Source organism: Pseudaquabacterium rugosum (assembly GCF_038066575.1).
GTDB classification, from domain to species: Bacteria; Pseudomonadota; Gammaproteobacteria; order Burkholderiales; family Burkholderiaceae_C; genus Pseudaquabacterium; species Pseudaquabacterium rugosum.
In genome coordinates, this window is record NZ_JBBUTF010000001.1 from 1 (window position 1) to 55,439 (window position 55,439).

At 68.6% G+C, this 55,439-nt stretch carries 58 protein-coding genes, 1 tRNA gene and 1 pseudogene (1 of these 60 running past the window's edge); 54 read left to right on the forward strand and 6 right to left on the reverse strand.

Going from position 1 to position 55,439, the window contains the following annotated elements:
- The 38 genes from AACH11_RS00005 to AACH11_RS00190 all read left to right on the forward strand — a co-directional run.
- The coding region (locus AACH11_RS00005) for an EF-Tu C-terminal domain-related protein (protein ID WP_341372140.1) at window positions 1-732 on the forward strand (732 nt) is incomplete at its 5' end.
- Window positions 733-821: 89 nt separating this feature from the next.
- The gene (gene rpsJ / locus AACH11_RS00010) at window positions 822-1,133 is read left to right on the forward strand and encodes a 30S ribosomal protein S10 (protein WP_260788833.1); all 312 of its coding nucleotides are present in this window, start codon (window positions 822-824) and stop codon (window positions 1,131-1,133) included.
- Between the two features lie 236 nt (window positions 1,134-1,369).
- Window positions 1,370-2,047, forward strand: coding sequence for a 50S ribosomal protein L3 (gene rplC / locus AACH11_RS00015; protein WP_341372141.1), 678 nt, complete (start codon window positions 1,370-1,372; stop codon window positions 2,045-2,047).
- A gap of 2 nt (window positions 2,048-2,049) precedes the next feature.
- On the forward strand, window positions 2,050-2,685 hold the full coding sequence (gene rplD, locus AACH11_RS00020; protein ID WP_341372142.1) for a 50S ribosomal protein L4: 636 nt from the start codon (window positions 2,050-2,052) through the stop codon (window positions 2,683-2,685).
- Window positions 2,682-2,996 (forward strand): 50S ribosomal protein L23, encoded by a 315-nt coding sequence (gene rplW / locus AACH11_RS00025; protein WP_341372143.1) that lies wholly within the window; start codon window positions 2,682-2,684, stop codon window positions 2,994-2,996. The genes rplD and rplW overlap by 4 nt, the downstream gene beginning before the upstream one ends.
- Window positions 2,997-2,999: 3 nt before the next feature.
- The gene (rplB, locus tag AACH11_RS00030) at window positions 3,000-3,824 is read left to right on the forward strand and encodes a 50S ribosomal protein L2 (RefSeq protein WP_341372144.1); all 825 of its coding nucleotides are present in this window, start codon (window positions 3,000-3,002) and stop codon (window positions 3,822-3,824) included.
- A 10-nt stretch (window positions 3,825-3,834) separates the two neighbouring features.
- Window positions 3,835-4,110 (forward strand): 30S ribosomal protein S19, encoded by a 276-nt coding sequence (rpsS, locus tag AACH11_RS00035; protein ID WP_341372145.1) that lies wholly within the window; start codon window positions 3,835-3,837, stop codon window positions 4,108-4,110.
- A gap of 12 nt (window positions 4,111-4,122) precedes the next feature.
- Entirely contained in the window at window positions 4,123-4,452 is a 330-nt protein-coding gene (rplV, locus tag AACH11_RS00040; protein WP_341372146.1) for a 50S ribosomal protein L22, read from the forward strand.
- An 18-nt stretch (window positions 4,453-4,470) separates the two neighbouring features.
- Entirely contained in the window at window positions 4,471-5,289 is an 819-nt protein-coding gene (rpsC, locus tag AACH11_RS00045; protein ID WP_341372147.1) for a 30S ribosomal protein S3, read from the forward strand.
- 13 nt (window positions 5,290-5,302) lie between these two features.
- Window positions 5,303-5,719, forward strand: coding sequence for a 50S ribosomal protein L16 (gene rplP, locus AACH11_RS00050; RefSeq protein ID WP_341372148.1), 417 nt, complete (start codon window positions 5,303-5,305; stop codon window positions 5,717-5,719).
- A 14-nt stretch (window positions 5,720-5,733) separates the two neighbouring features.
- Window positions 5,734-5,934: a 50S ribosomal protein L29 gene (gene rpmC / locus AACH11_RS00055; protein WP_341372149.1), complete on the forward strand. Its 201-nt coding sequence runs from the start codon at window positions 5,734-5,736 to the stop codon at window positions 5,932-5,934.
- Entirely contained in the window at window positions 5,934-6,212 is a 279-nt protein-coding gene (rpsQ, locus tag AACH11_RS00060) for a 30S ribosomal protein S17 (protein ID WP_341372150.1), read from the forward strand. The genes rpmC and rpsQ overlap by 1 nt, the downstream gene beginning before the upstream one ends.
- 131 nt (window positions 6,213-6,343) lie before the next feature.
- On the forward strand, window positions 6,344-6,859 hold the full coding sequence (locus tag AACH11_RS00065) for a peroxiredoxin (RefSeq protein ID WP_341372151.1): 516 nt from the start codon (window positions 6,344-6,346) through the stop codon (window positions 6,857-6,859).
- A 286-nt stretch (window positions 6,860-7,145) separates the two neighbouring features.
- Window positions 7,146-7,514: a 50S ribosomal protein L14 gene (rplN, locus tag AACH11_RS00070; protein ID WP_119156770.1), complete on the forward strand. Its 369-nt coding sequence runs from the start codon at window positions 7,146-7,148 to the stop codon at window positions 7,512-7,514.
- 46 nt (window positions 7,515-7,560) lie between these two features.
- Complete coding sequence (gene rplX / locus AACH11_RS00075) at window positions 7,561-7,878, forward strand: 50S ribosomal protein L24 (protein WP_341372152.1); 318 nt, start codon at window positions 7,561-7,563, stop codon at window positions 7,876-7,878.
- Between the two features lie 35 nt (window positions 7,879-7,913).
- The gene (rplE, locus tag AACH11_RS00080) at window positions 7,914-8,453 is read left to right on the forward strand and encodes a 50S ribosomal protein L5 (protein WP_341372153.1); all 540 of its coding nucleotides are present in this window, start codon (window positions 7,914-7,916) and stop codon (window positions 8,451-8,453) included.
- Between the two features lie 8 nt (window positions 8,454-8,461).
- Window positions 8,462-8,767, forward strand: coding sequence for a 30S ribosomal protein S14 (rpsN, locus tag AACH11_RS00085; protein WP_341372154.1), 306 nt, complete (start codon window positions 8,462-8,464; stop codon window positions 8,765-8,767).
- A gap of 29 nt (window positions 8,768-8,796) precedes the next feature.
- A complete protein-coding gene (gene rpsH / locus AACH11_RS00090) occupies window positions 8,797-9,192 on the forward strand; it encodes a 30S ribosomal protein S8 (RefSeq protein ID WP_341372155.1) in 396 nt (131 codons plus the stop codon).
- A gap of 18 nt (window positions 9,193-9,210) precedes the next feature.
- The gene (gene rplF, locus AACH11_RS00095) at window positions 9,211-9,744 is read left to right on the forward strand and encodes a 50S ribosomal protein L6 (protein ID WP_341372156.1); all 534 of its coding nucleotides are present in this window, start codon (window positions 9,211-9,213) and stop codon (window positions 9,742-9,744) included.
- A 12-nt stretch (window positions 9,745-9,756) separates the two neighbouring features.
- Complete coding sequence (gene rplR, locus AACH11_RS00100; protein WP_341372157.1) at window positions 9,757-10,119, forward strand: 50S ribosomal protein L18; 363 nt, start codon at window positions 9,757-9,759, stop codon at window positions 10,117-10,119.
- Between the two features lie 22 nt (window positions 10,120-10,141).
- Window positions 10,142-10,660, forward strand: a complete 519-nt coding sequence (gene rpsE, locus AACH11_RS00105) for a 30S ribosomal protein S5 (protein WP_341372158.1) — start codon at window positions 10,142-10,144, stop codon at window positions 10,658-10,660.
- A 22-nt stretch (window positions 10,661-10,682) separates the two neighbouring features.
- On the forward strand, window positions 10,683-10,865 hold the full coding sequence (gene rpmD / locus AACH11_RS00110) for a 50S ribosomal protein L30 (protein ID WP_341372159.1): 183 nt from the start codon (window positions 10,683-10,685) through the stop codon (window positions 10,863-10,865).
- 28 nt (window positions 10,866-10,893) lie between these two features.
- On the forward strand, window positions 10,894-11,325 hold the full coding sequence (gene rplO, locus AACH11_RS00115; RefSeq protein WP_341372160.1) for a 50S ribosomal protein L15: 432 nt from the start codon (window positions 10,894-10,896) through the stop codon (window positions 11,323-11,325).
- A 28-nt stretch (window positions 11,326-11,353) separates the two neighbouring features.
- The gene (gene secY, locus AACH11_RS00120) at window positions 11,354-12,676 is read left to right on the forward strand and encodes a preprotein translocase subunit SecY (RefSeq protein ID WP_341372161.1); all 1,323 of its coding nucleotides are present in this window, start codon (window positions 11,354-11,356) and stop codon (window positions 12,674-12,676) included.
- Between the two features lie 81 nt (window positions 12,677-12,757).
- Complete coding sequence (gene rpmJ / locus AACH11_RS00125) at window positions 12,758-12,871, forward strand: 50S ribosomal protein L36 (protein ID WP_341372162.1); 114 nt, start codon at window positions 12,758-12,760, stop codon at window positions 12,869-12,871.
- A gap of 42 nt (window positions 12,872-12,913) precedes the next feature.
- A complete protein-coding gene (rpsM, locus tag AACH11_RS00130) occupies window positions 12,914-13,279 on the forward strand; it encodes a 30S ribosomal protein S13 (RefSeq protein WP_341372163.1) in 366 nt (121 codons plus the stop codon).
- 31 nt (window positions 13,280-13,310) lie between these two features.
- Window positions 13,311-13,715: a 30S ribosomal protein S11 gene (rpsK, locus tag AACH11_RS00135; RefSeq protein WP_341372164.1), complete on the forward strand. Its 405-nt coding sequence runs from the start codon at window positions 13,311-13,313 to the stop codon at window positions 13,713-13,715.
- Window positions 13,716-13,933: 218 nt separating this feature from the next.
- The gene (gene rpsD / locus AACH11_RS00140; RefSeq protein WP_341372165.1) at window positions 13,934-14,557 is read left to right on the forward strand and encodes a 30S ribosomal protein S4; all 624 of its coding nucleotides are present in this window, start codon (window positions 13,934-13,936) and stop codon (window positions 14,555-14,557) included.
- 152 nt (window positions 14,558-14,709) lie between these two features.
- Window positions 14,710-15,711, forward strand: coding sequence for a DNA-directed RNA polymerase subunit alpha (locus AACH11_RS00145; RefSeq protein WP_341372166.1), 1,002 nt, complete (start codon window positions 14,710-14,712; stop codon window positions 15,709-15,711).
- Window positions 15,712-15,805: 94 nt separating this feature from the next.
- On the forward strand, window positions 15,806-16,210 hold the full coding sequence (gene rplQ, locus AACH11_RS00150) for a 50S ribosomal protein L17 (protein ID WP_341372167.1): 405 nt from the start codon (window positions 15,806-15,808) through the stop codon (window positions 16,208-16,210).
- Between the two features lie 258 nt (window positions 16,211-16,468).
- Window positions 16,469-16,545, forward strand: a tRNA-Met gene (locus AACH11_RS00155).
- Between the two features lie 241 nt (window positions 16,546-16,786).
- Complete coding sequence (locus AACH11_RS00160; RefSeq protein ID WP_341372168.1) at window positions 16,787-18,190, forward strand: GNAT family N-acetyltransferase; 1,404 nt, start codon at window positions 16,787-16,789, stop codon at window positions 18,188-18,190.
- 170 nt (window positions 18,191-18,360) lie between these two features.
- Window positions 18,361-19,107 (forward strand): S1 family peptidase, encoded by a 747-nt coding sequence (locus tag AACH11_RS00165; RefSeq protein WP_341372169.1) that lies wholly within the window; start codon window positions 18,361-18,363, stop codon window positions 19,105-19,107.
- A gap of 178 nt (window positions 19,108-19,285) precedes the next feature.
- Window positions 19,286-20,668 carry a TIGR03013 family XrtA/PEP-CTERM system glycosyltransferase gene (locus AACH11_RS00170; RefSeq protein WP_341372170.1) on the forward strand — a complete coding sequence of 461 codons (1,383 nt, stop codon included), beginning with the start codon at window positions 19,286-19,288 and terminating at the stop codon, window positions 20,666-20,668.
- Between the two features lie 74 nt (window positions 20,669-20,742).
- The gene (gene prsK, locus AACH11_RS00175) at window positions 20,743-22,857 is read left to right on the forward strand and encodes an XrtA/PEP-CTERM system histidine kinase PrsK (RefSeq protein WP_341372171.1); all 2,115 of its coding nucleotides are present in this window, start codon (window positions 20,743-20,745) and stop codon (window positions 22,855-22,857) included.
- Window positions 22,854-24,248 (forward strand): PEP-CTERM-box response regulator transcription factor, encoded by a 1,395-nt coding sequence (gene prsR / locus AACH11_RS00180; protein ID WP_341372172.1) that lies wholly within the window; start codon window positions 22,854-22,856, stop codon window positions 24,246-24,248. The genes prsK and prsR overlap by 4 nt, the downstream gene beginning before the upstream one ends.
- Window positions 24,249-24,321: 73 nt before the next feature.
- The gene (gene prsT, locus AACH11_RS00185; protein ID WP_341372173.1) at window positions 24,322-27,132 is read left to right on the forward strand and encodes an XrtA/PEP-CTERM system TPR-repeat protein PrsT; all 2,811 of its coding nucleotides are present in this window, start codon (window positions 24,322-24,324) and stop codon (window positions 27,130-27,132) included.
- Between the two features lie 144 nt (window positions 27,133-27,276).
- Window positions 27,277-28,539 carry a glycosyltransferase gene (locus AACH11_RS00190; RefSeq protein WP_341372174.1) on the forward strand — a complete coding sequence of 421 codons (1,263 nt, stop codon included), beginning with the start codon at window positions 27,277-27,279 and terminating at the stop codon, window positions 28,537-28,539.
- A 58-nt stretch (window positions 28,540-28,597) separates the two neighbouring features.
- Here the strand turns inward: AACH11_RS00190 and AACH11_RS00195 are convergent, their stop codons facing one another.
- From AACH11_RS00195 to AACH11_RS00210, 4 genes are read right to left on the reverse strand one after another with little or no spacing between them, the layout of a single operon-like run.
- Window positions 28,598-29,989: a hypothetical protein gene (locus AACH11_RS00195; protein WP_341372175.1), complete on the reverse strand. Its 1,392-nt coding sequence runs from the start codon at window positions 29,987-29,989 to the stop codon at window positions 28,598-28,600.
- A gap of 37 nt (window positions 29,990-30,026) precedes the next feature.
- On the reverse strand, window positions 30,027-30,833 hold the full coding sequence (locus tag AACH11_RS00200) for an outer membrane lipoprotein-sorting protein (protein ID WP_341372176.1): 807 nt from the start codon (window positions 30,831-30,833) through the stop codon (window positions 30,027-30,029).
- A complete protein-coding gene (locus tag AACH11_RS00205) occupies window positions 30,830-32,272 on the reverse strand; it encodes an ABC transporter permease (protein ID WP_341372177.1) in 1,443 nt (480 codons plus the stop codon). Before AACH11_RS00205 ends, AACH11_RS00200 begins: the two co-directional genes overlap by 4 nt.
- Window positions 32,272-33,024: an ABC transporter ATP-binding protein gene (locus AACH11_RS00210; protein WP_341372251.1), complete on the reverse strand. Its 753-nt coding sequence runs from the start codon at window positions 33,022-33,024 to the stop codon at window positions 32,272-32,274. The genes AACH11_RS00205 and AACH11_RS00210 overlap by 1 nt, the downstream gene beginning before the upstream one ends.
- 705 nt (window positions 33,025-33,729) lie before the next feature.
- Between AACH11_RS00210 and AACH11_RS24785 the strand changes: the two are divergent.
- Together AACH11_RS24785 and pepA are read left to right on the forward strand one after the other, a co-directional pair.
- Window positions 33,730-33,822, forward strand: a pseudogene (locus AACH11_RS24785) (DapH/DapD/GlmU-related protein); the annotation flags it as partial.
- Between the two features lie 295 nt (window positions 33,823-34,117).
- The gene (gene pepA, locus AACH11_RS00220) at window positions 34,118-34,936 is read left to right on the forward strand and encodes a flocculation-associated PEP-CTERM protein PepA (RefSeq protein ID WP_341372179.1); all 819 of its coding nucleotides are present in this window, start codon (window positions 34,118-34,120) and stop codon (window positions 34,934-34,936) included.
- Between the two features lie 192 nt (window positions 34,937-35,128).
- Here pepA and AACH11_RS00225 read toward each other — a convergent pair whose 3' ends face one another.
- Window positions 35,129-36,280, reverse strand: coding sequence for a nitroreductase family protein (locus AACH11_RS00225; protein ID WP_341372180.1), 1,152 nt, complete (start codon window positions 36,278-36,280; stop codon window positions 35,129-35,131).
- Window positions 36,277-37,185, reverse strand: coding sequence for a ThiF family adenylyltransferase (locus tag AACH11_RS00230; protein ID WP_341372181.1), 909 nt, complete (start codon window positions 37,183-37,185; stop codon window positions 36,277-36,279). Before AACH11_RS00230 ends, AACH11_RS00225 begins: the two co-directional genes overlap by 4 nt.
- A gap of 480 nt (window positions 37,186-37,665) precedes the next feature.
- Between AACH11_RS00230 and AACH11_RS00235 the strand changes: the two genes are divergently transcribed.
- The 14 genes from AACH11_RS00235 to AACH11_RS00300 all read left to right on the forward strand — a co-directional run.
- On the forward strand, window positions 37,666-38,241 hold the full coding sequence (locus AACH11_RS00235) for an XrtA/PEP-CTERM system exopolysaccharide export protein (RefSeq protein ID WP_341372182.1): 576 nt from the start codon (window positions 37,666-37,668) through the stop codon (window positions 38,239-38,241).
- A gap of 178 nt (window positions 38,242-38,419) precedes the next feature.
- Window positions 38,420-40,015, forward strand: a complete 1,596-nt coding sequence (locus AACH11_RS00240; protein WP_341372183.1) for an XrtA system polysaccharide chain length determinant — start codon at window positions 38,420-38,422, stop codon at window positions 40,013-40,015.
- Between the two features lie 4 nt (window positions 40,016-40,019).
- Complete coding sequence (locus AACH11_RS00245) at window positions 40,020-41,051, forward strand: XrtA-associated tyrosine autokinase (protein ID WP_341372184.1); 1,032 nt, start codon at window positions 40,020-40,022, stop codon at window positions 41,049-41,051.
- A gap of 1 nt (window position 41,052) precedes the next feature.
- A complete protein-coding gene (locus tag AACH11_RS00250) occupies window positions 41,053-42,579 on the forward strand; it encodes a TIGR03016 family PEP-CTERM system-associated outer membrane protein (RefSeq protein WP_341372185.1) in 1,527 nt (508 codons plus the stop codon).
- A 2-nt stretch (window positions 42,580-42,581) separates the two neighbouring features.
- A complete protein-coding gene (locus AACH11_RS00255) occupies window positions 42,582-43,757 on the forward strand; it encodes an XrtA/PEP-CTERM system-associated ATPase (RefSeq protein WP_341372186.1) in 1,176 nt (391 codons plus the stop codon).
- Window positions 43,758-43,792: 35 nt separating this feature from the next.
- Window positions 43,793-44,644, forward strand: coding sequence for an XrtA system polysaccharide deacetylase (locus tag AACH11_RS00260; RefSeq protein ID WP_341372252.1), 852 nt, complete (start codon window positions 43,793-43,795; stop codon window positions 44,642-44,644).
- Window positions 44,645-44,658: 14 nt separating this feature from the next.
- Window positions 44,659-45,696, forward strand: coding sequence for a FemAB family XrtA/PEP-CTERM system-associated protein (locus tag AACH11_RS00265; protein ID WP_341372187.1), 1,038 nt, complete (start codon window positions 44,659-44,661; stop codon window positions 45,694-45,696).
- Between the two features lie 27 nt (window positions 45,697-45,723).
- Window positions 45,724-47,001, forward strand: a complete 1,278-nt coding sequence (locus tag AACH11_RS00270) for a TIGR03087 family PEP-CTERM/XrtA system glycosyltransferase (RefSeq protein WP_341372188.1) — start codon at window positions 45,724-45,726, stop codon at window positions 46,999-47,001.
- Window positions 46,998-48,575 (forward strand): exosortase A, encoded by a 1,578-nt coding sequence (xrtA, locus tag AACH11_RS00275; protein ID WP_341372189.1) that lies wholly within the window; start codon window positions 46,998-47,000, stop codon window positions 48,573-48,575. The genes AACH11_RS00270 and xrtA overlap by 4 nt, the downstream gene beginning before the upstream one ends.
- Before the next feature lie 48 nt (window positions 48,576-48,623).
- Window positions 48,624-49,904 (forward strand): nucleotide sugar dehydrogenase, encoded by a 1,281-nt coding sequence (locus AACH11_RS00280; protein WP_341372190.1) that lies wholly within the window; start codon window positions 48,624-48,626, stop codon window positions 49,902-49,904.
- 37 nt (window positions 49,905-49,941) lie between these two features.
- Window positions 49,942-51,135, forward strand: a complete 1,194-nt coding sequence (locus AACH11_RS00285) for a TIGR03088 family PEP-CTERM/XrtA system glycosyltransferase (protein WP_341372191.1) — start codon at window positions 49,942-49,944, stop codon at window positions 51,133-51,135.
- Between the two features lie 45 nt (window positions 51,136-51,180).
- Window positions 51,181-53,109 (forward strand): XrtA/PEP-CTERM system amidotransferase, encoded by a 1,929-nt coding sequence (locus AACH11_RS00290; RefSeq protein ID WP_341372192.1) that lies wholly within the window; start codon window positions 51,181-51,183, stop codon window positions 53,107-53,109.
- A complete protein-coding gene (locus AACH11_RS00295) occupies window positions 53,106-54,299 on the forward strand; it encodes a glycosyltransferase family 4 protein (protein WP_341372193.1) in 1,194 nt (397 codons plus the stop codon). Before AACH11_RS00290 ends, AACH11_RS00295 begins: the two co-directional genes overlap by 4 nt.
- Window positions 54,300-54,313: 14 nt before the next feature.
- A protein-coding gene (locus tag AACH11_RS00300; protein WP_341372194.1) for a glycosyltransferase crosses the window boundary here: on the forward strand, window positions 54,314-55,439 show its 5' portion. 149 nt of this gene lie beyond the right edge of the window; 1,126 of the gene's 1,275 nt are visible here — the first part of the coding sequence; its start codon is at window positions 54,314-54,316; its stop codon lies off the right edge, out of view.

Genomic DNA, 55,439 nt, shown 5'->3' on the forward strand with positions numbered 1-55,439 from the left:
GTGCGTGAGCTGCTGTCGAAGTACGACTTCCCGGGCGACGACACCCCGATCGTCAAGGGTTCGGCCAAGCTGGCCATCGAAGGCGACACCGGTGATCTGGGCGAACAGGCGATCTTCCGCCTGGCCGAGGCGCTGGACAGCTACATCCCGACGCCCGAGCGCGCCGTGGACGGCACCTTCCTGATGCCCGTCGAAGACGTGTTCTCGATCTCGGGTCGCGGCACCGTGGTGACGGGTCGCGTCGAGCGCGGCATCGTCAAGGTCGGCGAGGAAATCGAGATCGTCGGCATCAAGGCGACGCAGAAGACCACCTGCACCGGCGTGGAAATGTTCCGCAAGCTGCTGGACCAGGGCCAGGCTGGCGACAACGTCGGCATCCTGCTGCGCGGCACCAAGCGTGAAGACGTCGAGCGCGGCCAGGTGCTGTGCAAGCCGGGTTCGGTCAAGCCCCACACCCACTTCACGGCCGAGATCTACGTGCTGTCGAAGGACGAAGGCGGCCGTCACACCCCGTTCTTCAACAACTACCGTCCCCAGTTCTACTTCCGCACGACGGACGTGACCGGTGCCGTGGAGCTGCCGAAGGACAAGGAAATGGTCATGCCGGGCGACAACGTCAGCATCACCGTGAAGCTGATCGCCCCGATCGCCATGGAAGAAGGCCTGCGCTTCGCCATCCGTGAAGGCGGCCGTACCGTCGGCGCCGGCGTCGTCGCCAAGATCATCGAGTAAAGACTTGTGAGTGGTTGGAGCGCGGGCCTGCCGAGCAGGCCCGCGGCTCTGCCATTGCCCTCCGAAACACTCATCCGAGAGGACCTCACATGTCCAAGCAAAAGATCCGCATCCGCCTGAAGGCTTTCGATTACAAGCTGATCGACCAGTCCGCCCTGGAAATCGTCGAGACCGCCAAGCGCACCGGCGCCATCGTCAAGGGCCCGGTGCCCCTGCCGACCCGCATGCAGCGTTTCGACATCCTGCGTTCGCCGCACGTCAACAAGACCTCGCGCGACCAGTTCGAGATCCGCACCCACCAGCGTCTGATGGACATCGTCGATCCGACCGACAAGACGGTCGACGCGCTGATGAAGCTGGACCTGCCGGCTGGCGTCGACGTCGAGATCAAGCTGCAGTGATCCCGGGGTGCTTGTGGCCGCGGCCATCAGCACGCTAGAATCACGGGCTTTTGCGCCAGCCCCCGGGTTTTCCGGGGTCTGGCGCTTGCGCGCTTTGAGCGCGGCCGCCATGTCGGGATGTTCGCATCCCTGGCGTGGCGGGCGTGTGACAGGCGTACCCGCCCCCGGCCAATCGATGTCGGGAGTTTGAACCCAAGGCTTCGACCACAGGCGTGGTCAGGAGCTGGAGAAGAGCCATGACGACAGCTGCCAACAGCTATCGCCTCGGTCTGCTGGGCCGCAAGGTCGGCATGACGCGCATCTTCACGGACGATGGCGACACCATCCCCGTGACCGTGCTCGACGTGTCGAACAACCGCGTTGCCCAGGTCAAGACTGAGCAGACCGACGGCTACAACGCCCTGCAAGTGGCGTTCGGCGCACGCAAGGCATCGCGTGTGACCAAGCCGGAAGCCGGCCACCTCGCCAAGGCGGGTGTGGAAGCCGGTGAGATCCTGCAGGAATTCCGTGTGCCGGCCGACGTGGTCGGTCAGTACGCCGCGGGCGCCTCGATCCCCGTGACCCTGTTCGCCGCCGGCCAGAAGGTCGACGTGCAGGGCACCTCGATCGGCAAGGGCTTCGCCGGCACGATCAAGCGCCACAACTTCGGTTCGCAGCGCGCTTCGCACGGCAACAGCCGCTCGCACAACGTCCCGGGCTCGATCTCGATGGCCCAGGATCCGGGCCGCGTGTTCCCGGGCAAGCGCATGTCGGGTCATCTGGGTGACGTCACCGTGACGACCCAGAACCTGGACATCGTGCGCATCGACGAAGCTCGCCAGCTGCTGCTGGTGCGCGGTGCCGTTCCCGGCGCCAAGAGCGGCTTCGTGACCGTGCGCCCGGCCATCAAGGCCAAGGCCAAGAAGGAGGCTTGAACATGCAACTCGAGCTTCTGAACGAGCAGGGCCAGGCGACGGCCAAGGTCGACGCGCCGGACACCGTGTTCGCGCGTGACTACAACGAAGCGCTGGTGCACCAGGTGGTCGTGGCCTATCAGGCCAACGCCCGCCAAGGCACCCGTGCCCAGAAGGATCGTGGCGAAGTCAGCCACACCACGCACAAGCCGTTCCGCCAGAAGGGCACCGGCAACGCCCGTGCGGGTATGAGCTCGTCGCCGCTGTGGCGGGGTGGTGGTCGGATTTTCCCGAACCGCCCGGACGAGAACTTCACCCAGAAGGTCAACAAGAAGATGTACCGCGCCGGCATGGCCGCCATCTTCTCGCAGCTGGCCCGTGACGGTCGCCTGGCGGTGGTCGATTCGATCGCTCTCGAAGCGCCGAAGACCAAGCTGCTGGCGTCGAAGTTCAAGGCCATGGGCCTGGGTACCGGTCACGCCAACTCGGTCCTGGTGATCGCCGAGGCTGTCGACGAGAACCTGGCCCTGGCTTCGCGCAACCTGCCGAACGTGCTGGTCGTGGAGCCGCGCTACGCCGATCCGCTGTCGCTGGTGCACTTCAAGAAGGTGCTGGTGACCAAGGGCGCGATCGAGCAGCTCAAGGAGATGTTCGCATGACCGCGCCCAAGTTCGATGAAGGCCGTCTGGCCCAGGTGCTGATCGCTCCCATCGTCTCCGAAAAGGCGACGAACGTGGGCGAGAAGCACAACCAGGTGCTGTTCAAGGTCCAGCGCGACGCCAACAAGGACGAGATCAAGGCAGCGGTCGAACTGCTGTTCAAGGTCGAAGTCCTGGCTGTGAACGTTGCCAACCAGAAGGGCAAGGTCAAGCGCTTCGGCGGCCGTCTGGGCCGTCGCGACCACGCCAAGAAGGCGTACGTGTCGCTGAAGCCGGGCCAGGAGCTCAACTTCTCCGGGGAGGCCGCGTAAGCCATGGCCATCGTCAAAGTCAAGCCGACCTCGCCTGGCCGCCGTGCCGTGGTCAAGGTGGTGCACAAGCATCTGCACAAGGGTGAGGGCTACGCGCCCCTGCTCGAGCCGCAGAAGCAGAAGTCCGGCCGCAACAACAACGGCCACATCACGATGCGTCACAAGGGTGGTGGTCACAAGCACCACTACCGCGTCGTCGACTTCGTGCGCAACAAGGACGGCATCCCGGCCAAGGTCGAGCGCATCGAGTACGACCCGAACCGCACCGCCCACATCGCCCTGATCTGCTACGCCGACGGCGAGCGTCGCTACGTCATCGCCCCGCGCGGTGTCGAAGTCGGTGCCACGCTGCTGAGCGGCGCCGAAGCGCCGATCAAGGCTGGCAACACCCTGCCGATCCGCAACATCCCGGTGGGTTCGACGATCCACTGCGTCGAGATGATGCCGGGCAAGGGCGCGCAGATCGCGCGCTCGGCCGGCGCTTCGGTGACGCTGATGGCGCGTGAAGGCACCTACGCCCAGGTCCGCCTGCGCTCGGGTGAAGTGCGCAAGATCCACATCGATTGCCGCGCCACCATCGGCGAGGTGTCGAACGAAGAGCACAGCCTGCGCCAGTACGGCAAGGCCGGCGCCATCCGCTGGAAGGGTATCCGTCCGACCGTTCGTGGTACCGCCATGAACCCGGTCGACCACCCGCACGGTGGTGGCGAAGGCAAGACCGGCGAAGGTCAGGCCCAGGTGTCGCCGTGGAACACGCTGACCAAGGGCTTCCGCACCCGCAACAACAAGCGCACGCAGAACATGATCGTGTCGCGTCGCAAGAAGTAAGGGTCACACCATGGCACGTTCCCTCAAGAAGGGTCCTTTCGTGGACCACCACCTTCTGGCCAAGGCCGAAAAGGCCGTTGCCACGAAGGACAAGAAGCCGATCAAGACCTGGTCGCGCCGCTCGACGATCCTGCCTGACTTCATCGGTCTGACCATTGCCGTGCACAACGGCAAACAGCACGTGCCGGTGTACGTGAGCGACCAGATGGTCGGTCACAAGCTCGGCGAGTTCGCCCTGACCCGTACGTTCAAGGGTCATCCGGCGGACAAGAAGGCCAAGCGCTAAGGAGTCACGACGATGGAAACCAAAGCAATCGTCCGTGGTGTCCGCCTGTCCGTGGACAAGGGCCGCCTCGTGGCGGACCTGATCCGTGGCAAGAAGGTCGATCAGGCCCTGAACATCCTCGCCTTCACGCAGAAGAAGGCCGCCGGCATCGTCAAGAAGGCCCTGGAGTCCGCGATCGCGAACGCCGAGCACAACGACGGCGCCGACATCGACGAACTGAAGGTCAAGGCCATCTACGTCGAGCAGGGTGCCACGCTGAAGCGTTTCGCCGCCCGTGCCAAGGGCCGCGGCAATCGCATCAGCAAGCCCACCTGTCACATCTATGTGACGGTCGGCAACTGACAGGCAGCAAGGAAGACCATGGGACAGAAAATCCATCCGACCGGCTTCCGCCTGGCGGTCACCCGTGCCTGGGCCTCGCGCTGGTATGCGTCCAACCGCAATTTCGCGGGCATGCTGGCCGAAGATCTGGAGGTGCGTGAGTACCTCAAGAAGAAGCTGAAGAACGCCGCGGTCGCCCGCGTGCTGATCGAGCGTCCTGCCAAGAACGCCCGCATCACGATCTTCTCGGCGCGTCCGGGTGTCGTGATCGGCAAGAAGGGCGAGGACATCGAGAACCTGAAGGCCGAGCTCGCCAAGCGCCTGCGCGTGCCGGTGGCAGTGAACATCGAGGAAATCCGCAAGCCGGAAATCGATGCCCAGCTGATCGCCGACTCGATCACGCAGCAGCTCGAGAAGCGCATCATGTTCCGCCGCGCGATGAAGCGCGCGATGCAGAACGCGATGCGTCTGGGCGCCCAAGGCATCAAGATCATGAGCGCCGGTCGTCTGAACGGCATCGAGATCGCCCGTACCGAGTGGTATCGCGAAGGTCGTGTGCCGCTGCACACCCTGCGCGCCGACATCGACTACGGCTTCTCCGAGGCCAAGACCACCTACGGCGTCATCGGCGTCAAGGTGTGGGTCTACCGTGGCGACAACCTGGGCCGTGGCGATGCGCCGGCTGCCCAGCAGCCGCAGGGTCAGGAAGAAGAACGTCGTCCGCGTCGCGGTCCGCGTCCGGGCGCTCCGGGTGCTGACCGCCGTGGCCCGCGCTCCGACGCCCGTGGCGGCGAGGGCGCTGGTTCGCCGGCAGCCAAGCGCGTCCGCAAGGTCGTGCCGGGCGCTGGCGCGGCCTGAGGAGCACTGAAACATGCTGCAACCAGCACGTCGCAAGTTCCGCAAGGAACACAAGGGCCGTAACACCGGTATCGCCACGCGTGGCGCCGCCGTGTCGTTCGGCGAATATGGCCTGAAGGCCACCGAGCGCGGTCGGATCACCGCGCGTCAGATTGAAGCGGCCCGTCGGGCGATCTCGCGCCACATCAAGCGCGGTGGTCGCATCTTCATCCGCATCTTCCCTGACAAGCCGATCTCGCAGAAGCCGGCCGAAGTCCGTATGGGCAACGGCAAGGGCAACCCGGAGTACTACGTGGCTGAGATCCAGCCCGGCAAGGTGCTCTACGAGATCAACGGTGTGCCGGAAGAACTCGCTCGCGAGGCCTTCACGCTGGCCGCCGCCAAGCTGCCCCTGCGCTGCACGTTCGTGTCGCGCCAGGTCGGCGCCTGATCCCGGAGGACACCATGAGCAAAGCAACCGAGCTGCGCGCCAAGGACATCGCCGGTCTGGAGAAGGAAGTCACCGATCTGCTGAAGGCCCATTTCGGCCTGCGCATGCAGAAGGCGACCCAGCAACTGGGCAACACGTCCCAGCTGCGCCAGACGCGTCGTGACATCGCCCGCGCCAAGACCATCCTGGCCGAGAAGAAGAAGGGAGCCGCGTGATGAGCGAAGCCCAAGCCACGGCCCAGAAGGTCGTCCGTAGTCTGGTCGGCAAGGTCGTCAGCGACAAGCGCGCCAAGACCGTGACCGTCCTGGTCGAGCGCCGTGTCAAGCACGAGCTCTACGGCAAGATCGTTGCGCGTTCGCGCAAGTACCAGGCGCACGACGAGAACGGCGAGTTTCACCTCGGTGACATCGTCGAGATCGTCGAGAGCCGCCCGATCAGCAAGACCAAGTCGTGGGTCGTCTCGCGACTGGTCGAGAAGGCCGTACTGGTCTGATCTGATCCGACCGTGACCGCCGTGGGGCCTTGTGTCCCATGCGGTCCGTACGGCCGGTCCGCTGGAATACTGGCGGGCCGGCCGTTGTCGTTTCTGAATCGGCCTATTTTCACGCATCAGGAGCTCATCGCATGATCCAGGTTGGAGACCGCCTGCCGGCCCTCACCCTCACCGAATTCGTCAGCGTCGCCACCGAAGGGTGCGCCATCGGCCCTCAGCCGGTGGACGTCTCCGCCGCTTCGGCCAGCAAGACCATCGCGCTGTTCGCCGTTCCCGGCGCGTTCACGCCGACCTGCTCGGCGAAGCATCTGCCAGGTTATGTCGAGCAGGCGCAGGCGCTGCGTGATGCCGGTGTCGACGAGATCTGGTGTCTGTCGGTCAACGACGCGTTCGTCATGGGTGCCTGGGGCCAGGATCAGGGTGTCGATGGTCGCGTGCGCATGCTCGCGGACGGTAGCGCCGCCTTCGCCCAGGCCACGGGTCTGACGCTGGATCTGACGGCCCGTGGGCTGGGGCTGCGCAGCAACCGCTACTCGATGCTCGTCGTCGATGGGCAGGTGCGTACGCTCAATGTCGAGGGCCCCGGCCAGTTCGAGGTCAGCGACGCGCTCACTCTGCTGGGCCAGGCCCAGGCGTTGCGCGGCTGAGCGCGCGGCGCACGGATGGCCAGAGGTCTGTCGGTTGACAGGCCTCTGCTTCCGTTCCATAATCTCAAGCTTCGCCGAAGAAGGCGGTGCGGCGTTCGTCGCGCCTGCATCTTCGGATCCGCCCAACCAGTGCTGCTGCGCTCGCGTCGGTGTGGTGTTGATCGATCGAGGTCACTCGGTCGATCTGCACGGCACGCAACGAGTGGAGTGGTGATGACGGGCCCAAGACTGCTTCGTTCGTGATGTCGGAAACGGCATTGCAAGGCGAGGCAAGTTGGGGACACACATGATCCAAATGCAATCGCGACTCGACGTCGCTGACAACACGGGCGCCAAGTCCGTCATGTGCATCAAGGTGCTTGGTGGTTCCAAGCGTCGCTATGCCGGCATCGGCGACATCATCAAGGTGTCGATCAAGGAAGCCGCACCGCGTGGCCGCGTCAAGAAGGGCGAGGTCTACAGCGCGGTCGTCGTGCGTACCGCCAAGGGCGTGCGCCGTCAGGACGGCTCCCTGGTCAAGTTCGACGGCAATGCCGCCGTGCTGCTGAACAACAAGCTCGAGCCCATCGGCACGCGCATCTTCGGCCCGGTCACGCGTGAACTGCGTTCCGAGCGCTTCATGAAGATCGTGTCGCTGGCGCCTGAGGTGCTCTGACGCGGCCGCGTCCAGATTCAAGCATCAGGCGAAAGGACACCCAGTCATGAACAAGATTCGCAAGGGCGACCAGGTCATCGTGCTGACCGGTCGCGACAAGGGCAAGCGCGGCACCATCACGCTGCGTGTCGACGAGGACCATGTCCTGGTCGATGGCGTGAACGTCGTCAAGAAGCACGTCAAGCCGAACCCGATGAAGGGCACGACCGGTGGCGTGATCGACAAGGTCATGCCGATCCACCAATCCAATGTCGCGATCTACAACGCGGCGACCGGCAAGGCCGATCGCGTCGGCGTGAAGATCCTGGCCGATGGCAAGAAGGTTCGCGTCTTCAAGTCCAGCGGCGAAGAGATCAAGGCCTGAGGGCCCGACAACGGCAAGGAAGACCGAGGTTCCCTATGGCTCGTCTGCAACAGTTTTACCGCGAGAAGGTCGTTCCCGACCTGACCGCGAAGTTCGGCTACCAGTCGGTGATGGAAGTCCCGCGCCTGACCAAGATCACGCTCAACATGGGTGTGAGCGAGGCGGTGGCTGACAAGAAGGTCATGGATCACGCCGTTGGCGACCTGACCAAGATCGCCGGCCAGAAGCCGGTGGTGACCAAGAGCCGCAAGGCCATCGCGGGTTTCAAGATCCGCGAGAACCTGCCCATCGGCTGCATGGTCACGCTGCGCGGTGTGCGCATGTACGAATTCCTGGACCGCTTCGTCACCATCGCGCTGCCGCGCGTCCGTGACTTCCGCGGCATCTCGGGTCGTTCGTTCGATGGTCGCGGCAACTACAACGTCGGCGTCAAAGAGCAGATCATCTTTCCGGAAATCGAGTACGACAAGATCGATGCGCTCCGTGGTCTGAACATCAGCATCACGACGACCGCCAAGACCGACGAGGAGTGCAAGGCGCTGCTCGCCGCGTTCCGCTTCCCGTTCAAGAACTGAGGTGCCCCATGGCCAAGATGTCGCTGAAGCAGCGTGAAGCCAAGCGCGAAGCCCTGGTGGCCAAGTACGCGAATAAGTACGCGGAACTGAAGGCTGTCATTGACGACAGCTCGAAGTCGGACGACGAGCGTTACCTGGCGCGCCTGGAGCTGCAGAAGCTTCCGCGCAACGCATACCCGACCCGTCTGCGCAACCGTTGCAGCCTGACGGGCCGTCCGAACGGCGTGTTCCGCACCTTCGGTCTGGGTCGCAGCAAGATCCGGGAACTCGCCTTCAAGGGCGACATCCCCGGCGTCACCAAGGCCAGCTGGTAAGCCGGCCGGGTACGAGCAGGAGATACACAATGAGCATGAGTGATCCTATCGCCGACATGCTGACGCGCATCCGCAATGCGCAGATGGTGCAGAAGGCGGTCGTCGCGATGCCCTCGTCGAAGCTGAAGGTGGCCATTGCCCAAGTCCTGAAGGACGAAGGCTACATCGACGGTTTCCAGGTCAAGTCCGAAGGCGCGAAGAGCGAGCTTCAGGTTGCCCTGAAGTATTACGCCGGCAAGCCGGTGATCGAGCGCATCGAGCGCGTGAGCCGTCCTGGCCTGCGCATCTACAAGGGCCGTGACGACATTCCGCAGGTCATGAATGGCCTGGGTGTGGCCATCGTCACGACGCCGAAGGGCGTGATGACCGACCGCAAGGCGCGTCAGAGCGGCGTCGGCGGCGAAGTGCTCTGCTACGTGGCCTGATCGCGAAGGAGAGCAACTATGTCCCGCGTTGGAAAGATGCCGGTCGCCGTCCCCGCTGGTGTGGACGTGACGATCGCTGCTGACCAGATCACGGTCAAGGGCGCCAACGGCACGCTGGTGCGTGCTGCCAGTGCCCTGGTCAAGGTCGAGAAGGATGGGGCCCAGATCAAGCTGGCCCCCGTCGACGAAAGCCGCGAAGCGAATGCCATGAGCGGCACCATGCGTGCGCTGCTGAACAACATGGTCGCTGGCGTCAGCAAGGGCTTCGAGAAGAAGCTCAGCCTGGTCGGTGTGGGCTTCCGTGCCCAGGCCCAAGGCACCAAGCTGAACCTGCAGATCGGCTTCTCGCACCCTGTCGTCAAGGAAATGCCCGCAGGCGTCAAGGTCGAGACCCCGTCCCAGACCGAGATCCTGATCAAGGGCGCTGACCGCCAGGCCGTCGGCCAGGTGGCTGCCGAAGTGCGCGCGATTCGTCCTCCTGAGCCCTACAAGGGCAAGGGGATCCGCTACGCCGACGAGCGCGTGGTGCTGAAGGAAACGAAGAAGAAGTAACAGGAGCACGACATGCTGAACAAGAAAGAGCAGCGCCTGCGTCGCTCCCGTCAGACCCGTGCCCGCATCGCCCAGCTGGGCGCCGTGCGGCTCACGGTCTTCCGTTCGAATCTTCACATCTACGCGAGCGTGATTTCCGGCGACGGCGAAAAGGTTCTGGCTTCGGCCTCGACCGCCGAGAAGGAAGTGCGCGACCAGATCGGCAAGGACAAGGGTGGCAATGTGGCCGCCGCGGTTCTCGTCGGCAAGCGCATCGCCGAGAAGGCGAAGGCCGCTGGCGTCGAGAAGGTCGCTTTCGACCGCTCGGGTTTCGCGTACCACGGCCGCGTGAAGGCGCTGGCCGAGGCTGCACGCGAAGCCGGCCTGCAGTTCTGATCCGCGGAAAGGAAACAAGCAAATGGCAAAGTTCACTCCCCGCGCTCAGGTCGAAGGCAACGACGACGGCCTGAAGGAAAAGATGATCGCGGTCAACCGCGTCACCAAGGTCGTCAAGGGTGGCCGCACGCTGAGCTTCGCTGCGCTGACCGTGGTCGGCGATGGCGATGGCCGCATCGGCATGGGCAAGGGCAAGGCCAAGGAAGTGCCGGTTTCGGTGCAGAAGGCCATGGAATCCGCCCGTCGGAACATGTTCAAGGTCGCGCTGCGCAACGGCACCGTGAACCACAACGTGACCGGCCATCATGGCGCCGCAAAGGTGCTGCTGGCTCCGGCTCCGGCCGGTACTGGCATCATCGCCGGCGGCCCGATGCGCGCCGTGTTCGAAGTGATGGGTGTCACCGACATCGTCGCCAAGAGCCTCGGTTCGAGCAACCCGTACAACATGGTTCGCGCCACGCTGGACGCGCTCAAGCGCTCGACCACGCCGGCCGAGATCGCCGCCAAGCGTGGCAAGTCGGTTGAAGAAATCTTCAACTGATACGGCCGTACTGGAGAACACCATGTCGGACAAGAAGACCCTGACCGTCAAGCTGGTGCGCAGCCCGATCGGCTGCAAGGCCTCGCACCGCGCCACCGTGCGTGGCCTTGGCCTGCGTCGCCTGAACAGCCAGTCCACCCTGGAAGATACTCCGGCGGTGCGCGGCATGATCAACAAGGTCGCCTATCTGGTGCTGGTCGTCTGACCGCACCCAGCACCCTGGATTGACACCCATGCAACTCAACACCATCAAGCCCGCCGAGGGTGCCAAGAAGGCGCGTCGTCGCGTCGGTCGCGGTATCGGCTCGGGCCTGGGCAAGACCGCGGGTCGCGGTCACAAGGGCCAGAAGTCGCGTGCCGGCGGCTACCACAAGGTCGGTTTCGAAGGCGGCCAGATGCCGCTGCAGCGCCGTCTGCCCAAGCGCGGCTTCAAGTCGGCTTCCCTGAAGTTCAACGGCGAAGTGACGCTGGCTGACCTGCAGGCGCTCGGCAAGGAAGACGTCGATCTGGTCACGCTGAAGGAAGCCGGCCTGGTCGGCCAGCTCGTGCGCGTGGTCAAGGTCGTGAAGACCGGTGAGCTGTCGCTGAAGGTCGCCCTGAAGGGCGTCGGCGCCACCGCCGGTGCCAAGGCCGCGATCGAAGCGGCTGGCGGCACGCTGGCCTGATCGTCGGGCGGCGCAGGAAGGACTCACCTTGGCTACTTCGGCAAACCAGCTGGCCAAGAGCGGCAAGTTCGGCGACCTGCGTCGCCGTCTTGTCTTTCTGTTGCTGGCACTGGTCGTCTACCGCATCGGGGCACACATCCCGGTGCCGGGCATCGATCCGTACCAGCTGCAGCAGCTCTTCAAGGGCCAGCAGGGCGGCATCCTGAACCTGTTCAACATGTTCTCGGGCGGAGCGCTCTCGCGCTTCACCGTGTTCGCGTTGGGCATCATGCCGTACATCTCGGCGTCGATCATCATGCAGCTCATGGGCTACGTGGTGCCGTCGCTGGAAGCGCTGAAGAAGGAAGGTGAGGCCGGGCGCCGCAAGATCACCCAGTACACGCGCTACGGCACGCTGGGCCTTGCGTTGTTCCAGAGCTTCGGCATTGCCGTCGCGCTGGAAGGCACGGCCGGCCTGGTGCTGTCGCCCGGCTTCGGCTTCAGGATGACGACCGTCGTCAGCCTGACGGCCGGGACGATGTTCCTCATGTGGCTGGGTGAGCAGATCACCGAGCGTGGACTGGGCAACGGCATCTCGATCCTGATCTTCGCGGGCATCGCGGCGGGTCTGCCGAGCGCCATCGGCGGCCTTTTCGAGCTGATCCGCACCGGTGCGATGAGCATCATCGCCGCGCTGTTCATCATCGCCCTGGTGGTGCTGGTGACCTTCGCCGTGGTCTTCGTCGAGCGTGGCCAGCGCAAGATTCTCGTGAATTACGCGAAGCGCCAGGTCGGCAACAAGGTCTACGGTGGCCAGTCGTCGCATCTGCCGCTGAAGGTCAACATGGCCGGCGTGATCCCCCCGATCTTCGCCTCGTCGATCATCCTGCTGCCGGCCACGGTCGTGGGATGGTTCGCGACCGGTGAAGGCGAGGGATGGTTCGCCCGTCTGCTGAAGGACGTCTCGGCGGCCTTGTCGCCCGGACAACCGATCTACGTGCTGCTGTACGCCACGATGGTCGTGTTCTTCTGCTTCTTCTACACCGCCCTGGTCTTCAACAGCCGGGAAACGGCGGACAACCTGAAGAAGAGCGGCGCCTTCATCCCGGGCATCCGTCCGGGTGAGCAGACGGCACGGCACATCGACAAGATCCTGGGTCGGTTGACGCTGGCCGGCGCGGTCTACATCACGCTGGTGTGCCTGCTGCCCGAATTTCTGGTCCTGAAGTACAACGTGCCGTTCTACTTCGGTGGTACCTCGCTGCTCATCATCGTGGTCGTCACGATGGACTTCTGGGCCCAGGTCCAGAGCTACGTGATGAGTCAGCAGTACGAATCCCTGCTGAAGAAGGCCAACTTCAAGGCAGGATGACGGCAGGCCCCTCGCGGGGCCTGTCATTCACCCGGCGCCTCATATGCCGGTTGCGGAAGAGGCGCTCACAAGGAAAAGACGATGAAAGTCTCTGCATCGGTCAAGAAGATGTGCCGCAATTGCAAGGTCATCCGCCGCAACGGTGTCGTGCGCGTGATCTGCACCGATCCGCGCCACAAGCAGCGTCAAGGCTGACCCCCGCGCGATCTGCCGCCTCTTGCTGACTGAAGGAAGAACATGGCCCGTATTGCTGGCATCAACATCCCGCCGCACAAGCACGCCGAGATCGGTCTGACCTCGATCTATGGCATCGGCCGGACCACGGCGCAGAAGATCTGCGACGTCGCGGGCATCGCCCGCACCAAGAAGATCAAGGACCTGAGCGACGCTGATCTGGAAAAGATCCGTGACGAGGTCAACCGGCTGACCATCGAGGGCGATCTGCGCCGCGAGATCAGCATGAACATCAAGCGCCTGATGGACCTGGGCTGCTACCGTGGCATGCGCCATCGTCGTGGTCTGCCCATGCGTGGTCAGCGCACCCGCACCAATGCCCGCACCCGCAAGGGTCCGCGCAAGGGTGCCGCGGCGCTGAAGAAGTAAGCCCGTCCGTCACCGAACGCAGAGAATCGACATGGCCAAAGCACCCGTCAACTCCGCAGCGCGTCGCGTGAGCAAGAAGGTCCGCAAGAACATCGCGGACGGCATCGCCCACGTGCACGCCTCGTTCAACAACACCATCATCACGATCACCGATCGCCAGGGCGGTGCCCTGTCGTGGGCATCGTCGGGTGGCCAGGGTTTCAAGGGCTCGCGCAAGTCGACCCCGTTCGCGGCTCAGGTCGCGGCGGAAGTCGCCGGCCGCGCTGCCCAGGAACAAGGCATCAAGAACCTGGACGTCAAGATCAAGGGCCCCGGCCCGGGTCGCGAATCGTCGGTGCGCGCGCTGGCCGCACTCGGCATCCGCATCAACTCGATCAGCGACGTGACGCCCGTTCCGCACAACGGCTGCCGTCCGCAGAAGCGTCGTCGCATCTGATGCGGCGTTGTGCCTGGCCCGGTCTTGATCGGGTCAGGCGCTACAATGCTCCGTTTCCCATGCCGGTGGGCGCGCAAGCGCCTGCCGGCGTTTCGCTTGGTCGCCCGCTTTGCGCCTCTGTTGCGCGTGGCCGGCGACTGTTCCCGTGTCTGCGCGCCTGACCACCGGGCGCAGACTCACGCGACATCGTCTCGCGTCAGAAAACACAAGGACATACCGTGGCACGTTACCTCGGCCCCAAGGCCAAGCTCGCCCGCCGTGAAGGCACCGACCTGTTCCTGAAGAGCGCCCGCCGCGCCATCAGCGACAAGGCCAAGTTCGACACCAAGCCGGGCCAGCACGGCCGTACCTCGGGTCAGCGTACTTCCGACTTCGGCATCCAGCTGCGCGAGAAGCAGAAGGTCAAGCGCATGTACGGCGTGCTGGAGCGTCAGTTCCGCCGCTATTTCGCCGAGGCCGAGCGCCGCAAGGGCAACACCGGTGCCACGCTGCTGCAGCTGCTGGAAACCCGCCTGGACAACGTCGTCTATCGCATGGGTTTCGGTTCGACCCGCGCGGAAGCCCGCCAGCTGGTGTCGCACTGCGCGATCCTGGTCAACGGCCAGAAGGTCAACATCGCGTCCTACCTGGTCAAGGCCGGCGACGTGATCAGCCTGCGCGAGAAGGCCAAGAAGCAACTGCGCATCGTTGACGCGCTGAAGCTGGCCGAGTCGATCGGCATGCCTGACTGGGTGCAGGTCGATGCCACCAAGTTCGAAGGCGTCTTCAAGAAGGTCCCCGACCGCGACCAGTTCGGCTCGGAGATCAACGAGTCGCTGATCGTCGAACTGTACTCGCGCTGATGAGTGGCCGCGCTGCCGTGCCCGTCTGCGGGCACGCGGCGGTCGACGAGCAGCGCTTCCGGGCCTTGGCGGACACGTGTGTGCCCGCCGGGGCCCGGTCCGTCAGCCTTATCGGTGTAACGAGCCGAGGGTATTGAGAGGAACAGGACTCGATGCAAACCAATCTGCTGAAACCCAAAGCCATCCAGGTCGAGCCGCTCGGCGGCAACCGTGCCAAGGTCACCCTCGAACCGTTCGAGCGTGGCTATGGTCACACGCTGGGCAACGCGCTGCGTCGCGTGCTGCTGTCGTCGATGGTGGGTTATGCGCCGACCGAGGTCACGATCGCCGGCGTGCTGCATGAGTATTCGACCGTCGACGGCGTGGCCGAAGACGTCGTGCACATCATGCTGAACCTCAAGGGCGTGGTCTTCAAGCTGCACAACCGTGACGAGGTCACGCTGGTGGTGCGCAAGGAAGGCGAAGGCCCGGTCACGGCGCGCGACATCCAGGTGCCGCACGACGTCGAGGTCGTCAATCCGGATCATGTCATCGCCCATCTGGCCCAAGGCGGCAAGCTGGACATGCAGATCAAGGTCGAGAAGGGCCGCGGCTATGTGCCGGGCAACCTGCGCCGCTACGGTGACGAGCCGACCAAGGCCATCGGCCGCATCGTGCTGGACGCCTCGTTCTCGCCGATCCGTCGCGTCAGCTACGCGGTCGAGAACGCCCGCGTCGAGCAGCGTACCGATCTGGACAAGCTGGTCATGGAGATCGAGACCAACGGCGCCGTGACGCCCGAGGAAGCGATCCGTGCGTCGGCCAAGATCCTGGTCGACCAGCTGGCCGTCTTCGCCGGTCTGGAGATCCACGAAGGCGCGGGCGCCTATCCGACCGGCACCAGCCGCGCCGGCGAGCCCCAGCCTCCGCACGATCCGATCCTGCTGCGTCCGGTCGACGAGCTGGAGCTGACGGTGCGCTCGGCCAACTGCCTGAAGGCCGAGAACATCTACTACATCGGCGATCTGATCCAGCGCACCGAGACCGAGCTGCTGAAGACCCCGAACCTGGGTCGCAAGTCGCTCAACGAGATCAAGGAAGTCCTGGCCTCGCGTGGCCTGACCCTGGGTGCCCGTCTCGAGAACTGGCCGCCGCAAGGTCTGGACAAGCGCTGATCCAGCGCCTCTCCACACGGGTGGCCCTTGGCCGCCCGACGTGCAACCTCTGGTACCTGATACGGCCAGAGTTCAATAAAGAAAGGAAAGCACCATGCGTCACCGTCACGGTCTTCGCAAACTGAACCGCACCAGCGAGCATCGTCAAGCGATGCTGCGCAACATGGCCGTCTCGCTGCTGCAGCACGAGGCGATCAAGACCACGGTGCCCAAGGCCAAGGAACTGCGCCGCGTCGTCGAGCCGCTGATCACGCTGGCCAAGGTCCCGACCGTTGCCAATCGCCGTCTGGCTTTTGCCCGTCTGCGCGATCGCGACATCGTGACCAAGCTGTTCAACGAGCTGGGCCCGCGCTTCCAGACCCGTCCGGGCGGCTACACCCGCATCCTGAAGATGGGCTTCCGCGTGGGCGACAACGCGCCGATGGCGTTCGTCGAGCTGGTCGACCGTCCTGACGCGACGGCCGAAGCCGTCGCCGAGGCTCCGACTGCCGCTGAGTGATCGGACAAACCGGGTCGTGCTCTCCGGGCGCGTCAGCGCCTGAGCACACCCGCTGATCACGGAAGGCCCGCCTGCTGATGCATGCGGGCTTTTTTGTCTGATGCCTGGGCGTGTCGCTGGGCGTGTCGGTCTGCGGCCGCTGTGCCCCGGGCTTGTCTCCGGTGCCGATGTTCTGCCGGCCAAACCGCTGCGACAGGCCGCAGGGCAACAAAATTCTTGCAGTCTCGTCGGATTCCGATATATACTGCTAGCTTCAGTCGCGGGGTGGAGCAGCCTGGTAGCTCGTTGGGCTCATAACCCAAAGGTCGCAAGTTCAAATCTTGCCCCCGCAACCACCTTGAAAAGCCTGATCGGTTCTGCCGGTCAGGCTTTTTTCTTTTCCGGCTGCCTCAAGGCGGCGTGTCCCCCGCGTGACACGCCGCGCCGCGCACATCGCGGCGATTACACCTTGTGTCAATTCGGCCGGCCGCAGGCCTCAACGACGCCGGCCCGGTGGACGAAACAGTCAGGGCGTGCCCGACACGCCGGACATCGTGCGAGGCCCCGTGCGATGCCGCCGACGGAGAGTCCTGATCCATGAGCAAGCTACTGGCCGCCCTGCAGCGCACCCTGCGCCAGGGCCTGCGACGCGCCGTGAGCCGCTTGCCCCGAGCTCGGCGCCACCAGCTCTATCGCCGCCTGGTCCGCTGTGAGGAGCGCCTGCCGGCCGGTCTGGTGCTCGGCATCGCGCGCACCCGCGAGGAGCTGCAGAGTTGTTTCCATCTGTTGCACGATGCCTATGTGGCCGAAGGCTACATGGCGCCTGATCCGAGCGGCATGCGGGTCACGGCCTATCACGCACTGCCGACCACGACCACGCTCTACGCCAAGCTCGACGGCACCGTCGTCGGCACGGTCTCGTTGATTCGCCAGGGCGCCCTCGGTCTGCCTTGCCAGACGATCTACGACCTTGATCGCCTGGGCTGTCAGCAAGGGCGGGTGGCCGAGGTCTCCGCACTGGCCATCGATCCAGCCCATCGGGCCACGGGCGGACGCATCCTGTTCCCCCTGCTGAAGTTCATGTATGCCTACTGCAGGCGTTACTTCGACACCCGGCATCTGGTCATTGCGGTCAATCCGAAGCGCATCGAGCTGTACGAGGCCATCCTGCTGTTCGACCGTGCCGAAGGCGAGTCGATCGGTGCCTACGCCTTCGCGCATGGGGCCCCGGCGGTCATCGCGTCGCTCGATCTGGATCAGGCCGAGGTCCGCTACGCGCAGGTCTACGGTCACGCTCCGCCAAGCCGCAACCTGCACCGCTATTTCACGGCGCTGGAGTTCGGCGCGATCGAGTGGCCTGCCCGTGACTGGCACACGACCAACGATCCGGTCATGACCCCGGAGCTGATGGATCACTTCTTCAACCGGGCCACCCGTGTCTTTGCCGGCCTGGAGCCCCGACAGGCGATGCTGTTGCGGGCCTTGTATCCCCAGCCGGAGTACGAGCCCGTGCTGCCGCCGATGCCTGTCCGCGGTCTGCGGTTGCCGCTGCGTCGTCAGCCGCGTTACACGCTGCGCTGCCCGGCCCGTCTGAAGCTGTCGTCCTATGGAGACACGCTGGAGGTGCCGGGCGAACTCCTGAACCTGGCGCCGCATGGCGCGCTGGTGGCCATCGACGCTGTGCTGCCGGAAGGCACGCAGGGCTGGCTGGACGTTGAACTCGGGCCCGGCCGGCGCGCCCATGTCGAGGTCCGGGCCGTGCGGCGCCGCCAGACGCCCGCCGGCACCGTCTATGGTCTGCTGGTGCTGACGGTGGACGAGGCCTGGCGGCACTGCTGCCTGGAGCTGGCCGGGCTGCGCACCGATGAGTCACTCGATGAGACGCCGGAGACCTTCGAGCCCTGGCCTGTCGGCTTGCCGGAGGACGTCGGAGCGGCCGCTGCCGGCACTGCGAGCGCACCATCAACGGACCCCATCGAGAGGGAAGCCACGCCAGCCTGACTTGTGTCACGAGTGGGATGGACATCCCCCCACGATCCGGGCGGGAGTCACCGGGACGCAGGCGGCACAATCGTCCAGTGTCGAGAAATTTCACAGTCGATCCGTCGCCGCCCGCTGACCGGTCCGCCCGCCGCCTCCGTGCCGCGGTGCGCGGCCTGGGGTGGAGCGTCGTGGTCTGGCTGGCGGCCAGCCTGCCGGTGCAGGCCCAGGATCGCAGTGCGCTGATCGCGCGGACCCGGGTCTCCGTCGTCGGCGTGGGCACGCACGATGAGCTGGCCAGCCCCCGATTCGGTTTTCGTGGCACGGGCTTCGCGGTCGCCGCCGGCCGGTGGATCATCACCAACCGGCATGTGCTGCCCGACGCTCCGGCCGCAGGTCAGGCACCGGCTCGCCTGGCGATCGCCATTCCCCAGCCCGATGGGGAGACCGTGCAACTGCGTCCGGTCCGGGTGCTCCGGGCCGCGCCCGAGCACGATCTGGCCTTGCTGGAGGTGGAGGGGCCTGCGCTGCCGGCGCTGGCGCTGGCCCGCACGCCGGTGCTCGAAGGTCAGGATCTGCTGATTCAGGGATTTCCGCTCGGTGGAGCGCTCGGCCTGCAGGTGGTGTCCCACCGTGCGATGCTGTCGTCGATCACGCGCGTGGCCTTGCCGGCGCCCACCAGTGCCCAGCTCGATGCCCGCACCGTCGCCCGCCTGCGCCAGGGGGCCTTCACCGTCTATCAGCTCGACGGGGTCGCGTATCCGGGCAACAGCGGTGGACCCGTGATCGATGCGGGCACCGGCGAGGTCGTCGCGGTCGTCAACATGGTCTGGGTCAAGGGCACGCGCGAGTCCGCGATTTCCACCCCCACCGGCATCACCTACGCGATCCCGGTGCAGCGGGTGATCGAGCTGCTGGAGGCGCCGCCTTCGCCATGATCGCCCCCCTCATTCTCGTGTGTCCGCCGCGTGAACTACGCCTCGGCGCACCGACAGCCGGGATTGTCCGCCTCGGACAGCCCTCACTACAGTGCGAGCCCGCACCCTGCGTTGCGTCGCGAGATGCACGCGGTCGCGCGCGACCCCGACACCAAGAGCACACGGCAGGGAGCCGCCGATGATCCGGATGTTCAACCATTACTTCCATGCCTGGACGCTGCGACGCATCGTCTTCGATTTCCTGCTGTCGCTGGCCGCGCTCGCGGGCGTGATCTTCGTCCAGGCGGAGCACCTGACCCTGGCCGTGCCGCTGGCCGGGCCGCAGGTCATCTCGCTGGCGGCCGGGCTGTTCGTGATCAACAGTGCCTCGGGCCTGTACCAGCGGGCCCAGGAATGGTCGCTGTCGGAGTCCCTGCTGCGTTCGCTGCTGGCCCTCGGCCTGGGCCTGGTGCTGGCTTACCAGATCTTCGATCTGCTGCCGGTGGGCTTCGGCAATGTGGATGCGATCCGCATCTCGGCGATGCTGGTCATCACCGCGCTGATCCTGCGTCGTGTGGTGCTGGGTTACTGGGCGACCAAGTCGCGCGCCGGGGCCCGCGTGCTGGTCTTCGGTGCCGGTCCGGCGGCGCAGATGGTCGGCACGACGCTGCGCACGGCCGATCCGCTGGCCACCGTCGTCGGCTACTTCCCGGGGCCGAACGAGAAGTCGATCGCCGTGCCCGAGAACGAGCGCCTGACGCCGACGCAGTCGCTGATCCAGACCGCCCGCGCACTGGAGGTCGACGAGATCATCGTCGCGCTGACCGAGCGTCGCTCGGGCAGCATGCCGCTGCGTGAGCTGCTGGACTGCAAGCTCTCCGGCATCCGCGTCTTCGACATCACCACCTATTTCGAGCGCATGCTCGGCCAGATCCGCGTCGACTTCGTCAATGCCGGTTGGCTGATCTTCGGTGACGGCTTCAACCAGGGCTTCTACCGCACCCTGGTCAAGCGCATCTTCGACATCGTCTGCTCGTCGGCCCTGATCCTGCTGGCGCTGCCGGTGATGCTCGTCACCACGGTGCTGATCAAGCTCGAGAGCAAGGGCCCGATCTTCTACCGCCAGGAGCGGGTCGGCGCCAACAGCCAGGTGTTCAAGGTCACCAAGTTCCGCAGCATGCGCACCGACGCCGAGAAGGACGGCAAGCCGCAGTGGGCGACCAAGAACGACAGCCGTGTGACCCGTGTCGGCAACTTCATCCGCAAGACCCGCATCGACGAGCTGCCGCAGCTGTTCAACGTGCTGGCCGGCGACATGAGCCTGGTCGGTCCGCGCCCGGAGCGCCCCTTCTTCGTCGAGCAGCTGACCAACGAGATCCCCTACTACGCGGTGCGCCACAGCATCAAGCCGGGCGTCACCGGCTGGGCCCAGGTGCGCTACCAGTACGGCTCCACGGTCGAGGACTCGCAGGAGAAGCTGCAGTACGACCTGTACTACGTGAAGAACCACAGCCTGTTCCTGGACTTCGTCGTGCTGTTCGAGACCGTGGGCGTCGTGTTGACCGGCAAGGGCGCGCGCTGAGCGTGAGGCGCTCCATCCGGTGCCGCCGGGGTGCCCGCGGCACGCCGCGGCCCCTGCACTGAGGCCGTCCGACCGTGTTCGCCGAGATCGACACGCTGCGGGCGCTGGGTTATGTCGCCGCCTGGCTGGCCTGGACGGCGCTCGGGTTCGCCTTGCCCTGGCTGGCCCGTCGCAACGGGGGCGTCAGCCGTCCGGCCCTCCGGTTCATGGCGGCGGTGTGGCTCAGTGCGGCCTGGGGACTGACGGCCTGGTGGGATCTGGGGTCGACCAAGCTCATCAGCTGGCACCTGGCCCTGTTCTGCGACCACGCGCGGTACGCGCTGTGGTGCCTGTTCCTGCAGCAGCTGCTGCGGCCGTTGCACCAGCCGGCCACGCCCGAAGTGCCCGCGCCGCTGTTGTCCGCCGGGCTGCCGGCGCTGTTGCTGGGGCTGAGCCTGCTGGCCAACCACTGGCTCGGCCAATGGGCTGGCGAGGCCGTGCCCGCGATGCGCTGGCTGTCGATCATCGGTCTGGCCTGGGCCGTGCTGCTGCTGTTGCTGATCGAGCAGCTGTTCCGCAACCAGGCCGACGGCGCCCGCTGGGAGGTCAAGCCGTTGAGCCTGGGGCTGGGCGCGATGGCCGCCTTCGACATCTACCTGTTCTCCCAGGGCATGATGTTCGAGCGGATCGACGCCGACGTGCTGGCCGTCCGCGGGCTGGTCCACGCGATGACCGTGCCGCTGCTGTGGCTGGCCGTCCACCGCCAGAAGGGCTGGCAGCGTCGCCTGCAGTTCTCGCGCGGGGCGATGTTCTATTCGGCCACCTTGCTGGTCATCGGCCTGTACCTGGTGTTCATCGCCGGCGTGGGCTATTACGTCCGGTACTTCGGCGGCAGCTGGGGGGGCGCACTGCAGGTCGCCCTGTTGTTCGGTGCGCTGGTCGGCCTCGTGCTGACCATGGCCTCGGGCACGTCCCGCGCGCGCTTCAAGGTCTTCCTCGGCAAGCACTTCTTCCGCTACCGCTACGACTACCGGCGTGAATGGCTGCGCTTCACGTCGATGCTGGCGTCGGCCCGCTCGCCACAGGAGGTCGGTGCCACGGTCGTGCGCGGGCTGGCCGATCTGGTCGAGAGTCCGGCCGGTGCGCTGTGGTACCGCGCCGTCGGCGATGAAGGGCATGTGCAGAGTGCGGCCTGGAACTTTCCGGTGCTGGATGCGGTGGAGCCACCGGATTCGTCGCTGTGCACGCTGATGCGCGAGCGCGAGTGGATCGTCACCCTGCCGCCCGGCTCCTCCCGGCAGCAGGACGGGCTGGTCCTGCTGCCTTGGCTGCAGGGCCTCGACCAGGCCTGGCTGGTGATCCCCCTGCTCGTCGGCGAGCAGTTGATGGGCTTCGTCGTGCTGGCCCGACCGCGCACCGCGATCGAGCTCGACTGGGAGGTGCGCGATCTGCTGAAGACCGCCGCCCGCCAGGCCGCCGGCTTCCTGGCCCAGATCCATGCCACCGAGGCCCTGCTGGAAGCGCGCAAGTTCGATGCCTTCAACCGCATGTCGGCCTTCGTCGTGCACGATCTGAAGAACATCATCACGCAGCTGTCGTTGATGATGAAGAACATCGATCGCCACGGCCACAAGCCCGAGTTCCAGCAGGACATGCGCCTGACCATCGAGAGCTCCCTCGAGAAGATGCGCCAGCTGATGCTGCAGTTGCGCGAGGGCGCCAAGCCCGTGGGCACGGCCTCGGGGGTCGATCTGGCTCAGTTGCTGCAACGCACGCAGGATATGGCCCGCCAGCGGGGCCGTGAGCTGGAGACGGACATCGTTGACCGGGTGTCCACCCGCGGTCACGCCGACCGTCTGGAGCGTGTGGTCGGACATCTTGTGCAGAATGCGCTGGATGCCACGCCCGCCAGTGGCCGGGTCTGGGTGCGCCTGGTGCAGGATGCGGGGCGCGCGCGGCTCGAGGTCGGCGACACCGGCGCCGGCATGAGCGCCGAATTCATCCGCAACCGGCTGTTCCGGCCGTTCGCCTCCACCAAGCAGCAGGGCATGGGCATCGGTTCGTATGAAAGCCATCAGTACATCAGGGAACTCGGCGGGAGCATCGACGTGAAGAGCGAATTGGGCCAGGGCACGGTCATGGCGGTGCTGTTGCCGCTGCTGGAGGTGCGCACCGCATCGGATCTGCGTGCGGCGGAGGGCGGCGCATGAGCCAGGCGCCCGCCGCTGATTCGACGCTGCTGATCGTCGAGGACGACATCGCGCTGCAGAAGCAGCTGAAGTGGTCGCTCGACGAATTCGACTGCGTGACGGCCAGCGACCGTGAGTCCGCGCTGGTGGCCTTCCGCCGCTACCAGCCGGCCGTCGTCACGATGGATCTCGGGCTGCCGCCCGATCCCGACTCGGTGTCCGAGGGCTTCCGGTTGCTGGAGCAGCTGCTGGCCCTGCAGCCCGATGTCAAGGTCATCGTGCTGACCGGCCAGAACGACCAGACCAATGCACTGCGCGCCGTGGCGCTGGGCGCCTACGACTTCCTGGCCAAGCCGCCGGACGACGACGTGTTGCGCCTGACCATCGCCCGGGCCTTCCGCATGGCCGAGCTGCAGGCCGAGAATGCGCGCCTGCAGCAGCTGCGCCAGCCCGACGGCCTGGGCGGCATGATCACCCGGGATCCGGAGATGCTGCGCATCGGCCGCATGGTCGAGCGCGTGGCGCCGTCGGAGGCCACCGTGATGCTGCTCGGCGAGAGCGGCACCGGCAAGGAGGTGCTGGCTCAGGGCCTGCACCAGGCGGCCCGACGCAGCGGCAAGTTCGTCGCGATCAACTGCGCGGCGATTCCCGAGAACCTGCTCGAGAGCGAGCTCTTCGGCTACGAGCGCGGCGCCTTCACCGGTGCCACCAAGACCACGCCGGGCAAGATCGAGACCGCCCATGGCGGCACGCTGTTCCTCGACGAGATCGGCGACCTGCCGCACCCGCTGCAGGCCAAGCTGCTGCGCTTCCTGCAGGAGCGCAAGATCGAGCGCATCGGTGGCCGGCAGGAGATCGCCGTCGACGTGCGCGTGGTCTGTGCCACGCACCAGGTCCTCAAGCAGCAGATCGCGGAAGGCCGTTTCCGCGAGGATCTGTACTACCGGCTGGCCGAGATCGTGGTCGACATCCCGCCGCTGCGCAAGCGCGTGGGCGATGCCGTGCTGCTGGCCCATGCCTTCCTGCGGCGCTTCGCGCAGGACAACAAGCGCGGCTCGATGAGCCTGGGCGAGGATGCCGTGCGGGCCATCGAGGCCCATGGCTGGCCCGGCAACGTGCGCGAGCTGCTCAGCGCGGTGCGGCGTGCCGTGATCATGGCCGACAGCAACCGCGTCTGTGCGCAGGATCTCGGCCTGATCGCCCCCGCAGGCAGCGGCGAAGCCGATGCGACCATCGACATGAGTGACCTCGATCTGCGGGCCGTCAGGGAGAATGCCGAACGGCAGGCCGTGCTGGCCGCGCTGGCCCGTACGGATGGCAACATCGTCAAGGCCGCGGAGTTGCTCGGCGTGAGCCGACCGACGCTCTACGACCTGATGAACCGCCTGTCCATCCGCAAGCTCGCGGAGTGAGCCCCGCGGCGGCGCCGGTCGTCGACCCTGACCGGATGCGCCCAGCGTCCGGTCGATCAGAGGTGTACAGAAGGTGGCAGTGAAGCGTTGCAAAGGCGGGGTCAGCCCGCGGTCCGCGTGGTGGGTCCTGGTCCTGGCAGCCAGTCTGGCCGGGTGTGGCGCGAGCCGCACGCCCGAGCAGGTGGTCGCCGAGGCGCGTGCGCAGACCGAGGCCGGCAAGACCGATGAGGCCCTGGTCACGCTCAAGAGCTTCCTGTCCGAGCAGATCGACACGCCGTCGGTGCGCCTGCAGCTGGCCCGCACCATGATCCGCATCGGCGACTGGTCGGGCGCGGTCACCGAGCTGGACAAGCTGGAGCAGGGCGCCTACGAGCGTGACCAGGTCGTGCCGCTGCTGGCCGAGGCGTTGCTGCATGTCGGCCAGGCGTCCAAGGTGCTCGAGCGTCACGCGACGACCCGGCTGTCCGATCCCGCGGCGCAGGCCGAACTGCAGATCACGCTGGCCTCGGCCCTGCTGCAGGCCGGGCAAGTGGACAAGGCCGAGGCCTTGCTCCAGCAGGCGATGACGGCGCGACCGGATGCCGCGCGGGGCCTGGTGGTGCAGGCCCGTCTGCTGGCCACGCGCCAGCAGTGGGATGCCGCGCTGGAACGGCTGGAGCAGGCCCGCGCACGGGATCCCAAGCTGGTCGATGGCTGGCAGTTGCGCACGGACATCCTCGCCCGTGGCAAGAATGACCTGCCGGCGGCCATCGAGTCCGCGCGTCAGGTGGTGAGCCTGCAGCCGACGCTGGCGTTCGGCTATGCGGCGCTCATCGACCTGCAGGTGCGTGCCGGCGACATCGCCGCGGCCCGGCAGACCCACCAGAAGATGAGCGAGCAGGCGCCGCGCGATCTGCGCACGCCGCTGGCCGGGGCCCAGCTGGCCTATCTGGGCCAGGACCATGCCCGCGCCCGTGCCGCGATCGAGCTCGTGCTCAAGGCCGCACCCGAGCATCCGACGGCGCTGGTGCTCGACGGCGCGATCAAGCTCGCCCAGGGTGCGCACCGGCTGGCCGAGGCCAGCTTCGCGAAGGCGGCGCGCGTCGCGCCCGGTCTGACCGTCGCCCGCCAGCAGCAGGCTCAGGCCCTGCTGCTGCTGGGCGAATGGAACAAGGCGCAGGGCGTGCTCAAGCCGCTGCTGGCCGAGCGGCCTGACGATCCGGTGTCCGCGTCGTTGATGGCGCAGTCCCTGACCCAGCAGGGCGAGACCACGCAGGCCCAGGTCTGGTACGAGAAGGCGCTGAAGGCGAACCCCGACGACGCCGCGGTGCGCACCGCCCTGGCCATGGCCCGCATCGCCCGCGGCGAGGTCGAGCCCGGCATGGTCGATCTGAGCCGTGTCGCGTCCAAGGATCCGGGCGATACCGCCGATCTGGCCCTGATCAACGCACGCATGGCCCGCGGCCAGTGGGAGCCCGCACTGCAGGCCGTCCGAGCCCTGTCGGCCAAGCTGCCCAAGCGGGCCTACCCGCGCGAGCTCGCGGCCCGCATCCTGATGGCGCGCAACGACGTCAAGGACGCCCGGGTCGAACTGGAGGCCGCGCTGGCCCTGGAGCCCCGCTTCTTCCCGGCCGTATTCCGCCTGGCGTTGCTCGATGTCCGCGACAAGCAGCCGGAGGCGGCGCGCAAGCGGCTGCAGCAGTACGTCGATGCCGACCCGCAGCATGTCGAGGCCCGCATGGCGCTGGTCGATCTCGGCATCTCGCAGCGCTCGCCGCGCGAGACCATCGAGACCCAGCTCAAGGATCTGCTGCGCGCGGAGCCGTCCTACGTGCCGGCCCGGGTCAAGCTGATCCAGCTCTACATGGCGGCCAAGCAGCCCAAGCAGGCCGTGACGGCTGCGCAGGAGGCGCTCGTGGTGGTGCCGGACCGGCCCGACCTGACGGATCTGCTGGGCGCCGCGCACCTGGCGGCCGGCGAGCATTCGCAGGCGGTGTCGGTCTACACCCGGCTGGTCTCGTTGCAGCCGGGCAACCCGCGTCACTACCTGCGCCTGTCCGAGGCCCAGGTCGCCCAGGGTGACAAGGCCGCCGGGCTGGCCACGCTGCGCCGCGCGCTCGATACGGCGGCGCTGGATGTCGAGGTCAACCACCGCTATGCGGTGCTGGCCCGTGCGCTCAAGCAGGACGACAAGGCCCTGGCCACGGCGCGTGAACTGCAGCGCCGCGCGCCGGGCTCACCGGGGGGCCATCTGCTCGAGGCCGAGATGCTGGGTCTGGCCGGGCAGTGGCCCGCCGCGGCCGATGTGCTGCGCAACGGGATCGCCAAGGCGCCACAGGGCGCGCGCGGCCTGTCGATCCGGCTGATCGAGGCCCTGGTCCGCCAGGGCAAGGTGGACCAGGCCGATGCGGTGGCCCAGGGCTGGCTGGCCCGTCACCCGGGCGATGTCGACCTGTCTCAGGCGGTCGGTTCCTTGCTGTTGTCGGTGCGTGCCGATGCACGTGCCGAGGCCTATTTCGCGCAGATCATCAAGCGGCGCCCCGATGACGCCAGTGCGCTGAACAACCTGGCCTGGTTGCTGGCGGTGCAGAACAAGCCGGCCGCGCTCGACTACGCCAGCCGCGCCCTCAAGCTGCAGCCCGAGTCGGTGCCCGTGCTCGACACCTATGCGCAGGCCCTGGCGGCAGCCGGCCGGCTGCCGGACGCCGTCAAGCAGGCGGAGGACGTGGTCCGGCGCCAGCCCGACGCCGCAGGCCTGCACCTGACGCTGGCCAAGCTGCAGGCCCGGGCCGGCCAGTCCGATGCGGCCCGCAAGTCCAGCGAGGAGGCCCTCCGGCTCGCCCAGACCGATGAACTGCGCAACGAGGTCCGCAAGTTCCAGAGCGGGCTCAAGGGCTCGCCATGACCGGGATGGCGGGCGTGCATCCCGCCGGCCGGCACCCGCTGGGTGCGTGGGGCGGCTGGCTCCCGCGAGCCGTGCCGGTCTGGCGGCGGTACGCGCGATGAGCCTGCCGCGGCGCGCATCGGCCGTCCACCGGAGCCATCCCCGGTGAAGGTGCTGCTGCTGGCCGAGTGCGTGACGCTGGCCCATCTGGCCCGGCCGCTGGCGCTGGTCGATCGCTGGCAGACCGAACGCGCGGCCGGTGTGGCGCACGCCGACGTGCAGTGGGTGCTGGCCCGTGACCCCCGCAGCGCGCGCTTCTGCACCGGCTTTCCGGGCGAGCAGGTCGATCTGGCCAGCCTTGATCCGGCCCGCTTCGTCGAGCGCCTCGCCCGCGGCCAGGCGGTCTACCGCGGTGACGAGCTCGACGCCCAGGTGCAGGCTGACCTGGCCCTGTACGCCGATCTGAGGCCGGATCTGGTCATCGGTGACTTCCGGCTGTCGATGGCCGTCAGCGCGCGGCGTGCCGGACTGCCCTGTGCCACGCTCTGCAATGCCTACTGGGTGCCGGGTACGCCGGTGCGTCCGGTCCTGCCCGTCTTGCCCTGGACGTCCTGGGTGCCCCTGTCGCTCGCGCAGCGGCTGTTCGATCGCGTGCAGCCCTGGGCCTTCGCCGCGCATGCCCGGACCTTCCGGGACTGGCGGGCCCGGCAGGGGCTGGATCCCGGGGGGCTCGATCTGCGGGCGGCCTACACCGATGCCGACCGGCGCTGGGTGACCGATGCCGCCGCGTTGTTCCCGGATCTGGGGCAGGACCGCGCGGTGCGGCGCATCGGGCCGCTGACCTGGTCGGCCGGCGGTGTCCCGGACGGCGAGCTCGCGCAACGGCTGCAGGCGGTGGATCCGGCGCCGCTCGTCTACGTGTCGATGGGCAGTTCGGGCCGGGCCGATGTGCTGCCGCTGATCGCCCGGGCCTTGCTGGCCCAGGGGTGCCGGGTGGTGATGTCGTCGGCCGGGCTGGATCCGGCGCGGCTGGGTGTCGACACCACGCGGCTGCACGTCGCGCCCTATGTGCCGGCCCAGGCCGTGATCGACCGGGCGTCGCTCGTGGTCTGCAACGGGGGCAGCCTGTCGGTCTACCAGGCGCTCGATGCCGGGGTGCCGCTGGTCGGCATCGCATCGAACCTCGACCAGTTCCTCAGCATGGCGCCGGTCGTCGCGCGAGGTGCCGGCACGCTGCTGCGTGCCGACCGGCTCACCTTGCCGGCCCTGACACAGGCCGTGCGGCATGGCCTGGAGGCCCCCAGCGGCCCCGGCGGCCCCGGCCAACCCGGATGGCCGCAGGCGGCCCGGACGCTGGCCCGGGCGTTGGCCGCCGAACGGCTGCAACGGCCGGCCGTCCAGACCTTGCTCGACGATCTGGGCCGTTGAGCCGAGGCGCTCCCGGAGGCCGGGAGGCGCGGCAGCCGGCCCTCCGGGCCGTCGATGATCAGAAGTGCAGGCCGCCGACCAGCTGCACCGAGCGGTGCAGCGGCACGATGCCGTACTCGCTGTCGCGGCGTCCGGCGGTCTGCAGCCACTGCAGCGCGGTCGACCAGTCCCCCTGCTCGTAGCGCAGCTCGACCCAGCCCAGGCGGCTGTGGTCGGCCACCGTGTACTTGACCAGGCCGGTCAGGCTCAGGCCGCGCAGTCCCAGGTCCTTGTGGGTGACGTAGGCGAACAGCGCTTCGCGCGTCGCCGGATCCTGGCGGGCGTCGCTGACCGACAGATACGGGAGCACCTGGGTCGTCGTGCTGCTCTGGCGCACGGCGTCACGCCAACCGGCGCCAGCGGGGGCAAAACCGTTGTAGTGCCCTTCGAACGTCACCTGGGTGCCGGCCGGCAGGGTATGGCTGAGACCGGCGACCGCGCGCAGGGCCTGGCGACGCTCGCGCTGCGCGTTCAGGCCGAAGCGGGCGGCCATGTCCGTGTCGCGGCCCCAGGCGGCTTCGCCGTGGACCGTGGTGGCCGGCCCGGCCAGTGCCGAGGCGCTGAGGCCCAGCTGGGCCGCGCGGCCGTCCCTGACGTAACCCGAGAACTGGCCCGAGACGCGTGACGACCAGCGGACGTCGGCCGTGGCCAGCAGCGCGTGACGGGCGTTGGTCGAACCCAGATCGGCGCTCCAGCGCCGGTCCGACGGGGCATCGGCCAGCTTCGGCGCCCAGGCCAGCGACCAGGATCCGTCACGCCACGGACGCTGAACCCGCAGCACCGCGGTGCCCAGCCGGCTGTCGCGGCGCGCGATCGGATCCGGCGAGATCTGCAGGCGCTCGGCATCGGTGCGCAGGAAGTCGGTCGGGTTCCAGCCCCAGGCCGTGCCCTGGCGCAGGTTGACGCGGCCGATCTCCGCACTGCCGGAACCGTCGGCCGCACTCCAGGCCGCATAGAGCTCGCGCAGGCTGTTGGTCCCGCCACTGCCGCCGTCGGCATCCGGCTTGACATGGTCATAACGGTTGGAAAGATGCGCGCGCCACTCCGGCGCCAGACGCCAGCTGCCCCTCAGATCAGCGGTCAGGCGGTGTCCGGTCTCGCTGTCCGCGTCGCGGTAGTTCAGCCGGCTGCCGGCGGCTTCCAGCAGCAGGCGCACGTCCGGGCGGTGGGCACCCGACGGGGCTTCCGCTCCCGCAGACGCCGCGGCCGGGGCGGCGGTGTTCGCGGCAGGAGCCTGTCCAGGGACGCGGGCGGATGGGGTGACCGGCTTGGCCGGCGCGGGCGCCATGGCCGGAGCTTCGAGGCCGAGGGCATCGGTTTCGTCCTCGGCCGTCTGGGCCTGGGCGATCGGCAATTGGCAGGCAAGACCGAGCGCGGCGGCGCCCAGCAGCGGAAACGTGCGGTACGACATGGACAGAGGGAGGGGTATCAGGAGAGAGAGGGTCGGGTCATTGGTCAGCCTGGTAGCGCGGCAGGTAGTCGCGCTGCATCCAGGAGGCCGGCACCTGCCGGGACTGGAACTCGCTGAGCTGGATCAGCGTGACGGACTGCGGATTCAGCCCGTCGATGATCACGGTCTCGGTCGGCCGCTCGGCGCCCAGCTGTGGCTGGTACTTGCGGTAGAAGGCCGTCTTCAGCAGCCGGCCGGACTCGGCGTAGAAGCGGGCCTTGATCGGGGCCCGGCTCTGCGCGTCGATCCACAGCTCGGCCGTGGCATAGGCCGCATCGCCTTCGCTGGCCGTCAGGGCCAGCTTGAGCGTCTGGCGCTTGCGTTTCTCGCCATCGGTGATCTGTTCTTCGCCCGCGAGCGCGGCCCGGTAGTCCTTGGCGAAGTTGACGGTCAGCACGTCGCCGTTGCTGGCCTGGCCGAGCAGGCGCTGCTGGGGTGACAGTCGCACGCTGGCCTTGCTCGACGGGTCGTAGAACCACAGGTCCTGACCCGTCTTCAGCATCAGCTTGCCTGCGTCGCGTGCCGGCTGGATGAAACGCAGCAGCGAGCTGAACTGGCCGTTGCCATCGGTGCGTGCCAGGCTGCTGAGCACGCTGGTGTCGATCAGCTGGCCGCGTTCGAACTCGTTGAGCGTGATCAGCACGCGGAAGGCCTGGCCCGGATTGCGGATGGCATCGCTGGCCGCGAGCAGGTCCTGTGCGGTGTCGGCGTGGGCCCGGCCGGCCGCTCCGCAGGCGAGGGCGCCCAGCGCCAGGGTGCGGACCGCGGCACGGCGGCGGGACAGGGGGGCGAGGGCGAGGTTCATGTGTGTCGCAGGCTTTCCACCACGTTCAGGCGCGCCGCTCGGCGCGACGGCCACCAGGCTGAGACGACTGCGATCAGGATCAGCCCGATCGTCGCTCCAGCCAGCATCCGTGTCTCTCCCCAGACCCGCAGCACCAGCGGCAGCGGCTCCGAGGTCCCCGGCGGCAGCCAGGTCAGCCCCAGGCTGTTGACGAGACCGGCGATCAGGAGCGAGGCGATCAGACCGCCGAAGGCGCCGACGACGCCCAGCAGCGTCCCTTCCATCACGAACAGGTTCTGCACCTGTTGGCGGCGCAGGCCCATCGCGCGCAGCGTCCCGATCTCGACCGTGCGCTCGACCACGGCCGTGTTGACCGTGTTGCTGACGGTGAACAGCACGATCGAGCCGATGAGGGCGAAGATGAAGGTGAAGATGGTGTCGAACAGCGACAGCGTCTGCACGAAATACGGGTTCAGGGTCTGGTAGTCGATCACCGTCAGCGGCTGGTCGAGCTTCAGTCCGTCGATCAGCGCCTGCAGCCGGGCCTGGACCGCCGCCATCGTGTCGGTGTGCTGCAGCTGCACCATGATCGCGGTGGCCCGTGGCGGGCTGCGGCCGTAGATCAGGCGTTGGGCCTGGTCGAGCGACAGCATCACCGCGACGTCGTCGAGCTCCTTGAAGCCCTGCAGTTCAGCGGCCAGCACGGCCAGCGAGGCGACGTTGGGCGTGCCGTTGGCATGGCCCGCGAGCAGTTCGATGCGTGGCGCAGCCTTCGTGCCCCGGCTGTTCTGCGCCCGCGCGCCGTCGCCGGCTTCCAGGTCGCTGAGCTGGGCCAGATCGGCGCCCAGTGCGGTCTTGGCCGCCGATGGGGCGGGCTTGTCGGCCTCGGCCTCACGCCCGGCCGGCTGGCTGGGCTGAGGGCAGTCCGTCAGCGCCAGGGCCTTGCACAGCTGCAGCAGCCGGGCCACGCCCATGCCGATGACCGCGCCATCCGGATGGCGGTCGTCGAGCACGATGGGGGGCGTGTCCAGCGGGATGTCGAACTCGTTCCAGGTCCGCATCGCGTTGACGTCCTTCGGCACGAAGCCGAAGCCGACCACGCTCTTGGACAGACCCTGGTCGAAGTTGCCGGCCACGCCGCTGAACTGCAGCGTGGGCGACATCACCGTGATGCGTTCACGCAGCACGTCGTCGGCGCGGATCGCGTCCATCACCCGGCGGTAGTCCTTGATGCCGTAGGCCGTCGGGTCGCTGCTGCCGAAGACGAAATAGTCCCGGTGCTGGATCTGCAGATGGCCGCCGGCCCGGATGTAGGCCGTCTCCATGCTGGTGGCGATGTTGCGGGCATAGCCGCCGAACAGCAGCGTGGCGATGCTGCCGATGGCCAGCGCGAGCAACGTGGCCAGGGAGCGTCGGCGGTTGCGCAGCAGGTTGCGCGCCGCCAGGGACCAGGAGTTCATCATGCCGTGGACAGACGGGAGGACGGAGCGGAGGCCTCGCCCGGCAGGGTGCGGCGGCGGATCTGGCGGATCTGGCCGTCGCGCAGGAAGATCAGGTCGTCGGCGCTGCCGATCAATCCCGGATCATGCGAGGAAAACAGGAAGGAGATGCGGTAGCGCGCCTGCATCTGGCGCATCAGCTGCAGGATGGCGGTGCCGGTCTGGCTGTCGAGGTTGGCGGTCGGCTCGTCGGCGATCACCAGCCGCGGCTTGCGGGCGAGCGCGCGGGCGATGGCCACCCGCTGGCGCTGGCCGCCCGAGAGCTCGCCGGGCTTGTTGCGCGCGCGGTCGGCCAGCCCGACGGCCTTGAGCAGCCGTTCGACCCGCTGCGCGCGGCGGCGCGGCGCCAGGCCGGCCAGCACCAGCGGGTATTCGATGTTCTCGTAGGCGTCGAGCACCGGCAGCAGGTTGAAGTTCTGGAAGATGAAGCCGATGTGCTCGCCGCGGAACGCGGCCAGCGCGTCGTCATCGAGTGATCCGAGATCCTGGCCCGCGACCTGCACCGAGCCCCGGTCGGGCCGGTCGATGCCACCGACCAGGTTCAGCAGCGTGGTCTTGCCGCTGCCCGAGGGGCCGAGCAGCACGGTGAAGGCCGCCGGCCGGATCAGCACGTCGATCCCCCGGATGACCGGGACTTCCACCGCATCGAGTTGATAGGTCTTGAACACGCCCTTGAGTTCGGTGGCGGGTTCGTGGCCGATGCGGGTCGGCATCAGGGACGTCGGCGCTGTGGACATGGGAGAGGGATGCAGTGGCCAGGAGAGGGGCGGGCACGGCCTGCGGGCCCGCGTCGTTCCCGGCTTATCGGGCGCATTGTCCATCCGGTGAAGGCTCTATCCGCTCGATAATCCCGAAGGTCCGTGTCCGAATGGCTGTCGCCCTCGGCGACGGCGGCATGGCCCAGGGCTGGAGATCGAAGAGACATGCAGGCGAACTGGAAGGACTATCTGCTGATCGCGCTGGTGCTGACGCCCGTGTGCGCCGTCGCCCTGGGGCTGGCGGCAGCGCTGGATCTCGGGCTGCGTGCGTGGCTCGGTCCGTGGTCGGTCGCGGTGGCCATCGTGGGTTTCCTGTCGGCCTGGGCGCTGGGCTCGGCCCTCGCGCTGCAGGTGCTGCGCCGCCTGGCGCCCGTGCCGCCCGGCGAGCACGCGCAGACCTCGCGCGAGTTCGCGCGCTGGAAGGCGCTGACGGTCGTCTACCGGCTGGGCCAGGGCGCGCTGTCGCCGCTGCTGCCGTTCTTCCTCGCGCCCTGGCTGTCCCGTCTGTACGGTGCGCGCATGGGCGCTGACGTGGCCGTCGGCGGGCACATCGATGATCCCTATGCGGTCAGCGTCGGCGCCGGGACCGTCATCGGCAACCAGGCGCTGGTGTCGGCCAACGCGCTGCAGGACGGGCGTCTGCTGGTGGCACCGGTGGTCATCGGGCGTGGCGTGACCATCGGCGCCAACGCGATCGTGATGCCGGGCGTGACCATCGGTGACGGCGCGCTGATCGCGGCGGGCGCCTGCGTGATGGCGCACACCCAGGTGCCTGCCGGCGAACAATGGCGAGGCAATCCGGCTCGCAAATGGGTGGCGCTCGGCGCCGTCGGTCGGGCCCCCGCGGCCATCGGCACCGACTGAGTGCTTGTCGAACTTTCTTACAGGCGTTGCGGCCCCCCGTGATCCAGGCCACCTCAACAGTGTGCTAGCCGACTGATTCAGAACGTGTTTTTCCGAGACCGAAGGGAATGGCACGTTGGTTGCTATTAGGGCGCAGGGCAAGCTACACCACAGCAGCTCGTCAATCACACTTCAGGAGTTCTCCATGAAACTGTCCAAGCTTGTGTCGTCGCTGGCTGTTGCGGTCACGATGCTCTCCGGCGCGGCCCACGCTGCTCCGACCATCACCAACAACGACGGCGTGCTGAGCCCGTTCGGTGGTTTCGACTGGGCCCAGGGCTCGGTGGCCTACACCGATGGCTTCACCCCGGTCGTCGGCTCGACCTTCACGCTGTACTACGTCGGCTGGGCCGTCGCGGTCAACGACACCACCGGTGGTTCGCTGTTCACGCCGTTCCTGGACACGAACGCGAATGGCAGCAAGATCGCGACCAACGCCTACGAGTACACGATCTTCGGCTCGATCACCGAGATCGTCGACACCTGCTCGGACGGCGCTGACGGCATCTCCGGCACCGGCGATGACAGCTGCTCGTTCTCGGTCACCGGTGGCAGCTTCAGCGTGTACTACGACACGGCCGCCAACGCCAACCGTTCGAACCTCACCGGCTTCACCGACGGCACGCTGATCGTCGGCGGCACCGTGGACGCCAGCGCCAGCACCCAGACCTTCACCAACGCCACCGGTGGTTCGGTCACGCTGACCGGTACCGTCACGTCGACGAACGGCGCGTACATCAACCCGGCTCTGGTCGGCTCGACCCTGACGTCGACGCTGCAACTGGGTTCCGCCGTCACCAGCTTCGTGGTGCCGACGTACGCCTTCCCGACCAACTCGATCGTGTTCCAGGCCGACGCGAACCAGTCGTTCACCGCCGCCGTTCCGGAACCGGCTTCGCTGCTGCTGGTCGGTGGTGCCCTGCTGGGCCTGGGCGCTGCCCGTCGCCGCGTTGCCAAGCGCTGATCGTCCGTTCCGCTCCGTCGATCACGGCCGCTTCGGTGGCCGTGTTTGAACGGACGGGATCGGAAGGCCTGCCGGAAACCTGGCAGGTCACATGAAAAAGGGAGCCTCGGCTCCCTTTTTTTTGTGCACCCGCCCCGTCGCCGGGTGGCTTGCGCCGTGCCATGGCCGGCGTCCGTCCGTATCGCCCGAGGCTCAGTCCGCCGGGTTCCGGGTCGGGTCGAGCAGCTGGTCCGGCCGCAACCGCCAGGACCTTGGCTGCGTCCGCCCCTCTCCCCGGTGATCGCCGAGCCGGCCCAGCCATACCGTGCGTGCCAGGGGCAGATCGCCGAGCAGGGCCGGGGCCTGGCGCGCCATGGCCTCGGTGCGGCGCCGTATCGAGTCGTCGCGGGTGAACGCCACCCCGTCGCGCAGATAGCGGGTGAAGACCAGCGGCGTGATCGCCGGCTGATGCTGCAGCCCCAGTGCCGTGGCGCCCAGCCACAGGCGCTGCATCTGGCGCCCGGCATCCAGGTGGTCCGCGGCCGTGTGCGGCGGCGTGTCACGCACGATCGCCACCAGTGCCGAACAGGCCACCGTGGGCAGCAGATCCATCTGGAGTCGAGGCAGCACCGTGCCCGCCGCCCAGCGGTTCAGGGCATCCACCCGCCGCCAGTCCTGCAGGGCCCAGCGCATCAACTGACGCGTCAGGCGATCGACGCCGAGCGCGGCATCCGGCACGCCCCAACGGCTGTGGGTGCGCTTCCAGTCAATGATGTCGCGGTGGGTGGCATGGGCCTCGGGCAAGGTCAGGCGGATGCCCGCATTGATCCACAGCAGGCGGGCCAGTCGCCAGCGTGCCGCCAGTCCTTCGAACCACACCAGCTGGTATCCCGGCGCCAGCTGGGCCGCCAGCGCGTGCCGTTCGTCCGCGCGCAGGGGGCGCACGGACATCGGCCGGCGCTGCACGCTGCGTCGACGGATGGTCCAGGTCGGCGGGTCGGCGGGGCCGGGGGCCGCGCCGGATCCGGTCGAGGCGGGGGGCGCCAGCCGCAGCAGCACGTCGTGCCGATCCACCCGGCCGCGGGTCTCGAGGTCGTCGATCGGCGTGCAGTGCAGGGACAGTCCACGCGCACGGGCGGCGATGGCGAGCGTCTCGACCAGCGCGCCCAGCGCCATCCGTGTGGGGATGCCATCCAGGTCGTAGACGCAGTGGGCCCGCGTGTCCTGCACGATCACGCGGACCTGCCGGTCATCGAGGAGGCGGAACCGCCAGGGCTGGGTGTTGTCCCCGCTCGGCGCCCAGCGGGCCAGCGCCAGCAGCTCACGCAGCACGTCGGCGCCGACCGTGCCCGGCGCGGTGCTCATCGGCGGGTCTCCTGTGGGGTCTCGGCGCCGGCGTGCCGGGCCAGGAATCGCCGCCCCAGCGCCAGCTTGATGCGCTGCAGCGGGTTGCGGTTGCCGCCCGGCAGCCAGGTGTGGCGGGCGCGCAATGAATAGGCGTCGATGTGCCAGCCGTGGGGGGCGGCGCGCACCTTGCCGCGGCCCAGCACCAGCTTGAGCACCTCGGTGCCCGCCAGACCCGCGCACAGCTGGCAGGCCATGGCCGTCGACGGGCCGCGCCGTTCGGCGAAGCTGACGCGGCTCGGGTCGACCAGGTAGGCGCGGTGCAGTCCGGCCGGTGCGAGGCCGAGCGCGAAGCGCAGGGCCAGCTCCTGCTCGTCCAGCCCGTCGTGCCAGTCGAAGTACGCGTCGAAGCTGCAGCCTTGCGGCAGGAAGGTCAGCAGGGCGGCGCCCATGCCCAGCGGCGCTACCGTGACGGCCGGGATGCCGCGTGCGCGGCAGGCGGCGAACACGGCACGCCGGGCCTGGAAGGCGAAGAAGTCCAGGCCGTCGACGTAGACGTCGACGCCGTCCAGAAAACGGTCGAGGTTGTCCGGACCGACGCCCTCGGGGAAGGTGGCGATGTCGAGCCCGGGGTTGATGTCCAGTGCCTGGGCCTGCATCACGGCGAGCTTGGACCGATCCAGGGTGGAGACGGCCGCTCCCGCCTGGCGGTTGAAGTTGGCCAGGCTGAAGTGGTCGAAGTCCGACAGCTGGAAGCGGCCGATGCCGAGCCGCGCCAGGGTCAGCAGGTGTACGCCGCCGACGCCGCCCAGGCCCGCGATGGCCACCCGCGCCTCACGCAGGCGCTGCTGTTCGCTCGCGGTCAGCCAACCCAGGTTGCGGGCGAAGGCCTGCTCGTATTGGAAGGAGGGGGCGGTCTCGTGCACGGGCTGGATCCTAAGGCCTGTCAGGCGCGTCCGGTCTTCAGGACTGGGGGCGTGGTGTGTCGGCGTCGACGGCGTCATCGGGGATGTCGGCCATCGGCCGGCCGGCTGGAGTGATCGGCGCGCAGACGCCCGGCCGGGGCGTCGACCGCAGTCGCGGTGACCGGCCGTGACACCGGTCACGGTGGCCTGCCTGCATCCGGGTGGCGCAGCCCGTGCGCCCCCCGGCATGGGTGGGTGGCTGTGACGAATGTAGAGCGGATGCTCGCTTTCCTGGCGCAGCCGCGACGGACAGTCATGGCAGCTATGCCATCATCCCGGGCTGCGCGACAGCCATACCCCCGGCCGAAGGCGGCTCATTCCGCCGGCATTCCCGTGTTCGGGTGGCCCGACGTGCGCCCATTCCAGACCAGTTGGCAGGAACCCACCGTGTCATATTTTTCGCATTTTCTTCGTCGTCCCGGTCATTTCCTGGTTCTGCTGATGGCCGCCTGGCTCACCGGCTGCGCCAGCCCCAGCCCGTATCCGGCGGCGCCGGCCAGCGCCGGCGTGCAGGACTATTCCTACGTCATCGGCGCCGGTGACACGGTCAACATCATCGTCTGGCGCAATCCCGAGCTGTCGATGCTGGTGCCGGTGCGGCCGGACGGCAAGCTGGCCTCGCCGCTGGTCGACGAGGTCGTCGCCCAGGGCAAGACCCCGGTGGCGCTGGCCCGCGAGGTCGAGAAGACGCTGTCGAAGTACGTGCGCGATCCGGTCGTCACCGTCCTGGTGACGAACTTCGTCGGCCCCTACACCGAGCAGATCCGCGTCGTCGGTGAGGCCGCCCGGCCCCAGTTCCTGCCGTACAAGCGCAGCATGACGCTGCTGGACGTGATGATCGCCGTCGGCGGGCTGACCGATTTCGCGGACGGCAACCGTGCCTCCATCCTGCGCACCGGCGAGGGCAATGCCCAGTACAGCGTCCGCGTGAAGGACCTGATCAAGCGCGGAGACGTGGGCGCCAATGTCGAGATGCGCCCGGGTGACATCCTGATCATTCCGCAGAGCATGTTCTGATTCCGGGCGCGCGACCGCGGTGCCGGCCTGCAGGCCGGCCCGGTGGTCGCGTCCGCGCATGGCGCCGTGTCGCGCCTGCGTGGCCCGGCGCCGGCTGCCCGCACGATCCTGCCCGCCCCGCGCGGGACGCCCCGGGCTTCGCCGGCCCCTCTCCTGACCGCAGCACTGTTCGAAGTCGATGGAAGAACTGATCAACCAGCTCAGCGCGATCGCGCGCGGGATGTGGAAGTTTCGCTGGACCGGGTTGATCGTCGCCTGGGTGATGGCGATCGTGGGTGTGGTCGTGGTCTTCAAGATCCCCGACCGCTACGAAGCGTCGGCGCGGATCTTCGTCGACACGCAGTCCATCCTCAAGCCGCTGATGTCCGGCCTGACCGTGCAGCCCAACATCGACCAGCAGGTCGTGATGCTCAGCCGCACGCTGATCAGCCGCCCCAACATCGAGAAGCTGGTGCGCATGGCGGACCTGGATCTCAAGAGCGAGACCAAGGCGCAGCAGGAGCAGCTGATCGAGACGCTGATGGAGACGCTGAAGATCGCCACCACCGGCCGCGACAACCTCTACACCCTGTCCTACGCCGATCCGGACCGTGACAAGGCCAAGCGGGTGATCCAGTCGATGGTCTCGATCTTCGTCGAGTCCAGCCTGGGCGCCAGCCGCAAGGACACCGACTCGGCCAAGGTCTTCCTCGACGAACAGATCAAGTCCTACGAGAGCAAGCTCGAGGAGGCCGAGGCGCGGCTGAAGGACTTCCGCCTGCGCAACATCGACCTGCAGAGCGGCGATGGCAAGGACACGGCCACCCGCCTGGGTGAGCTGAACCAGCAGCTCGAGACGGCCCGCCTGCAGCTGCGCGAGGCCGAGCAGGCCCGCGATGCCGCCCGCAAGCAGCTCGATGCCGAGCGGGGCCGCGATGGTGGCCATGGCGGCGCGGCGCAGAGCGTGCTGCAGGAGGCCGCGCTGAACATCGCCACGCCCGAGCTCGATGCCCGCCTGGACGTGCAGCGCAAGAACCTCGACGCCCTGTTGCAGCGCTACACCGACGCCCATCCGGACGTGGTCGGCACCCGTCGGCTGATCCGCGAGCTCGAGGACCAGAAGAAGCGTGAGATGGCCGAGCTGCGCAAGGCCGCGCTGGCCCAGCCCGCCCCGACACCGGCCATCAGCGGCAACGCCAACCTGGCCGTCCAGGAGCTCTCGCGGGTGCTGGCCACCTCCGAGGTGCAGGTCGCCTCGTTGCGGGCCCGCGTCGCCGAATACCAGAACCGCGTGAACCAGGCCCGTGCGCAATCGCGCACCGCCCCGCAGATCGAGGCCGAGGCGGCGCAACTCAACCGCGATTACGCGATCATCAAGAAGAACTACGAGGACCTGGTGGCCCGCAAGCAGGCGGCCGTGATGTCCGGTGATCTGGACATGGCCTCGGGCGTGGCCGACTTCCGTCTGGTCGATCCGCCGCGGGTCTCGCCCAAGCCGGTGTCGCCCAACCGCCTGCTGCTGCTGCCGGCCGCGCTGGTGGTCGCGCTCTTCGCCGGTGTGTTGACGGCCTTCGTCGGCAACCAGCTGCGCCCGGTCTTCCACGAGGCCAACGAGCTGCGACTGGCCACGGGCCTGCCGCTGCTGGGCGTGGTCTCGGCCGTGCTGACCGAGGACTCGATGAAGCGCGAGCGCAGCGACCGCATGCGCTTCTACCTCGGCGTGGGTCTGTTGTTCGCGGTCTTCCTGGTGGCGATGGTCACCGTCTCGATCCTCTCGGCACGCATGGTGGGTTAAGCAGATGAGCAGTCTGATCGAACAGGCAGCACAGCGACTGGCGCAGCTGCGCGCCGCCGGGGTCGAGATTCCCGGCGAGGACACGCCGACGATGGTGCCGCCGCACCCGATGGCCCGGCCGGCCCCGGTCGACGACATCGCCGACCTGGATCTGGACCTGGACCGGGTCTCCGCCCCCGCGGTGCCGATGCCGCCGCCCGCCGCCGCGCCGGTGTCCAAGCTGGTCGAGTTCGACCTGCCGGCGTTGATCGAGGCCGGCTATCTGGTGCCCAGCGCCCCGCGCTCGCACATGGCCGACCAGTACCGCGTGATCAAGCGTCCGCTGATCGCCAACGCGATCTCGCTCGACGACGTGCGCGTGCGCCACGCCAACCTGATCATGGTGACGAGCGCGCTGCCCGGCGAGGGCAAGAGCTTCACCGCGATCAACCTGGCGATGAGCATCGCCGCCGAGCTCGACCACACCGTGATGCTGGTCGATGCCGACGTGGCCCGTCCGTCGGTGCTCAAGAAGCTGGGTCTGCCCGAGGCGCGCGGCCTGCTCGACCTGCTGGAAGGCAAGGCCGAGATGAGCGAGGTGCTGATGCGCACCAACATCGACAAGCTGACGCTGCTGCCCAGCGGGCGGCCGCATCCGAAGGCGACCGAGCTGCTCGCCTCCGAGGCGATGCACCAGCTGCTCGAGGACATGGCCACCCGCTACCCGGACCGGATCATCATCTTCGATTCGCCGCCGCTGCTGCTGACCACCGAATCGCGCGTGCTGGCCACGCACATGGGCCAGGTGGTGATGGTGGTGCATGCCGGCAAGACGCTGCAGGCCGACGTGAACAACGCCCTGGCCACGATCGAGACCTGCCCGCTGCGCATGGTGCTGCTCAACCAGGCCCGCCATGGCAACCGCGGCTCCTACGGCTACGGATATGGCTACGGCTATGGCTACGGCTACGGCTATGGCAGTGACGAGCAGCGTCCGGCGGACGGCGGTGCCGCGGTGCCGGCCGAGACCGCGACGGCCGGCGGCCGGGCGGACTGAGATGCGGCGCCGTCCGTCGATGCTGCAGGCCCGCGCTCCGCGTGGGGTGCTGGCGGTGGCCCTGGCCACCGCGGCCCTGGCGGCCTCCGCCCAGCAGGCCGCACCGGCCGGGGGCTGGCGTCTGCAGCCTTACGTCAGTGCCGAGCAGACCGTCACCAGCAACCACGATGTCTCGGCCCAGGGTGAGGCCGATGCCGTCACCCGGCTGACCGCCGGCAGCGGCCTGCAGGCCCGCTCGGCCCATTGGCTGGGGCAGGGCGATCTGAACGTCAAGCGCGTGCAGTACGCACGCCATGCCCGCAAGAGCGAGTGGCAGCTCGGCGTCAAGGGCCAGCTCACCGGCCGGGCCTACGACGATCGCCTGACGCTGGAAACCGGTCTGGATGTCTCCCGCCGCGCGTTGTCCGCGCTCGGTCCGACGCTGGCCTCGCCCGACAGCGCCAGCAGCAATGTCGCGCGCACCACGCAATGGCACCTCGCGCCCCAGTGGCGCAGCCGCCTGGGGGGCGATCTGCGCCTGAGCGCGAAGCTGGGCCTCGACGGCGTGCGCGTGCAGGGCCAGCCCGATGGCAACCAGGTCGTGCGCAGCGCCCAGATCGCGCTGAATCCGGCCACCGAGCGACGCCTGGGCTGGCAGACGCTGGCCAGCGTGCAGCGCATCGACGAACAGATCGGCCGTGACACCGGCTCCGACCGCCTGCAGGGCGTCGCGACCTGGGTCGTCGAGCCGGCCGAGTGGCAGCTGCAGGGCCGCGTGGGTCGCGAGTGGAGCGATGTCTCCACCGCCGACCGCCGCGCCTATGCCACCTGGGGCATCGGCACCCGCTGGACGCCGGGGCCGCGCACCTTGATGGATGCGCAGTGGGAGCGCCGCAGCTTCGGCAACACCTATGCGGTCGAGCTGTCGCACCGCCTGCCGCGCACCGCCTTCAAGCTGCAGCTGACGCGCAACCTGAGCAGCTCCGACTACGCCAACACCGGTCAGACCTCGACCGCCTACCAGCTGTTCGACCAGCTGCTGCGGTCGAGCATCAGCGACCCGCTGCAGCGTCAAGCCGCCGTGCTGGCCCTGCTGGGCAACCGGCCGATCAACGCGCCGGTCGATGCCGACTGGCTGGGCTCGGCCACCACCGTGCAGCAGCGCGGCGCGTTCTCCGTCGCCTGGCGTGGCGTGCGGCAGACCGCGACGCTGACGCTGGGCAGCACCCGCACCGAGCGCGTCGATCCGCTGGCCCAGCTGATCGACCTGCTGGCCCAGGCCACCCGCGTGCGGCGCAACGACCTGGCCGTCGACCTCGAACACGCGCTGACGCCGCAGGCCTCGCTGCTGTTCGGGCTGTCGGCCGTCGACACCCGCGGCGAGCTGGCCAGCCAGCGCGCACGCGAGCAGCTCGCCTCGCTGCGCCTGAACGCCAAGCTCGGTCCTGACGTCACGACCTCGCTCGGCCTGCGCCTCGGCCGCTACCACATGCAGGCCACCGACTACGACGAGACCGCCCTGACGGCGTCCCTGGCCGCGAAGTTCTGACCATGTACGAATCGTTCTACGGCCTGAGCAACAAGCCGTTCCAGCTCAATCCCGACCCGTCCTTCTACTTCGGCAGCAAGCAGCACCGCCGGGCCAAGGCCTACCTGGACTACGGCGTCTCGCGCAACGAGGGCTTCATCGTCATCACCGGCGAGATCGGTGCCGGCAAGACGACCATCCTGCGCACGCTGATCGAGAGCCTGCACGGCTCCAACGTGGTGGTCGGCCATCTGGTGACCACCCAGCTGGGCGCCGAGGACACGCTGCGCATGGTCGGCGCGTCCTTCGGCTTCAAGGTCAAGGACGTGCCCAAGAGCGAGCTGCTGATCACGCTCGAGGCCTTCCTGATCAGCCAGACCAGCAAGGGCAAGCGCTGCCTGCTGATCGTCGACGAGGCGCAGAACCTGACGCCGCGCGCGGTCGAGGAGCTGCGCATGCTGTCGAACTTCCAGTTCGGCAACCAGGCCCTGCTGCAGAGTTTCCTGGTCGGCCAGCCGGAGTTCCGCGAGATCCTGCAGCGGCCCGAGATGGAGCAGTTCCGTCAGCGCGTGGCGGCCACCTGCCACATCGGCCCGCTCGACCGCGACGAGACCCAGCACTACATCGAGCACCGTCTGAAGTGCGCGGGCGCCGCCGGCAAGCCCAGCTTCGAGGACGGTGTCTTCGACAGCATCTTCAAGGCCAGCGGCGGCATTCCGCGGCGCATCAACACCCTCTGTGACCGCCTGCTGCTGGCCGGCTTCCTGGCCGGCAAGACCCATCTGGAGGTCGCCGACGCCCAGGAGGTGGTCAAGGAGTTCGCGCAGGAATCCGAGGTGCCCAGCCGTCCGGTGACCGCAGCCGAGCCGGCGCGTGAAGGCCTGGCGGCGACGGCTCCGTTGACCACCGCCGGCGCGCTGGACGTCGATCTGTCGCGGCTGCAGCTGGAGCCCGCGGCGGCCGACACCATGAGCCGCCAGATCAGCCGCCTGTCGTCCGAGCAGCGGGCCGACCAGCTGCAGCGCCTGGAGCGCGGGCTGCACCGTCTTGAGCGCAGCAACCTGCAGGTGCTGGCCCTGTTGCAGCAGCTGGTGCAGGCCGTGCGGCGGCAGGGACCGGGCGGCGCGGCGCTGTCCGAGCCCATGCCGCTGGCCGCGCCGACACCGCCCAACGGCTCGACCGAGGAGCAGGACAAGTGAGCGGCGCCACCGCTACGCCGGCCCCCGGCGCGGCCATGCCGATCGTCAACGCGATGACCATCGACGTCGAGGACTGGTTCCAGGTCTCGGCGATGGCCCCGTACATCGCGCGCAAGGACTGGGACGCCTGCGACTGCCGGGTCGAGGCCAATGTCGAGCGCCTGCTCGGGCTGCTGCAGCGCCACGACACCCGGGCCACCTTCTTCACGCTGGGCTGGGTCGCCGAGCGTTACCCCCATCTGGTGCGGCGCATCGTCGAGCAGGGGCACGAGCTGGCCAGTCACGGCTACGGCCACCAGCGCGCCAGCGAGCTGACGCCGGTGCAGCTGCGCGAGGACCTGATCCGGGCCAAGGGCCTGCTCGAAGACCTGGGCGGCGTGCCGGTGCGCGGCTACCGGGCGCCCAGCTTCTCGATCGGCCACGGCAATCTGTGGGCCTTCGACGTGCTGCGCGAGACCGGCCACACCTACAGCTCCAGCATCTATCCGATCCGCCATGACCACTACGGCATGCCGGATGCGCCGCGCTTCGCGCACCGGCGCGACAACGGTCTGCTCGAGGTGCCGGTGACCACGGTGCGGGTCGGAAGCCGCAACCTGCCGTCCTCGGGCGGCGGCTGGTTCCGGCTGTTCCCTTACGCCCTGACACAGTGGATGATCCGCCGCGTCAACCGGGAGGATGCGCAGCCGGCCATCTTCTATTTCCACCCGTGGGAAATCGATCACGGGCAGCCCCGCGTTCCGGGCATCGATCGGAAGACCCGCTTCCGCCACTATGTGAACATCGCGCGCACCGAGCGGCGGCTCGATGCCCTGCTGCGCGACTTCCGATGGGGTCGCATGGACGACATCTTCCTCGGGCAGTCTGCCCGACTGCGTCGCGACTGAAACCTGGGTTACCCGTGATCGAGATCAAACGCCTGGGCTGGCAGGACCGTGCCGCCGGCTCGCGCTGGGACGCGTTCGTCCTCGCCTGTCCGCAGGCCACCTTCTTCCATCGTGCCGGTTGGCAGCGTGTGCTGCATCAGGTGTTCCGCCACCCCACGTACTTCCTGTACGCGGAAGAGGGCGGCCGCATCCGGGGTGTGCTGCCGCTGGCCGAGGTCAAGAGCCGGCTGTTCGGCCATGCGCTGGTCAGCCTGCCCTTCGTCGTCTATGCCGGTGTGGCCGCCGACGACACGGCTGCGGCCGACGCGCTGGAGGCCGAAGCCTGCCGCATCGCCCAGCAGCTCGGCGTGCAGCATCTGGAGATGCGCAACGTCGACCGTCGGCACGACGACTGGCCGTTGCAGGACCTCTACGTCACCTTCCGCAAGCCGATCCTGCCGGATGTCGAGGCCAACCTGAACGCCATCCCGCGCAAGCAGCGCGCGATGGTGCGCAAGGGCATCAAGAACGGCCTGACCAGCACGATGGATCCTGACGTCGAGCGTTTCTTCGCGCTCTACGCGGACAACGTGCACCGGCACGGCACGCCGGCGCTGCCCAAGCGCTGGTTCCAGGCCCTGCGCGACGAGTTCGGCGCCGACTGTGACGTGCTGACCGTCTGCAGCGCCGAAGGCGTGCCGCTGACCTCGGTGCTGAGCTTCTACTTCCGTGGCGAGGTGCTGGCCTACTACGCCGGCGACGACGAGCGCGCACGGGATCTGGCGGCCAACGACTTCAAGTACTGGGAACTGCTGCGCCGCTCCTGCGAGCGCGGGCTGACGCTGTTCGACTACGGCCGCAGCAAGATCGGCACCGGCCCGTACCACTTCAAGAAGAACTGGGGCTTCGAGCCGCAGCCGCTGAACTACGAGTACCAGCTCTACAAGCGCGATGCGGTGCCCCAGAACAACCCCAACAACGCCAAGTACAAGCTGCTGATCCAGGCCTGGCGCAAGCTGCCGATCGGCGTGGCCAATCGTCTCGGCCCCTATCTGGTGCGCAGCCTGGGCTGAGGCCCGGGTGTCCGCACGATCGACGTCATGGCCCGCCTGCTGTACCTGGTCCATCGCATGCCTTATCCGCCCAACAAGGGCGACAAGGTGCGCTCGTACCATCTGCTGCGTCAGTTGCTGGCGCACGGTCACGAGGTGGTGCTGGGCAGCTTCGTCGACGATCCCGAGGACTGGGCGCACGAGGCGCAGCTGCGCGAATGGTGTGCCGAGGTCTGCCTGCGGCCGCTGTCGCCGCGCACCGGCAAGCTGCGCAGCCTGACGGCGCTGGCGAGCGGCCAACCGCTGACCCTGCGTTACTACCATGATGCGGGGCTGGCCCGCTGGGTCGACCAGCAGGTGGCGGCCGGCGGCATCGACGCGGCCATCGTGTTCTCGTCGTCGATGGCGCCCTATGCGCTGGCCCATCCCCAGCTGCCGCTGCTGACCGATCTGGTCGACGTCGACTCCGCCAAGTGGGCGGGTTATGCCGAGCGCCATCCCTGGCCGCTGTCCTGGCTGTACCGGCGTGAGGGCCGCACGCTGCTGGCCTACGAGGCCGAGGTCGTGCGCCGCTCGCGCCACGCCTTCCTCGTCACCGAGCCCGAGGTCGCGCTGCTCGAACGCCTGGCCCCGGCCACGCGGGGCCGCGTGCTGGCGATGGGCAATGGCGTGGACGCCGACTTCTTCACGCCCGATGCCGCACGCCCGCGGCCCGAGGGCTGGGCGGCCGACGAGCCGGCGGTGGTCTTCACCGGCGCGATGGACTACTGGCCCAACGTCGACGCCGTGCAGTGGTTCGCCGCCGAGATGCTGCCCGAGCTGCGCCGTCGCCATCCCCGGCTGCGGCTGCATGTGGTCGGCCGCGCGCCGACGCCGGCCGTGCAGGCCCTGGCCGGCGAGGCCGTGGTGGTGACCGGTACGGTGCCCGATGTGCGACCCTGGCTGCAGCATGCGGCCGTCGTCGTCGCGCCGCTGCGGCTGGCCCGCGGCGTGCAGAACAAGGTGCTGGAGGCGATGGCCATGGGCCGGCCGGTGGTGGCCGCGGCCGGCTGCGTCGGCGCGCTGGACGCGGTCGACGGCCGCGACCTGCTGGCCGCCGAGACGCCGGAAGACTACGTCCGCCAGATCGATGCGCTGTTGCGCGACCGTGCGATGGCCGCGCGCATCGGCCTGCACGGCCAGAACTGCGTGGCTGCCCGCTACAGCTGGGCCGGCCGCTTGGCTCCGCTGGAGCGCTTTCTGCGTGAGCTTGGCAACCCGGTGGCCTCCGGCGCCGGAGCCGCAGTCCTGTCCGCGGCCCCGGGGCCGCTGGAGTCCATCCGATGAAGGCCCTCTCGCTCGAAATGCCCGGTCTGGCCGTGCCGCGCCACTGGCGCGCGCCGCTGATCTGTCTGGTCCTGTTGCTGGGCGCACTGCTGTGGCTGTTGCGCGAGACCGGCATGGCCATGGTCCACATCTGGGACCGCTCGGGCGATTTCACCCACGCCTGGGTGGTGCCGCCGATCGCCGGCTGGCTGGTCTGGCGCCTGCGGGCACGCCTGGCCGTGCTGCAGCCGCGGCCGGCGCCCGCGATGGTGCTGCCGATGGCGGCGCTGACCCTGATGTGGTGGCTGTCGGACCGGCTGGCGATGAACTCCGGCACCCAGCTCGCGCTGATGGGCCTGCTGGTGACCAGCGTGCCGCTGCTGCTCGGTCTGCAGGTCAGCCGGGTGATCCTGTTCCCGCTGTGCTTCCTGTTCTTCGCCGTGCCGGTGGGCGACTTCATGACGCCCTACCTGATGCACTGGACCGCCGATGCCGTCGTCGCCGGTCTGCGCTGGACCGGCATCCCGGTCTACCGCGAGGGCCAGCAGCTCGCCATTCCCTCGGGCCGCTGGGCCGTGGTCGAGGCCTGCGGCGGCATCCGCTATCTGATGTCCACGCTGATGGTCGGCAGCCTCTTCGCCTACCTGAACTACCGTTCGGCGCTCAAGCGCACGGTGTTCATGGGCCTGGCGCTGGTGGTGCCCATCCTCGCCAACTGGGCGCGGGCCTACATCATCGTGATGCTCGGCCACCTGTCGAACAACGAGATCGCCACCGGGGTCGACCACCTGCTCTACGGCTGGGTCTTCTTCGGCATCGTCATCTTCACGCTGTTCATGATCGGTTCGCGCTGGGCCGAGCCCGAGCCGTCCTTCGCCGCCGACCGGCCGATGCCGGTGCTCGCGCCGGCCCAGCAGCGGCGCCGTGACACCGGTGTGGCGGCGTGCGCGCTGGTCGCGCTGCTGGCCACGGCCTGGCCGCATCTGCTGCCGTCGGTCTCCGCCGGCATGCCGGGCCCGCAACCGGTGATCCGGCTGCCGCAGCAGCTCGGTACCTGGCGCGTCGCCGAGGTGCCCACGCTGGACTGGACGCCGATGTACGAGGGCGCGCGCACCACCGTCAACCAGGCCTACCGTGGCCCGGCCGGCGAGGTGGTGGTCAATCTGCAGTACTACCGCGACCAGGACTACGCCTCCAAGCTCGTGAGCTCGACCAACATCCTGGTCGAGTCCGGCGGCCGCGTCTGGAACCGCATCGCCGAAGGCCGCGTGCACGGCGCCGGCGCCCGGCCGGTCGAGTGGAATGCCGCCCACGTCGTGCTCAGCGACGGCGCCCGCATGCCGGGCGGGGCCCGTGCCGGCTTCGTCGTCTGGCAGCTCTACTGGGTCGGCGGCCACCTGACCACGCGTCAGGTCGAGGCCAAGCTCTGGCAGGCCTGGCTGGCGCTCACCGGCCAGCCCGATGACGCCGCCGCGATCATCCTGCACGCCCCTGCCGCCAGCCAGACCGAGGGCGACGCCCGCCTGCAGAGCTTCGTGGCCGAGAACCTCGCCACGATCGAGCGCTCACTCGAGCAGGCGCGGGATACGCGCTGAGCGTGTGCCGACCGACAATTTCCGCATCCTGATCTGAACCTGAAGAACATGACGACCGTTGCAGTCATCGGCCTGGGCTATGTGGGCCTGCCTCTGGTGGTGGAATTCGGCAAGCGCGTGCGCACCATCGGATTCGACATCGCGACGTCGAAGGTCGAGGCCTGCCGCCGCGGCACCGATCCGTCGCGCGAGCTGCCCGACAGCGAGCTGGCCGCCGCCACCCACGCGGTCTACACCGATGACGGTGCGCTGCTGGCCGAGGCCGACATCATCATCGTGGCCGTGCCCACGCCGGTGGACGAGGCCCACATCCCCGACTTCAAGCCGCTGATCGGCGCCTCGATGAGCGCCGGCAAGAACCTGAAGAAGGGCGCCATCGTCGTCTACGAGAGCACGGTCTACCCCGGTGCCACCGAGGAGGTGTGCATTCCGGTGCTGGAGAAGCACTCGGGCCTGAAGTGGAAGCAGGACTTCTTCGTCGGCTACAGCCCCGAGCGCATCAACCCGGGCGACAAGGAACACACGCTGACCAAGATCCTGAAGATCGTCAGCGGTGACACGCCCGAGACGCTGGACAAGGTCGCCAAGCTCTACGAGCTCATCGTCGAGCCCGGCGTGCACCGCGCCAGCAGCATCAAGACCGCCGAGGCGGCCAAGGTGATCGAGAACACCCAGCGCGACCTGAACATCGCGCTGATGAACGAGCTGTCCATCATCTTCGACAAGATCGGTCTCGACACCTCCGAGGTGCTGGAGGCCGCCGGCACGAAGTGGAACTTCCTGAAGTTCAAGCCGGGTCTGGTCGGTGGCCACTGCATCGGCGTCGATCCCTACTACCTGACGCACAAGGCCGACATGCTGGGCTACCACCCGCAGGTCATCCTGGCCGGCCGCCGCATCAACGACGGCATGGGCAAGTTCATCGCCGAGCAGACGATCAAGACCATGATCGCGGCGGGCAGCGTCATCAAGGGCGCCAAGGTCAACGTGCTGGGCCTGACGTTCAAGGAGAACTGCGGCGACCTGCGCAACAGCAAGGTCATCGACATCATCCGCGAGCTGCAGAGCTACGGCGTCGAGGTCTTCGTCACCGATCCCCAGGCCGACAGCGAGGAGGCCGTGCACGAGTACGGGGTGCCGCTGACCCCGTTCGATGCGCTGCCGCAGGCCGACGCCATCGTCGCGGCCGTCTCGCACCGCGAGTTCGCCGAGTTCGGCGTCGAGGAGCTGGGCCGCAAGGTCGTCCAGGGCGGCGCCTTCATCGACGTCAAGGCCGCGTTCGACGCCCAGGCGCTGACGGCGGCGGGCCTGCGCGTCTGGCGTCTGTGAGGCGGGCGGCCGCCATCGCCTGCCCGGGGGGGCGCCGGTGAGCCGCGCGTCGACCGATCCGCGCCCGCTGGTCCTGCACCTGGTCTACCGCTTCGACACCGGCGGGCTCGAGAACGGCGTCGTCAACCTGATCAACCACATGCCGGCCGATGCCTGCCGGCATGTCGTGGTCGCGCTGACCGAGGTCGTGCCGGCGTTCGCCCAGCGCATCCGTCGGCCGGACGTGCGCTTCATCTCGCTGCACAAGCCGCCGGGCCATGCGGTCAAGCTGTACCCGCGGCTGTACCGGCTGTTCCGCGACCTGCGGCCCGACGTCGTGCACACCCGCAACCTGGCTGCGCTGGAATGCCAGGTGCCGGCCGCCCTGGCCGGGGTGCCGGTGCGCATCCACGGCGAGCATGGCCGCGACACCTCGGATCCGCACGGCACGGTGCGCCGCTACCAGTGGATCCGGCGCCTCTACGCGCCCTTCGTCCACCGCTACATCGCCTTGTCGCGCGACCTCGGTGACTACCTGCGCCAGCGTGTGGGCATCGATGGCGCACGCATCGCCCAGATCTACAACGGCGTGGACACCGACCGCTTCGCGCCGCCGGCCGATCCGGCCTGCGCGCGGCTGCCGATCACCGGCTGCCCGTTCGGCGCCGCCGGTGAGGTGCTGATCGGCACTGTCGGCCGCCTGTCGCCGGAGAAGGACCAGCTGCTGCTGGCGCGCGGCTTCGTGCGCCTGCTGCAGCGTCAGCCCGCGTTGCGGGCGCAGGCGCGGCTGGTCATCGTCGGTCGCGGCGTGCTGCAGGCGCCGATCGAGCAGGTGCTGCGCGAGGGCGGGGTCAGCGAGCTGGCCTGGCTGGCCGGCGAGCGCCACGACGTGCCGGATGTCATGCGCGGGCTCGACGTGTTCGTGCTGCCGTCGCTGGCCGAGGGCATCTCCAATACGATCCTCGAAGCGATGACCAGCGCCCGTCCGGTCGTCGCCACGGCGGTCGGCGGCAATGGCGATCTGGTCGACGATCCGCACACCGGGCGTCTGGTGCCGGCCGCCGAGCCCGAGGCCATGGCCGACGCGCTGGCGCCGCTGGTGACGGACGCCGCGCGGCGCCGCACGCTCGGCGCCGCCGGCCGCCAGCGCGTGCTCGACCGTTTCAGCCTGGACGCGATGGTCGGCGCCTACCAGCGCCAGTACGAGCAGCTGCTGGCCCTGCGGGCGCCGGACCGCGCCGCGCGCCCCTGAGTTCCCGAACCGTTCCAATCCAACATCGTTCCCGAGGTCAGCACCATGTGTGGCATCACCGGCATCTTCGACACCCGGGCCGGGCGCGAGCCCGACGGCGCGCGCCTGCAGCGCATGAACGATGCCCAGTTCCACCGCGGCCCGGACGAGGGCAGCGTGCATCTGGAGCCGGGCGTGGGCTTCGGCCATCGCCGGCTGTCGATCATCGACGTGGCCACCGGCCAGCAGCCGCTGTCCAACGAGGACGGCTCGGTCGTCGTCGTCTTCAACGGCGAGATCTACAACTACCAGGAGCTCATCCCCGAGCTCCAGGCCGCCGGCCACGTCTTCCGCACCAAGAGCGACACCGAGGTCATCGTCCACGGCTGGGAGCAGTGGGGCGAGGCCTGCGTGCAGCGCTTCCGCGGCATGTTCGCCTTCGCGCTGTGGGATCGCAACCGCCAGACCTTCTTCATGGCGCGCGACCGCATGGGCGTCAAGCCGATGCACTACGCCATCCTCGATGACGGCTGGCTGCTGTTCGGCTCCGAGCTGAAGACGCTGATGCAGCACGGCGGCCTGAAGCGCGACATCGATCCGCAGGCGGTCGAGGAGTACTTCGCCCTCGGCTACGTGGCCGAGCCGCGGACCATCTTCCGCCAGGCGCGCAAGCTGTCGCCGGGCCACACGCTGACGATCCGGCGCGGCCAGCCCATCCCCGAGCCGCAGCGCTACTGGGACGTGCGCTTCACGCTCGGCGCGCGCCTGAGCGTCGAGGAGGCCGGCGAGGAGCTGCGCCGCCGCCTGAGCGAGTCGGTGCGCCTGCGCATGATCTCGGAGGTGCCGCTGGGCGCCTTCCTGTCCGGCGGCGTCGATTCCAGTGCCGTGGTCGCGACCATGGCCGGGCTGTCCGACGCGCCGGTCAACACCTGCTCGATCTCCTTCGCCGACCCGCAGTTCAACGAGAGCGCGTTCGCCGAGATGGTCGCCCAGCGCTACGCGACCAACCACCGCGTCGAGCAGGTCGGCGTCGACGACTTCGACCTCATCGACACGCTGGCCCGCCTGTACGACGAGCCCTATGCCGACAGCTCGGCCATCCCCACCTACCGCGTCTGCCAGCTCGCGCGCAAGCACGTGACGGTGGCGCTGTCGGGTGACGGCGGCGACGAGACCTTCGGCGGCTACCGCCGCTACCGGCTGCATCTGATGGAAGAGCGCATGCGCGCCAGCCTGCCGGCCGCGCTGCGCCAGCCGCTGTTCGGCTTCCTCGGCCGCGTCTATCCGAAGGCCGACTGGGCGCCGCGCATGTTCCGCGCCAAGACCACCTTCCAGGGCATGGCCCGCAGCGCGGTCGAGGCCTACTTCCACAGCATGTGCTTCGTGCGCGAGCCGCTGCGCAGCCAGCTCTTCACCCGCCAGTTCAAGGCCGAGCTCGGCGGCTACAGCGCGCAGCAGGTCTTCGAGCGCCATGCCGCACGCGCGCAGACCGACGATCCGCTGGCGCTGATCCAGTACATCGACACCCACACCTACCTGGTGGGCGACATCAACACCAAGGTCGACCGCGCCAGCATGGCCCACAGCCTGGAGGTGCGCGAGCCGCTGATGGACCACGAGCTGGTCGAGTGGGTGGCCACGCTGCCCTCGGCGCTGAAGCTGCAGGGCAGCAACGGCAAGATGTTCTTCAAGAAGTCGATGGAGCCGCTGCTGCCCGACGACGTGCTGTACCGGCCCAAGATGGGCTTCTCGGTGCCGCTGGCGCGCTGGTTCCGCGGCCCGCTGCGCGAGCGCGTGCGCGCCTCGCTGCTGCACGGCCCGATGCTGGAGACCGGCTGGTTCGAGCGCGACACGCTGGCGCGCATCGTCGAGCAGCACGAGACCGGCGCCGCCGACCACAGCACACCGCTGTGGACCCTGTTGATGTTCGACGCCTTCCTGCGCTGCTCGCTCGGCCAGACCGCCGCGCCGGTGCCGGAGGCCGTAGCCGCATGAAGATCCTGTACCACCACCGCACCGCCTCGAAGGACGGCCAGGCCGTCCACATCGAGGAGATGATCCACGCGCTGCGCGAGCTCGGCCACGAGGTGCGCGTGGTCGCACCGGCCGCCGCCGATGCCGCGGCCGCCGCGCCGATGGGCCAGGACCTGGGCTGGGTGCACAAGCTGCGCCAGCGCCTGCCCGGCGCGGTCTACGAGCTGCTGGAGCTGGCCTACACGCTGGTGGCCTACCGCCGCCTGGCCGCGGCCGCCCGCGAGTTCCAGCCCGACGTCATCTACGAGCGCTACAACCTGTTCCTGCTGGCCGGCGTGATGCTCAAGAAGCGCCTGGGCGTGCCGCTGCTGCTGGAGGTCAACGCGCCGCTGGTGCACGAGCGCAGCAAGTTCGGCGGCCTCAAGCTGCTGCCGCTGGCCCGCTGGGCCGAGGGCTCCGCCTGGCGCGGTGCGGATGCGGTGCTGCCGGTCACCCGGGTGCTGGCCCGCTACGTGACCGCCTACCGCGTGCCCGAGGACCACATCGAGGTGATCCCCAACGGCATCAACGAGGCCCACTTCGCCCAGGCGCCGTCGCCCGAGGAGGCCAAGGCCCGGCTCGGCTGGCCCGGAGCGCTGGTGCTGGGCTTCACCGGCTTCGTGCGGGACTGGCACGGCGTCGACAAGGTCGTGCGCTGGATGGCCACGCCGGCCGCACCGGCCCATGCCCGGCTGCTGATCGTCGGCGACGGCCCGGCGCGGCCCGATCTGGAGGCGCTGGCGCGTGAGCTGGGCCTGGGCGAGCGCGTGCGCTTCACCGGCGTGATCGACCGCGACGCGGTGCCGGCCCATGTCGCCGCCTTCGACATCGCGCTGCAGCCGGCGGTCGTCGACTACGCGTCGCCGCTGAAGCTGTTCGAGTACCTGGCGCTCGGCAAGGCCGTGGTCGCGCCGCGCCAGCCCAACCTCGAGGAGGTACTGCGCGACGGGGACAATGCGCTGATGTTCGAGCCCGACCGTCCCGGTGCGCTGGAAGACGCGCTGCGTCGCCTGTGCGATGACGCCGGCCTGCGCCAGCGCATCAGCGAGCGCGCGCTGGCCTCGATCACCCGCCAGCGCCTGACCTGGCAGGGCAATGCCCAGCGCGTGGTCACGCTGGCCGAACGGCTGCGCGCCCGCTCGCGCGGCGCGGCCGGCCGCCGCGCGGCCTGAGCGCCGCCGCGATCATGGCCGCTGCCGGCTCGCCCGCCACCGCTGATCTCCGCGCGGCCGCCCCGCGGCCGCTGCGCGTGCTGCTGTTCTCGACGCTGTTCCCGAGCGAGAGCCGGCCGCTGCACGGCGTCTTCGTCGAGACCCGGCTGCGCGAGCTGCTGAAGACCGGCGCCGTCGAGGCCGAGGTCGTCGCGCCGGTGCCCTGGTTCCCGTCGCGCGATCCGCGCTGGGGCGACCGGGCCCGTTTCGCGGCCACGCCGGATGTCGAGACGCGCCACGGCGTGCGCATCCATCACCCGCGCTACCTGCTGCTGCCCAAGGTCGGCATGAGCACGGCGCCGCTGACGCTGGCGCTCGGCGCGCTGTCGGTGGTGCGCCGGCTGCAGGCCGAGGGCCGCGACTTCGACCTCATCGACGCCCATTACTACTACCCCGACGGCGTGGCGGCGGCGCTGCTGGCCCGCTGGCTGGACAAGCCGCTGCTGATCACCGCCCGCGGCAGCGACGTCAACCTGATCGCCGAACACGCGGTGCCGCTGCGCTGGATGCGCTGGGCGGCCCGTCAGGCGGGCGCCTCGATCGGCGTCTCGGCGGCGCTGGTGCGGCGCATGGCCGCCATCGGCCTGCCGGACGACCGGCTGCACGTGGTGCGCAACGGGGTCGACCTGGAGCGTTTCGTCGCCCACGATCCGGCGGCCATGCGCGCCGAGCTGGGCCTGCCGGCCGACGTGCCGCTGCTGCTGACCGTGGGCAACATCCACGAACACAAGGGCCAGCGCCTGGCGATCGAGGCGCTGGCCGTCCTGCGCGGCGGTGCCCGGCCGCAGGCCCGCCTGCTGGTCATCGGCGCCGGCCCCGACGAGGCCCACTGCCGCCGTCTGGCCGAGCGACTGGGCGTGGCCGAGGCCGTGCACTGGATCGGCCAGGTGCCCAACATCGAGCTCTCGCGCTGGTACAGCGCGGCCGATGCGCTGATCCTGGCGTCCAGCCGCGAAGGCTGGCCCAACGTGCTGCTGGAGGCCATGGCCTGCGGCGCGCCGGTGGTCGCCAGCGATGTCGGCGGCGTGCGCGAGATCGTGCAGCAGCCGGTGGCCGGCCGCGTCGTCGCCACCCGCGAGGCGCCGGCTTTCGCCGCGGCGC

Coding starts and splice junctions, on each gene's coding strand:
- AACH11_RS00240 (WP_341372183.1), top strand. CDS start 38,420: ATGGAAGAACTGATCAACCAGCTCAGCGCGATCGCGCGCGGGATGTGG.
- xrtA (WP_341372189.1), top strand. CDS start 46,998: ATGAAGGCCCTCTCGCTCGAAATGCCCGGTCTGGCCGTGCCGCGCCAC.
- AACH11_RS00255 (WP_341372186.1), top strand. CDS start 42,582: ATGTACGAATCGTTCTACGGCCTGAGCAACAAGCCGTTCCAGCTCAAT.
- AACH11_RS00270 (WP_341372188.1), top strand. CDS start 45,724: ATGGCCCGCCTGCTGTACCTGGTCCATCGCATGCCTTATCCGCCCAAC.
- AACH11_RS00250 (WP_341372185.1), top strand. CDS start 41,053: ATGCGGCGCCGTCCGTCGATGCTGCAGGCCCGCGCTCCGCGTGGGGTG.
- rplV (WP_341372146.1), top strand. CDS start 4,123: ATGGAAACCAAAGCAATCGTCCGTGGTGTCCGCCTGTCCGTGGACAAG.
- rplW (WP_341372143.1), top strand. CDS start 2,682: ATGACCGCGCCCAAGTTCGATGAAGGCCGTCTGGCCCAGGTGCTGATC.
- rpsN (WP_341372154.1), top strand. CDS start 8,462: ATGGCCAAGATGTCGCTGAAGCAGCGTGAAGCCAAGCGCGAAGCCCTG.
- AACH11_RS00145 (WP_341372166.1), top strand. CDS start 14,710: ATGCAAACCAATCTGCTGAAACCCAAAGCCATCCAGGTCGAGCCGCTC.
- rplE (WP_341372153.1), top strand. CDS start 7,914: ATGGCTCGTCTGCAACAGTTTTACCGCGAGAAGGTCGTTCCCGACCTG.
- AACH11_RS00295 (WP_341372193.1), top strand. CDS start 53,106: ATGAAGATCCTGTACCACCACCGCACCGCCTCGAAGGACGGCCAGGCC.
- rplD (WP_341372142.1), top strand. CDS start 2,050: ATGCAACTCGAGCTTCTGAACGAGCAGGGCCAGGCGACGGCCAAGGTC.
- AACH11_RS00065 (WP_341372151.1), top strand. CDS start 6,344: ATGATCCAGGTTGGAGACCGCCTGCCGGCCCTCACCCTCACCGAATTC.
- AACH11_RS00170 (WP_341372170.1), top strand. CDS start 19,286: ATGATCCGGATGTTCAACCATTACTTCCATGCCTGGACGCTGCGACGC.
- AACH11_RS00235 (WP_341372182.1), top strand. CDS start 37,666: ATGGCCGCCTGGCTCACCGGCTGCGCCAGCCCCAGCCCGTATCCGGCG.
- rplX (WP_341372152.1), top strand. CDS start 7,561: ATGAACAAGATTCGCAAGGGCGACCAGGTCATCGTGCTGACCGGTCGC.
- rpmC (WP_341372149.1), top strand. CDS start 5,734: ATGAGCAAAGCAACCGAGCTGCGCGCCAAGGACATCGCCGGTCTGGAG.
- AACH11_RS00210 (WP_341372251.1), bottom strand. CDS start 33,024: ATGCCGACCCGCATCGGCCACGAACCCGCCACCGAACTCAAGGGCGTG.
- rplQ (WP_341372167.1), top strand. CDS start 15,806: ATGCGTCACCGTCACGGTCTTCGCAAACTGAACCGCACCAGCGAGCAT.
- AACH11_RS00160 (WP_341372168.1), top strand. CDS start 16,787: ATGAGCAAGCTACTGGCCGCCCTGCAGCGCACCCTGCGCCAGGGCCTG.
- AACH11_RS00200 (WP_341372176.1), bottom strand. CDS start 30,833: ATGAACCTCGCCCTCGCCCCCCTGTCCCGCCGCCGTGCCGCGGTCCGC.
- rpsE (WP_341372158.1), top strand. CDS start 10,142: ATGGCAAAGTTCACTCCCCGCGCTCAGGTCGAAGGCAACGACGACGGC.
- rplB (WP_341372144.1), top strand. CDS start 3,000: ATGGCCATCGTCAAAGTCAAGCCGACCTCGCCTGGCCGCCGTGCCGTG.
- pepA (WP_341372179.1), top strand. CDS start 34,118: ATGAAACTGTCCAAGCTTGTGTCGTCGCTGGCTGTTGCGGTCACGATG.
- rplN (WP_119156770.1), top strand. CDS start 7,146: ATGATCCAAATGCAATCGCGACTCGACGTCGCTGACAACACGGGCGCC.
- rpsQ (WP_341372150.1), top strand. CDS start 5,934: ATGAGCGAAGCCCAAGCCACGGCCCAGAAGGTCGTCCGTAGTCTGGTC.
- rplC (WP_341372141.1), top strand. CDS start 1,370: ATGACGACAGCTGCCAACAGCTATCGCCTCGGTCTGCTGGGCCGCAAG.
- AACH11_RS00260 (WP_341372252.1), top strand. CDS start 43,793: ATGCCGATCGTCAACGCGATGACCATCGACGTCGAGGACTGGTTCCAG.
- rplO (WP_341372160.1), top strand. CDS start 10,894: ATGCAACTCAACACCATCAAGCCCGCCGAGGGTGCCAAGAAGGCGCGT.
- AACH11_RS00280 (WP_341372190.1), top strand. CDS start 48,624: ATGACGACCGTTGCAGTCATCGGCCTGGGCTATGTGGGCCTGCCTCTG.
- rpmJ (WP_341372162.1), top strand. CDS start 12,758: ATGAAAGTCTCTGCATCGGTCAAGAAGATGTGCCGCAATTGCAAGGTC.
- rpsJ (WP_260788833.1), top strand. CDS start 822: ATGTCCAAGCAAAAGATCCGCATCCGCCTGAAGGCTTTCGATTACAAG.
- AACH11_RS00225 (WP_341372180.1), bottom strand. CDS start 36,280: ATGAGCACCGCGCCGGGCACGGTCGGCGCCGACGTGCTGCGTGAGCTG.
- AACH11_RS00205 (WP_341372177.1), bottom strand. CDS start 32,272: ATGAACTCCTGGTCCCTGGCGGCGCGCAACCTGCTGCGCAACCGCCGA.
- rpsH (WP_341372155.1), top strand. CDS start 8,797: ATGAGCATGAGTGATCCTATCGCCGACATGCTGACGCGCATCCGCAAT.
- rpmD (WP_341372159.1), top strand. CDS start 10,683: ATGTCGGACAAGAAGACCCTGACCGTCAAGCTGGTGCGCAGCCCGATC.
- AACH11_RS00245 (WP_341372184.1), top strand. CDS start 40,020: ATGAGCAGTCTGATCGAACAGGCAGCACAGCGACTGGCGCAGCTGCGC.
- AACH11_RS00290 (WP_341372192.1), top strand. CDS start 51,181: ATGTGTGGCATCACCGGCATCTTCGACACCCGGGCCGGGCGCGAGCCC.
- rpsK (WP_341372164.1), top strand. CDS start 13,311: ATGGCCAAAGCACCCGTCAACTCCGCAGCGCGTCGCGTGAGCAAGAAG.
- rpsC (WP_341372147.1), top strand. CDS start 4,471: ATGGGACAGAAAATCCATCCGACCGGCTTCCGCCTGGCGGTCACCCGT.
- AACH11_RS00195 (WP_341372175.1), bottom strand. CDS start 29,989: ATGTCGTACCGCACGTTTCCGCTGCTGGGCGCCGCCGCGCTCGGTCTT.
- prsR (WP_341372172.1), top strand. CDS start 22,854: ATGAGCCAGGCGCCCGCCGCTGATTCGACGCTGCTGATCGTCGAGGAC.
- rplF (WP_341372156.1), top strand. CDS start 9,211: ATGTCCCGCGTTGGAAAGATGCCGGTCGCCGTCCCCGCTGGTGTGGAC.
- rpsS (WP_341372145.1), top strand. CDS start 3,835: ATGGCACGTTCCCTCAAGAAGGGTCCTTTCGTGGACCACCACCTTCTG.
- rplP (WP_341372148.1), top strand. CDS start 5,303: ATGCTGCAACCAGCACGTCGCAAGTTCCGCAAGGAACACAAGGGCCGT.
- rplR (WP_341372157.1), top strand. CDS start 9,757: ATGCTGAACAAGAAAGAGCAGCGCCTGCGTCGCTCCCGTCAGACCCGT.
- rpsM (WP_341372163.1), top strand. CDS start 12,914: ATGGCCCGTATTGCTGGCATCAACATCCCGCCGCACAAGCACGCCGAG.